This is a genomic window from Burkholderia sp. Bp9142 (assembly GCF_003853415.1).
GTDB lineage: Bacteria > Pseudomonadota > Gammaproteobacteria > Burkholderiales > Burkholderiaceae > Burkholderia.
Genome location: NZ_QTPP01000004.1, coordinates 1 through 56863, shown reverse-complemented (window position 1 = coordinate 56863; position 56863 = coordinate 1). Strand labels below are relative to the sequence as shown.

Here is a 56863-nt window from a genome sequence, read left to right as displayed (position 1 = left end):
CGACGCCTTCGAGCGTGCCGATCTGGTCGAGCAGGTCGTTGAGCCGCTCCGGCGAATCGGCACGCAGCCACGCGACATAGTCGTATTCGCCGCTCACCGCGCACAGCAGTTGCACTTCGGGCATCCGGTCGAGCCTGCGCAGCACGTCCTTGCCGAATTTCGGCGTGAGGATGATGCCAACGTACGCGTAAATGCTCGCATCGAGCACGTCCTGCCCGAGCCGCACGCTGTACCCGGCGATCACGTTCGTGCGCTCGAGCCGCGCGATGCGCGCGACGACTGTCGTGCGTGCGACGTCGAGCTGCCGCGCGAGATCGGCGACGCTTGCGCGCGCATCCGCTTGCAACAGCGCAACGAGTTGCCGGTCGAGGTCGTCGAGTTGGTCGAGGCGAGGTGGACGCATGAGGCTGGGCCGGCGTGCAGCGCGCCGGCGAAATGGAACGTGACGCGATGATAGCGCCGAACGCCGGTGCGCCCAAACGGCATCGCGCGCCGTCACGGGCTCACGCGTGGGCACCACCCTCCTCGCGCGCATGCGGCGCCCGGCGTGCCGATCGAACGCTACCGCCCTCCGCCCGCCATGTCCCTTTCAATTTCGATTCGTATCGGATGTAAGCAAGTGTCGCTTTCGCTGCCGCGCTGTACGCAACGTGCTACTAATAATGTGCGACGCGAGATGCGCGCTCGCGGCACTGGCCGCCGCGCCCGCTCGCACGACACCACCCCGGAGAGCCAACCATGAAGAAGATCTCGCTCACCCTCGCTACGCTCGCCGTTGCGGCCAGCGCATTCGCGCAAACCCCGCCGCAACCGCAGACGCCCGCACCGGCGCCGACGACGGCCGCGTCGGCGCCAAGCGCCGAGCAGCGTGCGGCACGCCACGAAGCACGCATCGAGCAGCGCATCAAGTACCTGCACGACCAGTTGAAGATCACGTCGGCGCAGGAACCTCAATGGAAAACGTTCGCCGACACGATGCGCGAGAACGGCGACACGATGGGCCGCCTCTATCGCACCCGGATGGAAAGCCACAACGTGTCCGCGGTCGACGACATGAAACAGTACGCGGAACTCGCGCAGGCGAACGCGGACGGCGCGAAGAAGCTCGCCGACGCATTCGCGCCGCTCTACGAGCGCTTCCCGGCCGACCAGAAGGCGCTCGCCGACACGACGTTCCGCAGCTGGCTGCACCACGGCGGCGAACACCGCGGCAAGGGCAACGCCAAGAGCAAGGAAGGCAAGGCAGCCGCCGCGCCGGCTGCCAGCACGCCCGCCCAACCCTGACGTCCGCCATGCCGGCGCCGCACGGCCCGCAAGGGCCAAACGGCGTCGCGCTTCCCGCGGGAAACCGGCGCGTCACACGGCGCGCCGATTTCGGGATAAGCTCCCGGCTTTTCCCGCACTTCCCCCACCATGCTCGAACTCAAGCACATCGATCTGCGTACCGACCCGCAGGCCCGTCGCGTCGTCAAGGACGAAACCGTCACGGTCGCCTTCGCGGATGCCGACGGCGAACTGATGAGCCTCGAAGGCCCGAACCGCTACGTCGCGGGCGACGCGCTGATCATCGGCTCGACCGGCGACCGCTGGGTCGTGTCGCGCGCGCGCTTCGACGCGAAGTACCTGCCTGCCGATCCGGCGCTCGCGCACGGCACGCCGGGCGCGTACCGGAACCGGCCGGCCGTCGTGCTCGCCCGCCGCATGGACGAGCCGTTCACGATCGCCCGCTCGGAAAACGGCGACACGCTGCGCGGCGTCGCCGGCGACTGGGTGATGCAGTATGCGCCCGGCGACTACGGTGTCGTGCAGGCGCAGCGTTTCGCACAGGTCTACCGCGACGCGTAACACGTAACGCGCTATACGCCGGCGTCGCGCCGGCGCGCGCGTGAGCGCTCAAGCGAAGTCTTCGTCGAGTTCGAGTTCCGCGTCGCGCTCGACGGCCTCGCCGGCCGCGTGCCGCTCCTCGAGCGAGCCCAGCATCGCTTCCGTGTACGCATGCAGCACCGCATGGCTGCGGGCGCGCTGCATCGGCCTGAGCGCCAGATAGCGCGCGAGCGCCGCCGGCACGATGCGGATGTCGAGCGTCATCCGCTTCGGCGCCGAGCCGAAGCGCATCGCGAGCCAGTGCACGGACAGAAACCGGCCGCGTTCGTCGCTGCTTTCGGCAAAGCGCGTCTGCTCCGGAAAGAGATCGCAGATCACGCGCGCGAGCGCGTCGAATTCGGCGCTCCGGCATTCGATCAGATAGTCGTCCATTCCGCCCTCCCGTCAGGCCGCCGCGTGCGGCGACCGGCACGTCTTCACCAGCACGGCGACCAGGATCGCGGCCAGCACGAAATACACGGCCTCGAGCGACCCGGCCGGCAGCACGCGCACCTGGTACAGCAGCGCCGGCGCGGCAGCCAGCGCATGCAGCACGATCGCGAGCGGCAGCGCACCCGCGCGGCCGGCGCGCACGCCGCGCCAGACCAGCACCGACAGCGCGAGCTGCACCACGAACGCCGCGCAGCGCTCGAGCAGCAACAGCAGGATCGACTGTGCCGACAGCGTCGCCAGCATCACGTGCAGCCGCACGACGGTATCGCCGGGCAGGTCCGCGAGCTGCGTCTCGAGCTGCCCGCGGCTCGCGAGCCACGCGAGATACGACCACTGGCCCCATACGAGCACGCCGACGAACCAGGCTTCGGCACCGGCATGGCCGATCCCGTAGCCGATGCCGCGCCCGTCGCCGGCCGACGCGCCGTAGCGGCGGTTCAGGAAGCGCATCCCGAGATAGCGGCCGATTTCCTCGAACACGGCAGTCGCGAGCGCGCTGTACGCGACGAACGCGAGCGGCTGCGTGAGCCAGCCGCCGGCAGGCGTCTGGCTCAGCACGAGGCCATGGAAGGCGCGTTCGACGATCATCGCGAACAGCGTGAAGACGGCGACGCCGACGATCGTGTCGCGGCGGTCGAGCGCAAGCGGCTTGCGCAGGGTACGGAAGAGAACGAACGGCAGTAGCGCGATGATCAGCGTGGCGGCGATCAGCACCGCCAGCGTGACGGGGGCGACAGTCATGAATTTCCTTGTTCGGGGCAGCGCACCTGACGCGCTGCGTGCCCCGAATGATACTCAGCTTGCGGTCGACGCGCGCGCAATCAGCTCGCCGCGCAGCATCGCGACGCGCACGTCGCCGGCCGCACCGTCGATGCGCTCGTGCACGAATTCGACAGCCTTGTAGCCGATCTCGTAGGTCGGCTGGCGGATCGTCGTGATGCCGATCAGTTCGGCCCACTCCGGATCGTCGATCGACAGCAGCGCGGCCTTTTCCTGCCATGCGGCGCCGAAACGCGCGCGCAGGTGGCGCGCGATCGCGAGCGCAACCGGCGCGTTCGCGGCGAACAGCGCCGCACGCACGCCGCGCCGCGTTGCGTCGTCGATGCGCGCGTCGAGGTCGGCGAGCGCCGCGGCTGCCGCGGCGGGTGCGTTCAGATCGAGCACGACCGTCGGCGGCACCGGCAGCCCGCGCGCGTCGAGGGCCGCGCGGAACGCAGCCTCGCGCAGGCGCCGCGAGCTGACGCGCTCGAACGGCTGCACGACGAAATGGATCGCATCGAAACCGCGCGCGATCAGGTGCGCGAGCGCCGTCTCGATCGCATCGGTGTTGTCGAGCCCGATCAGGTCGGCCTCGAAACCCTCGACCGTCCGGTCGACGAGCACGGCCGGGATGTCGCCGCCGCGCAGCGGGCGCAGCACGTCTTCCTCGGCGCCGAGCGCGTTGACGATCAGACCTTCGACCCGGTAGGTCGTGAGCAGCTGCAGGAAGCGCCGTTCCATCTCGACTTCATTCGCCGCGTGACAGATGAGCGGCATGTAGCCGAGCGCGTGACACGCCGCCTCGACACCCTGCAGCACTTCGACGGTATACGGATTGGTCAGGTCGGCCGCGAGCATGCCGAGCAGCCGGTTGCGGCCGCGCTTCAGCCCGCGCGCCATCTGATTCGGCCGGTAGTTGAGGCGCGCGATCGCCGCCTCGATCCGCTGGCGCAGATCGGCGGACAGCACGTGCGTCTCGCCGTTCAGATAGCGCGAAACACTGGTCTTGCCCGTGCCGGCTTCGCGCGCGACGTCGCTGATCGTCGCCGGACGCTGCGTGGAAGGGTGCGAATCGCTCAAGTCGTGCCTCGCGACGTACGATCCGCGCCGCTTCGTATGCGGACGGACCTTTGTTGTTGGATACGAAAGCCACCGGGCGGACGCCGCTGCCCCCATGCTTCGCGGTCGACCGAAACCGGCGCGTTCGCGCCCGCCCCGGTCACCTGAAACGGACGGCGATCGGCCGCACCGGACCTGGCACGGATGCCCGCCGCCGGACGCCGCCGGCCGCGTGGCCGGGTCGTCGATGCGACGAGCGGGCGATCATAACGCAGCCTGCCCTCCCGCACCAAGACCATCGACTCTAACGGCGCCGGCAGCCCCGCCGGCCGGCCGTCGCCCCTCAGGCGCGCGCAAGCGCGTCGGGGTTGACGAGGTTCGTGCGCAGCGTGCCGGCCAGCGCGCCGACCAGGTTTTCCGCGGCGCAGCGCGCCATCGCATGGCGCGTCTCGTGCGTCGCCGAGCCGATATGCGGCAGCGCGACAACGTTGTTCATCCGCAGCAGCGCCGAATCCGCCGGCAACGGCTCCTGCTCGAACACGTCGAGCCCCGCGCCGCGGATCGTGCCCGCGCGCAGCGCGTCGATCAGCGCGGCCTCGTCGACCACCGGCCCGCGCGATGCGTTGATCAGGATCGCGCCGCGCTTCATCTTCGCGAATTCGGCCGCGCCGATCAGGTGATGCGTTTGCGGCGACAGCGGCACCTGCAGGCACACGAAATCCGACTGCGCGAGCAGCTCGTCGAGCGTCACGCGGCGCGCGCCGTACTGCCTCTCGGCTTCGGCATGCGCGGAGCGGTTCGTGTACAGCACCTGCATCCGGAAACCGAGCGCCGCGCGGCGCGCGACCGCGCCGCCGATCCGCCCGAGCCCGACGATGCCGAGCGTCTTGCCCTGCACGTCGGTGCCGTACAGATCGGGGCCGATGCTGCGATGCCAGTGGCCGGCCTTCACCCACTCCGCCAGCTCGACCACGCGCCGCGCGGACGCAAGGATCAGCGAGAACACGGTGTCGGCGGTCGATTCGGTCAGCACGTCGGGCGTATGCGCGAGCACGATCCCGCGCCGCGTGAAGTCCGCGACGTCGAAGTTGTCGTAGCCGACCGAGATCGTCGACCAGGCCTTCAGCCGCGGCGCGCGATCGAGCATCCGCGGCGCGACCTTCAGGCTCGCGCCGATCGCGCCATGGGCGTCGCCGAGGGCATCGGCGAGCGCGTCGGCGCCGTCGGCCTGCACGACGTCCGCATGCTCGCGCAGGTACGCGAGGACGTCATCGGGCAGCGGCTTGTACGCGACGATACGAGGCTTCATCGTTCTCATTTTCCTTGCAGCGGCGCCGCGAGCGAGTGCGCATCGCGCGCCTGGGGTTTGACGGACAGCGTGAGGATCACCGCGGCGACGAGCGCGGCGCTCATGAACGCATACGACGCGACGGGCGACCCGGTCGCCCCGTTCAGGTAGCCGACGAAATACGAGCCGACGAACGAGCCGAGCGCGCCCATGCTGTTGATCAGCGCCATCGCGCCGCCGGCGACGTTCTTCGGCAGCAATTCCGGGACGATCGCGAAGAACGGGCCGTACGGTGCGTACATCGCGGCGCCCGCGACGACGAGCAGCGCATACGAGATCCAGAAGTGCGACGAGCCGAGCGCATACGATGCGGCGAACGCGGCCGCGCCGACCAGCAGGAACGGCCACACGAAGCCGCGGCGCGAGCCGACCTTGTCGGACGCCCACGACGCGGCGAGCATCGCGATCGTCGCCGCGAGATACGGCAGCGCCGACAGCCAGCCGGTCGCGACCATCCCGAGCTCGGAACCGTTCTTGACGATCGACGGCAGCCACAGCACGAAGCCGTACACGCCGATGCTCCAGCAGAAGTACTGCGCGCACAGCTTGATCACGGCCGGCGAGCGGAACGCCTCGCCGTAGTTGCGCACGGGCTTGATCGCCGCCTGTTCGGCCGCGAGCGCGGCGTCGAGGTCGCGCTTTTCCTGCGCGGTGAGCCACGGCGAATCGGCCGGCTTGTCCTGCACGAGGAACCACCAGCACACGGCCCAGATGATGGCCGGCACGCCTTCGGCGATGAACATGTGGCGCCAGCCGAACTCGTGGACCAGATAGCCCGACACGATCGACATCCACAGCACGGTGACCGGGTTGCCGAGGATCAGGAACGTGTTCGCGCGTGAGCGCTCGTTCTTCGTGAACCAGTTGCTGATGTAGATCAGCATCGCCGGCATCACGGCCGCTTCGACCACGCCGAGCATGAAGCGGATCACCATCAGCGACGGGATGTTGGCGACCACGCCCGTGAGCGCCGCGCAGGCGCCCCACAGCACGAGGCTGGCGAACACGAGCTTCTTGACGCTGCGGCGCTCCGCATAGATCGCGCCCGGAATCTGGAAGAAGAAATAGCCGAGGAAGAACAGCGCGCCGATCAGCGACGACAGGCCCTTGCTGATCCCGAGGTCCTGGTTGATGCCGGCCGCGGCCGCGAACCCGTAGTTCGCGCGGTCGAGGTAGGCGAGGCTGTAGGTGATGAACACGATCGGCATGATCGTCCACCAGCGTCGTGCTGCGAGATTGGCTGCCATCAAAGTGTCTCCTTGGTAGACCGGCATCGACGAATCGTTGCGCCGTCCGGCCTCATGCAAAACCGTGCGCGAAGCACGAAATGGGTCCGCGGATTGTGCCGTGTCCGGCCTCTCATTGCGCGGTGACGCTTTCCTCTAAGCGATCGGTGCGATTGCTGACGTTTTCGAGCTGATCGAGTGCCGCACGGGTCGGCAGGCCTTCCGAATCGCCGATCACCTGGATCGCGAGCGCCCCGATACGGTTGCCGCGCGCGACCGCCTGCTCGACGGACCGGCCTTCCAGCAGCGCGCTGACCACGCCGACCGCGAAGCCGTCGCCGGCGCCGACCGTGTCGACCACGTTCGCGACGCGCTCGCCCGCGACGGTGCCCTCGCGGCCGTCGGCCGTGCGGAAATACGCGCCTTCGGCGCCCAGCTTGATCACCACGCCGCGCGCGCCTTGTGCCAGGTAGAAGCCCGCGATGTCGGCCGGCGTGTCATGCCCGGTAAGCTGCCGCCCTTCGGCGAGACCCGGCAGCACCCAGTCGGCGAGCGTCGCCAGCGCATTCAGCGTCTTCGCCATCACGTCGGCGGACGGCCACAGCGTCGGGCGCAGGTTCGGGTCGAACGAGATCGTCTTGCCGGCCGCGCGCATCTCGCGCGCCAGCCGGAACGCGAGTTCGCACGACGTCGCGGAGATCGCCGGCGCGACCCCCGTCAGGTGCAGGTGCCGCGCGCCGAGCACGTAGTCGGCCACGTAGTCGTCGCACGACAGGTGGCTCGCGGCCGAGCCCTTGCGGAAATATTCGACGGTCGGGTCGCTGCCGTCGTCGTTGCGCGACTTCAGCTGGAAGCCGGTCGGGTAACGCGGATCGACGGTCACGCACGACGCGTCGATGCCTTCGCGCGCAAGCGTGTCGAGCACGTAGCCGCCGAACGAATCGCGGCCGACCCGGCTCATCCAGCCGACCCGGAAGCCGAGCCGCGACAGGCCGATCGCGACGTTCAGGTCCGCGCCCGCGATCCGTTTCGTGAATTGCGCGGCGTGCGCGAGGTGGCCGGGCTCGGCGGCAACGAACATCGCCATCGCTTCGCCGTAGGTCACGACATCGAGTGCTGCTTTCATGAATGAACTCCTCCGTATCCTTCCGGCGTCACGCGGCGGCGAGCCACGCGACGCGCCGGCCGGCATCGCCCGCCGGATCGGCCGCATCGAACGGAAACTCGATGCCGCGCGGCGCCGCTTGCGGCAGGGCCGCGAGCACGTCCGTGACGAGCAGATCGCCCGGCGCCGGCGCCACCGCGAAACGGCGCGCGCCCTCGCCCTCGACTGCCTTGCAATGAATGTATTCCACGTGCGGCGCGAGTGCGTGCGCGCACGCGAGCGGCGCTTCGCCCGGCCACTGCCAGTTGCCGATGTCGAACGTCATGCCGAGCGCATCCGGCATGCCCGCCTCGGTCAGCGCATCGAACAGCCCGCGGAACTGCGCGAGCGCGCCGCCCACCGCCAACTGGCCGTTCTCGACCACCACGCGGGCACGCGCGCCGCGCGACAGCGCGACGATCTCGGCCGCATGCGCGTCGCCGGCAAAACCGCCGAGCTGGAACTTGACGAAGCGCGCGCCAAGCGCGTCGGCTTGCGCGAGCGTGTCGCGCAGCGCATCGGCGTCGAGCGCGCCTGCTTCCGTGTACAACGTGGCCGGCGTCGAATAGACCGACCACAGCCCGTGCGCGGCGAGTGCCGTGCCGAGCTCGGCCAACGCGCCGGGCGCCGCGTCTTCTTCCGATGCGAACAGCTCGCGCCGCACCTCGAAGCCGGTCGCGCCGGACGCCGCCGCGGTCGCGATGAATGCGCGGTGGCCCTCCTGGCGCACGCGGTCCATCCCGAATGCGCTCGCCACGATCACGATGTCTGCCATGTCTGCCCTTTTTACCGGAATGGAACCGGTTCCATTTACTTGAGACGGATGGTGCGCTTCGCGCCTTGTGCCCGCCATAGAGGAAATCCCTAAGGCCGGTCGCCGCGTGAATACGCGCCCGTGCACGTGCATCCGGCGCGCTCCCGCAGCGGCTTGCGCCGCTTATCCGGCGTGGTGCGTGAGGCTCAGGTCGAGAAACTGCGCGGCCACGCGCGACGGCGCGGCGCCGTGCGGCACCAGGATCGAGAAATGGCGCGTGAGCGGCGCGGGCGCCAGCGAGCGCGGCACGAGCGCCGCATCCTCGTGGCGCAACGACATCGCGGACACGAACCCGACGCCCATCCCTGCGCGCACGGCCTCCTTCACGGCCTCGACGCCCGCGATCTCGAACGCGACGCGCATCGGCGCGCCGCCGTGCGCGAACGCGCGTTCGACGAGCTGCCGCACGCCGGAGCCCGCCTCGCGCAGCACGAGCGGATGCGCGGCGAGTGCGTCGAGCGTCACGCCGGCGTCATAGCCGGGCGCGGCGAGCGGATGTCCGGCCGGCACGACCGCGATGATCTCGTCCTCGTGCCACGCATGCACCGCGGTGCCGGGCGGCAGCGCCTCGCCGGGCGGCCCCTCGATCATCGCGATGTCGAGCGACGCCAGCGCGGCGACCACGTCGGCCGTATTGCCGCTCATCGTCTGGATCGCCACCCGCGGCGCGCGCGGCTGGAACGCCGCGATCAGGTACGGCAGCAGGTAGCTTGCCGGCGTCGTGCTCGCGCCGATCCGCAGCGTGCCGGCGTCGAGCCCGCGCACCGCGTCGCGAAACGCGCGCGCCTGCGCGAACGTGTCGCGCTGCGCGTTCGCGTACTGCGCGAGCTGTTCGCCGACCGGCGTCAGGCGGATGCCGCGGCCGTCACGCTGGTACAGCGGCTCGCCGAATTCGTCCTGCAGCAGGCGCAGCTGGCCCGACACGGCCGGCTGCGACAGATGCAGCGCCACGGCAGCGTGGCTGATGTTCAGATGTTCGGCGACGGCCGCGAACGTTATCAGTTGATCCGGGGTCATGGGGTTGAATTATCGGCTTTCCGGATAGTTTACGTCACAAATCACAATTTTTCATATCGATATAACCAAATTAGGATTAAGGCATCGCAACCTGCTTCATCACGGTGCCCCATGTCCACTGCCCCGACTCCCCCTCTCAGCCACGCCGCGCCGTCGATGCGCGGCCAATTGAACGGCGTGCTGTTCGTCGCGCTGTTCGCCGCCGCCGTCACGAGCCTGTCGCAACTGCCGGCGATCGCCGGGCTCGGCCTGTCGCCGCTGATCGTCGGCATCGTCGCGGGCGCGCTGTACGGCAACGCGCTGCGCGACGGCATGCCCGCGAGCTGGGCGGCCGGCGTCAACTTCTCCGCGCGCAAGCTGCTGCGCATCGCGGTCGCGTTCTTCGGCCTGCGCGTGAGCCTGCAGGAAATCGCGCAGGTCGGCCTGCCGGGCCTGACGGTATCGGTGCTGGTCGTGATCAGCACGCTCGCGATCGGCACCTGGGTCGGCATGAAGGTGATGAAGCTCGATCGCGATGCGGCACTGCTGACCGCCGCCGGCAGCGCGATCTGCGGCGCGGCCGCCGTGCTCGCGTTCGAGTCGACGCTGCAGTCGAAGCCGCACCAGAGCGCAATGGCCGTGGGCAGCGTGGTGCTGTTCGGCACGCTGTCGATGTTCCTGTACCCGCTCGCGTATCACGCCGGTCTGCTGAATCTCGACCCGGCCGGCCTCGGCCTGTTCTTCGGCGGCACGATTCACGAGGTCGCGCAGGTGGTCGGCGCGGCGAGCGACATCAGCCCGGAGGTCGCGCACGTCGCGACCATCGTGAAGATGACCCGCGTGATGCTGCTGGTGCCGGTGCTGCTCGCGCTCGGCTGGTGGCTCGCCCGCTCGGCACGCTCGGCCAATGCCGCCGCCGACGGCGTGCACGGCAAGCGCAAGGTGGCCGTGCCGTGGTTCGCGCTCGGTTTCCTTGGCTTCGTGATCGTCAATTCGCTGAACGTGCTGCCCGCCGACGTCACGCATACGCTGAACGTGCTCGACACCTTCGCGCTGACGATGGCGATGACCGCGCTCGGCATCGAGACCCGCGTGTCGCAGATCCGCGAGGCCGGCCCGCGCGCGCTGACCACCGGCCTGATCCTGTATGTATGGCTGATCGCCGGCGGTTACGGGATCACCTGGGCGGTGCAGCACTGGCTTGGCTGAGCCGCACGTCCACGCCGCGACACGCGCCGCGCCCGACGGGAAGGTCCCGCGGGCGCGGCGCAGTGCTATGCTTCGCGTCGTTTTCCTTCGTCCTCTTCATCACCCTCTTTCAGCCGTGCTCTCGTTCCTGCTGAAGCTGCGCACTCGCGCCCAGACGCTGTTCCGCCTGTCGGACGCCCATACGATGCTGATCTGGTCGGCCATCGTCGGCGTCGGCGGCGCCTTCGCCACCATCGCATTCCGCGAAGGCATCGACCTGATGCAGCACCTGATCTCCGGGCACAGCGGCAGCTTCGTGCAGATGGCGAGAAGCCTGCCGTGGTACGTGCGCTTCTGGATGCCGGCCGCGGGCGGCTTCCTGGCCGGCTGCGTGCTGCTGCTCGCGACGCGCGGCGACAGGAAATCCGGCAAGACCGACTACATGGAAGCCGTCGCGCTCGGCGATGGCGTCGTGCCGGTGCGCCAGAGCCTGTGGCGCAGCGTGTCGTCGCTGCTGACGATCGGCAGCGGCGGCTCGATCGGCCGCGAAGGCCCGATGGTGCAGCTCGCGGCGCTCGCCGCGTCGCTGGTCGGCCGCTTCGTGCACTTCGACCCGCCGCGCCTGCGCCTGCTCGTCGCATGCGGCGCGGCGGCCGGCATTACGTCCGCGTACAACGCGCCGATCGCCGGCGCGTTCTTCGTATCCGAAATCGTGCTCGGCGCGATCGCGATGGAAAGCTTCGGGCCGATGGTCGTCGCATCCGTCGTCGCCAACATCGTGATGCGGGAATTCGCCGGCTACCGGCCGCCGTACGAGATGCCGGTGTTCCCGGCCGTGACGGGCCCCGAGGTGCTGCTGTTCGTCGTGCTCGGTGCGCTGTGCGGCGTGCTCGCGCCGCAGTTCCTGCACCTGCTCGATGCGTCGAAGAACCAGTTCAAGCGGTTGCCCGTGCCGCTGCCGGTGCGGCTCGCGCTGGGCGGCCTCGTGGTCGGCGTGATCTCGGTGTGGATTCCGGACGTATGGGGCAACGGCTACAGCGTCGTGAACCACATCCTGCACTCGCCGTGGACCTGGCAGGCGCTCGTCGCGGTGCTGGTGTTCAAGGTGATCGCGACGGCCGCGACGGCCGGCTCGGGCGCGGTCGGCGGCGTGTTCACGCCGACGCTGTTCGTCGGCGCCGTGTTCGGCTCGCTGTTCGGGCTCGCGATGAACGCGCTGTGGCCCGGCCATACGTCCGCGTACTTCGCGTATGCGATGGTCGGGATGGGCGCGTTCATGGCCGGCGCCACGCAGGCGCCGCTGATGGCGATCCTGATGATCTTCGAGATGACACTGAGCTACCAGGTCGTGCTGCCGCTCCTGGTGTCGTGCGTGTTCGCGTATTTCGTCGCACGCGCGACCGGCACGACGTCGATGTACGAGATCACGCTGCGCCACCACCAGGACGCGCAGGAACGGCTGCGGCTGCGCACCACCCAGATGCGGGAGCTGATCCAGCCCGCGCAGACGGTCGTGCCGCTCACCGCGAGCGTGGCCGACATGACGCGCGTGTTTCTCGAATATCCGGTGAAGTATCTGTACGTGACCGACGACGCCGGGCGCTTCCGCGGCGCGGTCGCATTGAAGGACATCACGTCCGACCTGCTCGACAAGCGCGACACGACCGACAAGACCGCCGCGCACTACGCACATACGCCGTTTCCGCTGCTCACGCCCGACATGCCGCTCGCGACCGCACTCGAACGCTTCATGGCGTTCCAGGGCGAACGGCTGCCGGTGATCGAAAGCGAAACCGAGCCGACGCTCGCGGGCGTCGTCTACAAGACGTCGCTGCTCGACGCGTACCGGCGCATGACGGGTGAGCGCTGACGCACAGGGTGCGCGGCACCCGGTGCGGCTTGCACTGCCGCACTGCATTCCCTGCCGCCTGATCGTTCAGTCCGGCGCGCGCCCCAGCACGACCCGTGCGAAGAACCCCGCAAGCACCGATTCGGCCGCGTCGGCCGACACGTGCTGCGGATCGGCCGTGTAGTACGACTGCACGCCGTCGCACAGGCACATCAGCCCGAATGCGAGCGTCTCGGCCGGCAGCAGCAGCGGCGTGCCCGCGCGCTCGGCGAAGCGCTGGATGAACTCGGCCATCTGCAGCCGCTTGCCGTGCAGGAACTGGTTGAAGCGCACGCGAAACTTCGCGTCGCGCGCCGCCTGCAGCTTCGCCTCGCCCCACAGCAGCGAATACTCGTCGTCGCGAAAGAGCGTCCGGTAGTACGCGAGCGCCGTCGACTCCATCTGCTCGCGCGGCCCGCCTTCCTCGAAGATCGCCTCGAAATCGGCCCGCACCGAATCATGGTCGCGCTCGAGCAGCTCGAGCAGCAGTTCCGACTTGCTGCGGAAATTCGAGTAGAACGCGCCGCGCGTGTAACCCGCCGCCGCCGCGACGTCCTCGACGCTCGCGGCGACATAGCCTTTCTTCAGAAAAATCCGGTGCGCGGCATTCAGCAGACGTTCACGCGTCTGGTCCCTGCTCTGCTCGCGAGTCAAGCGCTGTGGTTTCATGGCGCGCAGTCTAGCATCAACTCCCTTTCGGATTCATCTTTGCATTCAGATACAGGTGTGTATTAGAATCCGCCACAGTTTCCGAACGACCTCGTTCGTCTCTGTCCGTGCGCGCCGTGCTGGCGCCACTCGGGGCAAGCGCCCGCCGCGCTTGCCGGCTTCGTTCCGCTCTCACCTCATCTGGGGGTTTCGTGAATCGCTCCGGTTCCCGCGCCGTGCTGCTGATCGGCACCGCGCTCGTCCTCGCCGCCTGTCATCCGAAGGAAACCGCGCCGCCCGCGCCGCGCCCGGTCGTCGCGCTGCCCGCGCACGCCGACGGTGCCGCGGCCGCGGCCACGCTGCCCGGCGAGATCCAGCCGCGCTATGCGACGCCGCTGTCGTTCCGCATCGCGGGCAAGATCGTCGAGCGCAAGGTGCGGCTCGGCGATACCGTCAAGGCCGGCCAGGTCGTCGCACTGCTCGATCCGTCCGACGTCGAGAAGAACGCCGCAAGCGCGCAGGCGCAGCTCGATGCCGCGTCGCACAGCCTCGCGTTCGCGAAGCAGCAGCTCGACCGCGATCGCGCGCAGGCGCGCGAGAATCTGATCGCGGCCGCGCAACTCGAGCAGACCCAGAACAGCTACACGTCGGCGCTCGCGCAGCGCGACCAGGCGCAGCAGCAGCTCGCGCTCGCGAAGAACCAGCTCCGCTATGCGACGCTCGTCGCCGATCACGCGGGCACCATCACCGCCGAACAGGCCGACACGGGCCAGAACGTATCGGCCGGCCAGGCCGTCTACCAGCTCGCGTGGTCCGGCGACGTCGACGTCGTCAGCGACGTGCCCGAAGCCACGCTCGCGTCGCTCACGCCCGGTCACGCGGCGAGCGTCACGCTGCCGTCGCTGCCGGGCCGCCAGTTCGCCGCGAAAGTCCGCGAAATCGCGCCGGCCGCTGATCCGCAAAGCCGCACGTATCGCGTGAAGCTCACGCTTGCCGAACCCGATCCGGCCGTGCGCCTCGGGATGACCGCGAACGTCGCGTTCGACGGCGCGCCGGTTGCCGGCAACGCGCCGAGCATCACGCTGCCCGCGACCGCGCTGTTCCACGAAGGCCCGCATCCGGCCGTATGGGTCGTGCGCACGAAGGACGACACGCTCGAACTGCGCCGCGTCGACGTCGCACGCTTCAACGAACGCACCGTCACCGTGTCGCACGGGCTGCAGCCGGGCGAGCGCGTCGTGCTGCAGGGCGTGCATACGGTCAGCGCGGGCGAGAAGGTGCGGCCGATCGCGCCGCTGCATCCGGAGGACTTCGCGTCATGAGCGGCCCCCGCGAAGAAGGCCGCTTCAACCTGTCGGCGTGGGCGCTGCGCCACCAGGCACTGGTCGTCTACCTGATCGTGCTCGCGACGCTCGCGGGCATCCTCGCGTACACGCGGCTCGCGCAATCCGAAGACCCGCCGTTCACGTTCCGCGTGATGGTGATCCGCACGTTCTGGCCCGGCGCGAGCGCGCGGCAGGTCCAGGAACAGGTGACCGACCGGATCGGCCGCAAGCTGCAGGAAACGCCGGCCATCGACTTCCTGCGCAGCTATTCGCGGCCCGGCGAATCGCTGATCTTCTTCACGATGAAGGACTCGGCGCCGGTGAAGGACGTGCCCGAGACCTGGTACCAGATCCGCAAGAAGGTCGGCGACATCGGCCATACGCTGCCGCCCGGCGTGCAGGGCCCGTTCTTCAATGACGAATTCGGCGACGTCTACACGAACATCTGGACGCTCGAAGGCGACGGCTTCACGCCCGCGCAGCTCCACGACTATGCGGACCAGCTGCGCACCGTGCTGCTGCGCGTGCCGGGCGTCGGCAAGGTCGACTACTTCGGCGATCCCGACCAGCGGATCTTCATCGAGGTGAACAACGCGCAGCTCACGCGCCTCGGCATCTCGCCGCAGCAGCTCGGGCAGGCGATCAACGCGCAGAACGACATTTCGTCGGCCGGCGTGCTGACGAGCGCCGACGATCGCGTGTTCGTGCGGCCGAGCGGCCAGTTCGACAACGTCGCCGCGATCGCCGACACGCTGATCCGCATCAACGGCCGCACGTTCCGGCTCGGCGATCTCGCGACCGTGAGGCGCGGCTACGACGATCCGACCGTCACCCAGATGAGCGCGAACGGCCATGCGGTGCTCGGCATCGGCGTGACGATGCAGCCGGGCGGCGACGTGATCCGGCTCGGCAAGGCGCTCGACGCCGAATCGAAGAACCTGCAGGCGCAGCTGCCGGCCGGCCTGAAGCTGACGCTGGTGTCGAGCATGCCGCATGCGGTGTCGCATTCGGTCGACGACTTCCTGGAAGCGGTTGCCGAAGCGGTTGCGATCGTGCTGGTCGTGAGCCTCGTGTCGCTCGGCCTGCGCACCGGGATGGTCGTCGTGATCTCGATTCCGGTCGTGCTCGCGGTCACCGCCCTCTTCATGTACCTGTTCGACATCGGGCTGCACAAGGTGTCGCTCGGCACGCTGGTGCTCGCGCTCGGGCTGCTCGTCGACGACGCGATCATCGCGGTCGAGATGATGGCCGTGAAGCTCGAGCAGGGCTACAGCCGCGCGCGCGCCGCCGCGTTCGCGTACACGAGCACCGCGTTCCCGATGCTGACGGGCACGCTCGTCACGGTGTCGGGCTTCCTGCCGATCGCGCTCGCGAAATCGAGCACCGGTGAGTACACGCGCTCGATCTTCGAGGTGTCGGCCATCGCGCTGATCGCGTCGTGGTTCGCGGCCGTCGTGCTGATTCCGCTGCTCGGCTATCACCTGCTGCCCGAACGCAAGAAGCACGCGCACGAAGCCCATCTGCCGGACGATCACGAGCACGACATCTACGACACGCGCTTCTACACGCGGCTGCGCGGCTGGATCGACTGGTGCATCGAGCGGCGCTTCGTCGTGCTGCTGATTACCGGGGTGCTGTTCGTCGTCGCGCTGGCAGGCTTCTCGCTCGTGCCGCAGCAGTTCTTCCCCAGTTCCGACCGCCCCGAGCTGCTGGTCGACCTGCGGCTGCCCGAAGGCGCGTCGTTCGCGGCGACGCTGCGCGAGACCGAACGCCTCGAGAAGGTGCTCGACAAGCGGCCCGAGATCGATCATTCGGTGAACTTCGTCGGCAGCGGCGCGCCGCGCTTCTACCTGCCGCTCGACCAGCAGCTGCAGTTGCCGAACTTCGCGCAGTTCGTCGTCACCGCGAAATCGGTCGAGGATCGCGAGAAGCTCGCGACCTGGCTCGAAACCACGCTGCGCGACCAGTTCCCGGCCGTGCGCTGGCGCCTGTCGCGGCTCGAGAACGGGCCGCCCGTCGGCTACCCCGTGCAGTTCCGCGTGAGCGGCGACGACATCGCGACGGTGCGCTCGATCGCCGAGAAGGTCGCGGCAACGATGCGCGGCGACGCGCGCACGGTCAACGTGCAGTTCGACTGGGACGAGCCTGCCGAGCGCTCGGTGCGCTTCGAGCTCGACCAGAAGAAGGCGCGCGAACTGAACGTCACGTCGCAGGACGTGTCGAGCTTCCTCGCGATGACGCTGTCCGGCACGACCGTCACGCAATACCGCGAACGCGACAAGCTGATCGCGGTCGACCTGCGTGCGCCGCGTCCCGATCGCGTCGATCCCGCGAAGCTCGCCGGCCTCGCGATGCCGACCTCGAACGGCCCCGTGCCGCTCGGTTCGCTCGGCCGCTTCACGCCGACGCTCGAATACGGCGTGGTGTGGGAACGCGATCGCCAGCCGACCATCACCGTGCAGTCCGACGTACGCGCCGGCACGCAGGGCATCGACGTCACGCATGCGATCGACGGCAAGCTGAATGCGTTGCGCGCGCAACTGCCGGTCGGCTACCAGATCAACATCGGCGGGTCGGTCGAGGAAAGCGCGAAGGCGCAGACGTCGATCAACGCGCAGATGCCGCTGATGGCGATCGCCGTGTTCACGCTGCTGATGATCCAGCTGCAGAGCTTCTCGCGCGTGCTGATGGTCGTGCTCACGGCCCCGCTCGGGCTGATCGGCGTGGTCGGCACGCTGCTGCTGTTCGGCCAGCCGTTCGGCTTCGTCGCGATGCTCGGCGTGATCGCGATGTTCGGGATCATCATGCGCAACTCGGTGATTCTCGTCGACCAGATCGAGCAGGACATCGCGGCCGGCCATGGACGCTTCGACGCGATCGTCGGCGCGACCGTGCGGCGCTTCCGCCCGATCACGCTGACGGCCGCGGCCGCCGTGCTCGCGCTGATCCCGTTGTTGCGCTCGAACTTCTTCGGGCCGATGGCGACCGCGCTGATGGGCGGGATCACGAGCGCGACCGTGCTGACGCTGTTCTACCTGCCCGCGCTGTACGCCGCGTGGTTCCGCGTGAAGCGCGACGAACGCGACCCGCTCGACGGCCCGCCGCACGATGGCGGCACGCCTGCCGCGCCGTCGGGAGCCTGACCATGGACTTGTCGATGAACCTGAAAACCCAAGCCGTGCGCGCGCTCGCGGTCGCGAGCCTCGCCGGCCCGCTCGCCGGCTGCGCGTGGTTCGCGCCGAGCGGCGAGCCGCCCGCGATGCCGTCGCCCGCGCATTACGGCGCCGCGCCGCAGGTGCAGCAGACCGTCGCCGCGCAAGGCGTCGCGCAGCAGTTCGAAGTCGGCGCGCAGCCCGTGCCCGACTGGTGGACGCAGTACCGCTCCGATGCGCTGAACGCGCTCGTCGACGAAGGGCTGCGCAACAGCCCGACGCTCGGTGCGGCGTCGCATTCGCTGGATGCCGCGCGCGAACAGCTGCGCGGGCAGATCGGCAGCTCGATGCTGCCGTCGATCGACGCGGGCGGCCAGGCCACGCGCCAGCGTGCGCTCGGCGTGCCGATCCCCGCGCTCGGCGCGCCGACGCTGCTGTACGACACGTTCGTCGGGCAACTGCAGGCGAGCTACACGATCGACCTGTTCGGCGCGGCGCGTTTCGCGAACCGCGCGCTCGCGAAACGCGTCGACGTCAGCGCGTTCCAGCTCGAATCGGCGCGACGCGCGCTCGCCGCGAACATCGTCACCGCGTCGATCACCGTGTCGGTACTCAACGCGCAGATCGAAACCACCGAGCGGCTCGTCGCGCTCGCGAACGACCAGGCGCACGACGCCAAGCGCCGTTACGCGCTCGGCTCGGCGTCGCGCAGCGATGCGCTGAACGCACGACAAAGCGCCGACACGTTCGCGGCCAGCCTGCCCGCGCTGCGCCAGCAACGCGACTCGGCACGCCACGCGCTCGCGGTGCTGGTCGGCCGCACGCCCGACCGGCCGCCGGCCGATCTCACGCTCGCCGACCTGCACCTGCCCGAGCAGGTGCCCGTGGTCGTGCCGTCGGACCTGCTGCAAAGCCGCCCCGACATCCAGGCGGCCGACGCGGGGTTGAAGGCGGCCGCGGCCGAAGTCGGCGTCGCGACCGCGCAGATGTTCCCGCAGCTGTCGCTGTCGGCGGCGATGGGCAAAGGCGGCTTCAGCTGGCCGACGATGCTGTCGGGGGCCGGCGCGATCTGGAGCGTCGGCGCATCGCTGAGCCAGCCGCTGTTCCATGGCGGCGCGCTGCTCGCGCAGCGCCGCGCGGCGAAGGCGACCTACGAAGCCGCGGTCGACCAGTACAAGCAGGCCGTGCTCGCCGCGTTCCAGAACGTCGCCGATTCGCTGGCCGCGCTCGAGCACGACGCAGAGGCGCTCGATGCGTCGTCCCGCGCCGCGCTGTCCGCACGCGGCGCATACAACGACGCGGCCGCCCGCGTGCGGCTCGGCGCGTTGCCGCCGTCGACCGCGCGCGCCAGCGAGCTGCAGTACCGCAACGCGCGGCTCGACGAGATCCGCGCGACCGGCGCGCGCTTCGCGGATACGGCGCGGCTCTACCAGGCGATGGGCACGCCGCAGGCCGACCCGACCGGGAAGGCCGGGAAGGCGGGGAACGCCGACACGGCCGGCGACACCCGCAATGCGGCGCAAAACGCTCCCGGCACCCAGGCGCGCACGGCCACGCCCGACGCGTCGCCGCCACCGCAATAACGCGTTCCTTCCTGCCGGCGCACGGCGCGCGGGACCGTTCCGCGCGCCGCTTCGCGATCTTCCGCTTGACCCTCACGTAGCGTAACGTTCGAGACTCCAGTGTGCGCACCGAACGGAGGACACCATGCGGCTGAAAGTGGGAGAACTGGCGAAACGCAGCGGGCTGACCGTCCGCACGCTTCATCACTATCACGCGATCGGCCTCTTGACGCCTTCGGCGCGTGCCGACAACGGCTACCAGCTGTACGACCGCGACGACGTCGCCCGGCTCCATCAGATCCGGGCGCTGCGTCGCTTCGGACTGTCGCTCGCCGAAATTGGCGACTACCTGCACCAGCCCGGCACTCCGCTCGTCGCGCTCGTCGCGCAACAGATCGCGTCGCTCGACCGCCAGCTCGCGCAGACCGCGCAGCTGCGCGAGCGGCTCGTGCACCTGCACGCGCAACTCGCCGCGGGCGCCGAGCCGGAACTGGCCGATTGGCTCACCACACTGGAGTTGATGACCGTGTACGACAAATATTTCTCCGAGGAAGAACTCGCGCGCATGCCGATGTACCGCAAGAGCCAGACGGGCGACGCGGAATGGATCGCGCTCGTCGGCGAGGTCCGTGCGCTGCGCGATGCGGGCGTGCCCGCCGAGGACGAGCGCGCCCGTATGCTCGCCGCTCGCTGGATGGCGCTGCTCGTGCGCGACACGAACAACGATCCGCGACTGCTGGCGAAGCTCAACCTGATGCACGAACACGAGCCGGCGATGCAGTCGAAGATCGGCATTTCGACCGCACTGCGCGACTATGTGCTGCGCGCGTCGTCGGAAACGAAGATGCGGATCTTCGAAAAGTACCTCACGCCGGACGAGATCCGCTTCTTGCGGGCGCACTACGGCGAACGCGCGATGGAATGGCCGCAACTGATGGGCGACGTGCGCGACGCGATCGAGGCGGGCGCGAAGCCCGATTCGCCGCAAGGCCGCGCGCTCGCGCAGCGCTGGCTCGAGCTGTTCTGCAGCTATGCGGGCCACGACCCGGCCACGCATGCGAAATTCCGCGAGGCGATGATGACCGAGCCGGTGCTGACGAAGGATTCGTGGGTCGACGACACGCTGATCGGCTTCGTGCGGGAGGCGATGGCGCAGCTTGCGCCGACGCGCTGAGCGCGTGACCGTGCGGGCGGCAGGCCGGGTTTCCCGCGTGCCGCCCGCTTCGCCATTTGCGGCCCCGCCGCCTCGGCACCGCGCGGTTGCGATGTGTCAGTCCGGCTCGCCGACACCGTCATCGCTGAACGCGAGCAGGTCGCCAGGCTGCAGCCGTGTCGATGCCAGCCAGCCATGACGCGCCCGCTCACCGGTCGCGCACCCCGAGCCCGAGCGCCTTCATCCGCCGGTACAGCGTGCGCTCGCTCATCCCGACGTGCTCGGCCAGCGCCTTGCGCGTGCCGTCGAACGTGCCGGCAATCCGTACGAGCTGCGCGTCCGACACGCCGCGCGCGTCCACCACGCGCGCCTGCGGCGCGGCCGATGCCGCGACCAGTTCGGCCGGCAGATGCTCGACGCGAATCGTCCCGTCGTCCGCGAACAGGCACGCGCGTTCGAGCACGTTGCGCAGCTCGCGGATGTTGCCCGGCCATGCATACGCATCGAGACACGCACGCGCCCGCTCGGTCAGCACGAACGGCCGCGCCCCCGTCTCTCCCGCGCCGGCCCGGACATTCGCGATCCGCCGCAGGATCGATTCGGCCAGCAGCGCGACGTCGCCGCGCCGTTCGCGCAGCGCGGGCAGCGGAATCGGGAACGCGTTGATCCGGTAGTACAGATCCTGGCGAAAGCGGCCGTCGTCGATCATCTCCCGCAGCGGCTTGTGGGTCGCCGCGACGAGCCGGAAATCCGCGCGCAGCAGCTCGACGCCGCCAACGCGCCGGAACGTCCCCGACTCGATCAGCCGCAGCAGCTTCACCTGCATCGGCAGCGGCACGTCGCCGATCTCGTCGAGAAACAGCGTGCCGCCCTGTGCGGTCTCGACGAGCCCCGGCTTGCGCTGGCTCGCGCCGGTGAACGCGCCCTTCTCATAGCCGAACAGCTCGCTCTCGAACAGCGTTTCGGCGATGCCTGAACAGTCGACGACCACGAACGGCCCCATCGCACGCTCGCTCGCCTCGTGCAGCGCCCGCGCGAACAGCTCCTTGCCGGTACCCGATTCGCCGAGCAGCAGCACGGGCAGCATCGACGGCGCGACGCGCTGCAGCGCGCCGAGTGCCGCATTGAACGCGTCGGCGCCGCCGACGAGCCCTTCCGCGCTCGGCTGCGCGGACGCGCTGCGCACCGTCGTCAGCCGTTCGACGTACGCGATCACGTCGCCACGCGCATCGAAGATCGGCCGCAACTCCACATCGACGTGCTCGGGACCGCGCGGCGTATGGTGAATGTGCAGCACGCGGTTCAGGCTGCGCGACTCGAGCGCCTGCTTCATCGGGCAATGCTCGCCCGCCTGGTCGCACGGCACGTCGTAGTGATGCGAGACCTGAAAGCAGTGCCGGCCGACATGCTCGACGCCCGCCACGCCGAACTGGCGCCGGTACGCATCGTTCGCCGCGAGGATGCGGTACGCGGGATCGAGGACGATCATCGGCTGCGGATCCTGTTCCAGATAGGCGACGAGCGCGCGCACATCGGGCATCACGTCGGGCGACGGCGCCCGAACGATCGGAATGGTGTCGTGCGAATTCATGGAGGCTCGAGAACGGATGGCCGGACGAACTGCCAGGCCGACTGCCAATTCTGCCACGACACTGCCAGATCTGGCAGCCCCTGCCGGCAGCCATTCGCCGGCCATCCCCGCGACGCACCGCGAGCCTGCCGAAAATCCGAACCGAATCAAGTACCTGCCCCATCGGCCGACCGCGCGGCAAGGACTGGCACGCTTCTTGAAGATGGAACGCCCGATTGCAGATGCAGAACCCGATCGAGGACATCCCGTGAGCCATGCCCCCCTGCTGTCGGTCGAAGGCTTGTTCGACCCGGCGACCCACACCGTCAGCTATCTGCTGCTCGACACCGCGAGCCGCGCGTGCGCGCTGATCGACAGCGTGCTCGACTACGACCCGAAATCCGGCCGCACGCACACCGCCAGCGCCGACCGGCTGATCGCGCGCGTCGCCGAACTCGGCGCGACCGTGCACTGGCTGCTGGAAACGCACGTGCACGCCGACCACCTGTCGGCCGCGCCGTACCTGAAGGCGCACGTCGGCGGCCGGATCGCGATCGGCTCGCACGTGCGCCGCGTGCAGCACGTGTTCGGCACGCTGTTCAACGCCGGCCCCGGCTTCGCGCAGGACGGCAGCCAGTTCGACCGCCTGCTCGACGACGGCGACACGCTCGCGCTCGGCGGGCTGACGATCCGCGCGCTGCACACGCCGGGCCATACGCCCGCGTGCCTGACCTACTGCGTCGACGACGCGGCGCAGCGCGCGGCGTTCGTCGGCGACACGCTGTTCATGCCCGACTACGGCACCGCCCGCTGCGACTTCCCCGGCGGCGACGCACGCACGCTGTACCGCTCGATCGCGCGCGTGCTGGCGCTGCCGCCCGACACGCGCCTGTACCTGTGCCACGACTACCAGCCGGGCGGCCGCGACGTGCAGTTCGTGACGACCGTCGCCGAGCAGCGCCGCGCGAACCTGCACGTGAAGGACGGCGTGACCGAGGACGATTTCGTCGCGATGCGCACCGCACGCGACGCGACGCTCGACATGCCCGTGCTGATGCTGCCGTCCGTGCAGGTGAACATGCGCGCCGGCCACCTGCCCGAGCCCGAAAACAATGGCGTGCGCTACCTGAAGATCCCGCTCGACGCGATCTGAGCCGCCGCCCCGACCGGAGAACCCCCGACATGACCATCCGCACGCTGACCGACCTGCTGTCGGTCTCGCCCCAGATCGCCGCGACCGACCTGCCCGCGCTGCACGCGGCGGGCATCCGCTCGATCATCTGCAACCGCCCGGACGGCGAAGGCGCCGACCAGCCGACCGTCGCCGAGATCCGCGCGGCGGCCGCACCGCTCGGTATCGCCGTCCACTACCTGCCCGTCGATACCGGCAAGGTCACTGACGACCAGGCCGCGCAGTTCGGCGCGCTCGTCACGACGCTGGCCGGCCCGGCACTCGCGTACTGCCGCAGCGGCACGCGTTCGGCGACGCTGTGGGCGCTGTCGCAGGCAGGCAGGCGCCCGGCCGGCGACATCGTCGCGATCGCCGCCACGGCCGGCTACGACCTCGGCGCGCTCGCGCCACGTCTTGCGCAGGGCGGTCATCAAGCCGCGCCGGGCGTCGACGCGCAGCACGACATCGTGATCGTCGGCGCGGGCGCAGCCGGCGTCGCGGTCGCGTCGAGCCTGCTTGCACGCGACGCATCGCTCGATATCGCGGTGATCGACCCGGCCGATACGCACTACTACCAGCCGGGCTGGACGATGGTCGGCGCGGGCGTGTTCCGGCCCGACACGACCGCGCGCCGGATGGCCGACCTGCTGCCGCGCGGCGTGAAATGGATCCAGGCAGCCGTCGCCGGCTTCGAGCCCGACGCGCACGCGGTCGTGCTCGACGGCTGCCGGCGCATCGGCTACCGCAGGCTGGTCGTGTGCCCGGGGCTCAAGCTCGACTGGCACGCGATCGACGGCCTCGCGGAAACGCTCGGCCGCAACGGCGTCACGTCGAACTATCGCTACGATCTCGCGCCGTACACGTGGGAGCTGGTGCAGGCGTTGCGCGGCGGCCATGCGCTGTTCACGCAGCCGCCGATGCCGATCAAGTGCGCGGGCGCGCCGCAAAAGGCGATGTACCTGTCGTGCGATCACTGGCGGCGCACGGGCCGCCTGGGCGCCGCGAACGTCGAGTTCCTGAATGCGGGCGGCGCGCTGTTCGGTGTCGCCGACTACGTGCCCGCGCTGATGGAGTACGTGAAACGCTACGACATCGCGCTGTCGTTCGGCCACAACCTCATCGCGATCGACGGACCGGCACGGCGCGCGACGTTCCGGCGCACGCTGCCCGACGGCGGCACGCAAACCGTCGAGCGCGCGTTCGACATGATCCACGTCGTGCCGCCGCAGCAGGCGCCCGATTTCGTGCGCGCGAGCGCGCTCGCCGACGCGGCCGGCTGGATCGACGTCGATCCGGCGACGCTGCGCCACAAGCAGTTCGCGGATATCTTCGCGCTCGGCGACGTCACCAACACGACCAACGCGAAAACCGCCGCGGCCGCGCGCAAGCAGGCACCCGTGGTCGCGCACAACCTGCTCGCGTCGCTGGGTCGCGCGCGTGGCGGTGCCGCGTACGACGGCTACGGATCGTGCCCGCTCACCGTCGAGCGCGGCAAGATCGTGCTCGCCGAATTCCTGTACGGCGGCAAGGTCGCGCCGACCTTCCCCGCGTGGCTGATCGACGGCAAGCGTCCGTCGCGGCTCGCGTGGCTGCTCAAGGAGCGCGTGCTGCCGCCGCTCTACTGGAAGGCGATGCTCAAGGGCCGCGAATGGCTCGCGAAGCCCGCGATCGCACGTTGACCGGAACCCGATGACACCATGCTGATTTCCCTCGTACTCGGCGGCTTCGTCGGCGCGGTGCTCGGCCTCACCGGCGCGGGCGGCGGCATTCTCGCGGTGCCGGCGCTCGTCGTCGGGATGGGCTGGCCGATGCCGCAGGCCACGCCCGTCGCACTCGTCGCGGTCGCGGGCAGCGCCGCGCTCGGCGCGCTCGAAGGGTTTCGCCGCGGGCTGGTGCGCTATCGCGCGGCGCTGCTGATGGCCGTGGCCGGCGTGCCGCTCACGACGCTCGGCGTGCGGCTCGCGCACGTGCTGCCGCAACGCGTGCTGCTGGCGCTGTTCGCGCTGACGATGCTGGTCGTCGCGGCGCGCCTGCTGCGGCAGGCGCTGCGCCACGCGCCCGGCGACACGGACGAGTCGCCGCTGTGCGTCGGCCGCGTGAATCCCGATACGGGCCGGCTCGTGTGGTCCTGGCCGGTCGGGCTCGCGCTCGCGTCGACCGGCGCGGTGACGGGGCTGATGACCGGCTTGCTCGGTGTCGGCGGCGGCTTCGTGATCGTGCCGATGCTGCGCAAGTTCACGAACGTGTCGATGCACGGCGTGGTCGCGACCTCGCTGATGGTGATCGCGCTGGTCGGCACCGGCGGCGTGTTCGCGACGCTCGTGTCGGGCACGCACGCCCCGCTCGACATGATGCTGTGGTTCACGGTCGCGACCGCGATCGGGATGGCCGCCGGCCGCCACGCGTCCCGGCACCTGTCCGCGCGGCACGTGCAGGCCGGCTTCGCGGCCGTGCTCGTCTGCGTGGCGTTCGGGCTGCTGGCGAAGACGGCGTTCGGCGCATGAGCCGCACGCGGCGCAATCCGCCAAACGAAACGCCCGGTCCGACTCGTCGTCGGTACCGGGCGTTTTTCGTTGCGTCGGCAACCTGTGCGTGAGGACCTCAGGCGGCGAACGCGGCCATCCGCTTGCGCTCCTGGCGCAGCATCACGAAGTTCGCGATCACGACGCCGGCCGTCACCGCGACGATGAACAGCGTCGCGAGCGCATTCATCTCCGGATTCAGGCCGAGGCGCACGCGCGAGAACACGACGAGCGGCAGCGTCGTCGAGCCGGGACCCGACAGGAACGCCGACAGCACGAGGTCGTCGATCGACAGCGTGAACGACAGCAGCCAGCCCGCGATCAGCGCCTGCGAGATCAGCGGCAGCGTGATCGTGAAGAACACCTTCAGCGGCGTCGCACCCAGATCGAGCGCGGCTTCCTCGAGCGACGGGTTCAGCTCGCGCACGCGCGACTGCACGATGATCGCGACGTACGAGATGCACAGCATCACGTGGCCGAGCCAGATCGTGAAGATGCCCCGCTCGGCCGGCCAGCCGATCCACTTCGCGAGTTCGATGAACAGCAGCAGCAGCGAGATCCCCTGGATCACCTCGGGAATCACGAGCGGCGCGTTGATCATCCCGCTGAACAGCGCAAAGCCGCGAAAGCGGCCCATCCGCGCGAGCACGAAGCCGGCCCACGTGCCGATGAACACCGACGCGAACGCGGTCAGCAAGCCGATCTTCAGCGACAGCCACGCGGCCGTCAGCAGCTCGTCGTCCTCCACGAGCGCCGAGTACCAGCGGAACGAAAAGCCCGACCATACGGTGACGAGCTTCGACTCGTTGAACGAATAGACGATCAGGCTGATGATCGGGATGTACAGGAACGCGAAGCCGGCAAACAGCGCCGCGAACTGCAGGTAACGATTCGGCTTCATCGGCGGCGGCCCTCCTGGTCCTTCGCCTGGAAGTGCTGGAACATCGCCATCGGCACGAGCAGCAGCAGCACCATCGCGCAGGTCACGGCCGACGCCATCGGCCAGTCTGCGTTGTTGAAGAACTCATTCCACATCACGCGACCGATCATCAGCGTGTTCGCGCCGCCGAGCAGTTCCGGAATCACGTACTCGCCGACCGCCGGAATGAACACGAGCAGGCAGCCCGCGATGATGCCGTTCCTCGACAGCGGCAGCGTGATCTGCACGAACGCCCGCCACGGCTTCGCGCCGAGGTCGTACGCGGCTTCGAGCAGGCGCAGGTCCATCTTCACGAGGTGCGCGTACAGCGGCATCACGAGGAACGGCAGGTACGAATACACCATCCCGATGTACACCGCGTAGTTCGTGCGGTACAGCTCGATCGGCGTGTGGGTCAGGCCGATCCACATCAGGAAGTTGTTCAGGAGCCCGTTGTTCTTCAGGATCCCGATCCAGGCGTACACGCGGATCAGGAACGACGTCCAGAACGGCAGCATCACGCCCATCATCAGCAGGTTGCGGGTCGCCGGGTTCGAACGCGCGATGTAGTACGCCATCGGATAGCCGATCAGCAAACACAGCAGCGTCGTGATCGCGGCGACCACCACCGAATTCACGTAGGTCGCGAAATACAGGCTGTCGGTGAGCAGGAACGCGTAGTGCGACAGGTTCAGCGCGATGTGCACCACGCCGTCCGTGTACGACGCGAGCTCCGTGTACGGCGGGATGCCGAGCTGCAGCTCCGCGAAGCTGATCTTCACGACCAGCACGAACGGCACGAGGAAGAACAGCACGAGCCACGTGTACGGCCCCGCGACGACCGCCGCGCCGCCGGTCAGGTTGAAGCGCCGCACCGGCCAGGCGAGCAGGGACTTGAGCGCGTTCATGACGTCAGCACCACGCCTGCGGTCGCGCTCCAGCGCACGTAGATCTCGTCGCCCAGCGCCGGCGTGTCGAGCTCGGTGATCGCGAGGCTCGACACGTTCGCGATCACCGTCTTGCCCGCGTCGAGCTTCACGTGATACAGCGAATAGCCGCCCATGTACGCGATGTTGGTGATCCTGCCGCGCGCCCAGTTGAACGCGCCTTCGGGCGGCTTGCGCGTGAGCGCGATCCGCTCGGGGCGCACCGACACCGTGACCGGCATCCCGAGCGGGCCCGTGATCCCGTGGCTCACGTACAGCCGGCTCGGCAGCTCCGGCGATTCGATGTACACGTGGTCGGGTTCGTCCTCGATCGTGACGCCGTCGAACAGGTTCGTCGAGCCGATGAACTCCGCCGAGAAGCGGCTGTTCGGATATTCGTAGACTTCGTTCGGCGAGCCGATCTGCACGATCTGCCCTTCGCTCATCACGGCGAGCCGGTTCGCCATCGTCATCGCCTCTTCCTGGTCGTGCGTGACCATGATGCAGGTGACGCCGACCTTCTTCAGGATGTTGACGAGCTCGATCTGCGTGCGCTGGCGGATCTGCTTGTCGAGCGCCGACATCGGCTCGTCGAGCAGCAGCACCTTCGGGCGCTTGACGAGCGAACGCGCGAGCGCGACGCGCTGCTGCTGGCCGCCCGACAGCTGGTGCGGCTTGCGCTTCGCATACTTGCTCATCTGCACGAGCTCGAGTGCCGCGGCGACCCGCTCCTTCAGCTCGGCCTTCGGCGTGCCTTCCTGCTTCAGGCCGTATGCGACGTTGGATTCGACCGACATGTGCGGGAACAGCGCATACGACTGGAACATCATGTTCACGGGCCGCTTGTACGGCGGCATCTGCGCGAGGTCCTCGCCGTCGATCAGGATCTTGCCCGACGTGACCGTCTCGAGGCCCGCGAGCATCCGCAAGAGCGTCGACTTGCCGGAACCCGAGCTGCCGAGCAGCGCGAACAGCTCGCCCTGGCGCACCGTCAGGTTCACGTTGCGCACCACTTCGGTCTCGCCGAATTTCTTGACGGCGTCGACGATCTGGACAAAATTCTCGGCACGCGAATCGGCACCGGACGAAGGAACGAAGGACGGCGCGCCCGCGACCGGCGCGCCCGACTGGCTATTCATGATGTGCTGCTTCTCTCCTGCGTTTGACGAACAAAGCCCCCGGGGACACCAGGGGCTTCATGACTGCTGGCTTACTCCGGCTCGCGTCAGCGGCCCGATTTCAGCTCGGTCCACAGACGCGTCTGCAGACGCTGGATTTCAGGCGGCAGCGGCTTGAGCAGGAACAGCGTCTTCACGACGTCGGCCGGCGGGTAGACGGCCGGGTCGTTCGCCACGTCCGGCCGCACGTACTTGCGGGCCTCGGCGTTCGCGCTCGGGTAGTACACGGCGTTCGTGATCGCCGCGTGCACCTTCGGATCCTCGATGTAGTTGATCCACTGCAGCGCGGCGTCCTTGTTCTTCGCGTCCTTCGGGATCGCCATCACGTCGAACCAGACCGGCGCGCCGCCCTTCGGAATGTAGTACTCGACCTTGTACGGCTTCTTCGCCTCGATCGCGCGATGCTTCGCGATCACGACGTCGCCCGACCAGCCGAACGCGAAGCAGATGTCGCCGCCGACCAGGTCGTTGATGTAGCCCGACGAGTTGAACTGCGTGATGTACGGGCGGATCTTCTTCAGCACGTCCATCGCGGCCTTGTAGTCGGCCGGGTTCGTGCTCATCGGATCCTTGCCGATATAGTGCAGCGCCGCCGCGAACATCTGGTCCGGCGCGTCGAGCACCGACACGCCGCAGGTCTTCAGCTTCGCGAGGTTTTCCGGCTTGAACAGGATGTCCCAGTTGTCAAGCGGGACCTTGCCGAGCGCCTGCTGCGCCTTCGTCAGGTTGTATGCGAGACCGGTCGTGCCGTATGCCCAGGGCACCGTGTACTTGTTGCCCGGGTCGGCGCCTGCGACGAGCGCCATCAGCTGCGGATCGAGGTGCTTGAGGTTCGGCAGCTTCGACTTGTCGAGCGGCGTGAAGATGCCGGCCGCGATCTGCTTGCCCGCGTAGTTGCTGGTCGGCACGACGATGTCGTAGCCCGAGCTGCCCGTCAGCAGCTTCGCCTGCAGCGTGTCGTCGCTGTCGTAGTTGTCGTAGCGGACCTTGACGCCCGCCTGCTTCTCGAAGTTCGGGATCGTGTCCTTCGCAATGTAGTCCGACCAGTTATAGACATTGAGCTGCGTATCCTTCGCCGCCGCCGCCGATGCACCCACGCACAGCGCAAGCGCTGCGAACCGGCCCGCTACCTTTGCTTTCATCCCGTTCTCCCTCCGGCCGGACCGCTTGTCCGGCTGCCGTCTGCCTCGTCATGGCGGCGCATTCTGGCACGCCGCCCCTCGAAAACCCCGAACGCTACCACCATTCGCGCTCCGTCACAAAAAAATCATGCCCGTGTCGCGCAAACGGAACAGATTCCCGCCACGAGCCGCCCGGGCGGCCCGCACGACGGGGCGTTCCGGGGGAATTCTATCGGGTAATCGGCGTCTGTCCATCAGGAAAAGAAGGCGGTGACGAAACCGTCCGGACGGGCGGCCGTCGCGCCGCCGGCATCGCTGCCCGGCCGCGTCATCCCGATGCATTAAAATGACGCCCTGACGATTCAAAGCGCGAACCTTCCCGATGGCCTCCAATCTCCACGACCTGCCCGACAGCCCCTGCATCGGCGTGTGCTCGACCCTCTTCGACGAAGTCTGCAAGGGCTGCGGCCGAACGGCCACCGAAGTGTCGAACTGGGTATTCCTGAGCGACGACGAAAAGCGCACCGTGTGGGAGCGCATCACGCGCGAAGGCACCGCGATGCGTTTCCAGTACGACAAGCTGTAAGCCGTCCCGCGTCGGCGCGTGCCGACGCGATGCGCCCGCCCGGGCGCTCCCGGCCCGATCACGGGCCACCCGCCGGCCGACTCCGACCGCCCGCCCCCGTCCCGCCCCCGCACACGCCCCGTCGCGATCAACGCGACGCACGCCGCTTCCGTTCCGACTTCCCGCTGCCGGCAAACGCCATGGTCGCAATGACGCCGCGCGTCCTCGGTCAGGATCGTCCATCGCCAACCCGCATGCCAGGATCGCGCCACCCGATCTTCGACATTGTCCGCTCAGATCAAAGCCATACCGCTCAATCGTTACCGAAGCTGAAAAATATTGCATCTGACATTCGTAACGATCAAAACACCAGCTTCCATCGATAAATCGAATTATTTTCACGATTAACCAACGTTAATTTCGTAAAAATAGCCAAAAAAATCTGTACAAGTACGATTTCAATTCACAAATCCAATTGATAAATTCCACCCGTTCTCCGGAAATTCCGGCGAGCGATCCAACTTCCATTAATCAAAACCCGGATCACCGAATTAATTTCGTAATTCCGGCCAGTTATCAGGAACCCATTCAGATGAAATTCGTTAAGATGACGAAACAAGCCTCGAGCCTCGTGGTTGCAGGCCTGCTCGCGCTGGGAAGCGCATCTGCGTACGCCGACTCGTTCGACGTCAAGGTCACCGGGAAGATCAAACCCGGCGCCTGCACGCCGACGCTCGCCGGCGGCGGCACGTTCGATTACGGACTGATCGGCGTGGCCGAACTCAACCCGACCTCGCCCACGCTGCTCGCGGTCATGTCGGATTCGATCACGATCACCTGTGACGCCGCCGCCCGCGTCGCGCTGACCGCACAGGATAATCGTGCCGGCACCGGCGCATTTACCGGCAACATCAACTTCTTCGGCTCGTCCAATTCGGTCGCCACGCAATTCGGCCTCGGCTCGGCGGGCGGCAAGAATATCGGCGCCTTTGCATTCCGTTTCAGAACGAATACGTTCCAGGCGGATGGTGCAGCAGTCGATTCGATTTATTCAAGCACCAACGGCGCCAGCTGGGTGACGTCCAACGGAATCGTCAACAACACCGGCGGCTACGAGTCGTGGGCGAAGAAAGGCCAGACCGTCCCGGTCGCGGCGAAGGTCTTCACCGGCACGCTCGACGTGCAGGCCGCGATCGACAAGACGTCGAACCTCGACCTGAGCCAGGAAATCAATCTCGACGGCCTCGCCACCGTGTCGCTCGTGTACCTGTAATTCCGGTACGCGTCTTTCCTCCGATCGTGTCGATCGCCTGACTGGCGTCGACCGCGCCGCCGCTTCGCCGAAGCGGCGGCGCGCTGCACGATGCCCCCTAGCCTGCCACCGCCATGAAATTCCCTGCACGCCACACCCTGCGGGTGTCATTGCTCATCCCGCTCCTCGGTTGCCTGATCGATTCGAACGCCGTACACGCCATGGGCGTCGTGCCCGAAACGTCCGTGGTGATCGTCGACGAAGCCGACGGCGAAGGAACGATCTCGGTCAAGAATACCGACAGCCATCCAACGCTCCTGCACACGACGATCGAGCCCATTCCCGAGGACAGGGCCGAGCTCGTCATCGTGACACCCCCGATCGCGCGCGTCGAAGGCGGTGCGGTGCAGCTCGTCCGGTTCGTTCTCGCTGTGAACCAGCCGCTCGCCACGCAGCGCCTCGCCCGTGCGTCGTTCTCCGGCATTCCGCCGAAACGCCCGGGCAGAAACGAGATCCAGACGATCATTCGCCAGAACCTGCCGGTGCTGATCCAGCCGCAGGACCTCGCGCGCAACGACAGACCGTGGGAACTGCTGAAGTGGTCGATCGAGGACGGCAAGCTGATCGTGCGCAACGACAGCCGCTACGTGGTGCGTCTCGAACAGAAAGTGCAGTTGCTGCCGTCGCAGCAGATCGTGTCGCTGCCGGCACCCTACGTGCTGGCCGGCCAGACCCGCCGGATCGCATTGGCCCGCGAGGCCGCGACGCCCGAGCGCGTGCGCCTCTTCCCCGCCACCGTCTATGGCTACTCGGTCGACCACTACGACGCATCGCTCGCCCCCGCCGCGACCGAAGCGGTCACGCACCGGTAAGCACCGCGCCTTCGAATCCGGATCTGCAATGTCAGGTGCCATCCAGGGCCGGGGCGGCCTGCTCGCGCTCGGGCTGTCCCTCGTCGCGGGCTGCATGCCGTGCGCCGCCGCAGCCAACCCGGGCGGCACCGCGCCCGACGCGCTCGAGTTCGATGCCGGCATGCTGCGCGAGCACGGGATCGACGCCGCGGCGAGCCGCTATTTCGCGCACGCGCCGCGCTTCATGCCCGGCACGGCCTCCGTTCGGCTGACGGTCAACGGCAAGCGCGCCGGCCGCGCCGATGTGCGATTCGACGACAACGGCAACCTGTGCGCGACACCCGGCCTGCTGCGTGTGGCCGGCCTCGTCGTGCCCGACGCGCTCCGGGAGACAACCGCGCGCGACACCAGCGCCGACATGCCCCCATGCTACGACTACCGGCACGCCTATCCGCAAGCGATTGTCACGCTGCGCCCGGCCGACGGCGCCGTCGACCTCGTCGTGCCGGCCGATGCACTCGATACGGGCCGGCGCACGCCCGACACGTTCGAGCGCGGCGGTTTCGCCGGGCTCGTCAACTACGACTTGCTCGCGATGACAACGCGCAATCCGGCCGGCACGTCGCAATACTGGCAAGCCACGACCGAAGCCGGCTTCAACGCGGCGGACTGGATCGTGCGCAGCAGCCAGATCGCCACGGCCGTGGACGGCCATGTCGGCGTCGACCATCAGGCTGCCTATGCACAGCGCACGTTCGCGTCGCGCGGCACGATATTGCAGGCCGGGCAGATCGTCCCGCGCTCGACGCTGTTCTCGATCGGCCGGATGTTCGGGGTGCAAACGTTTCCCGACGAGGCGCTGGCGGCCGCGCCCGGCACGGCCGCACGGGTCACCGGAATCGCGCGCACGCAAGCGCGTGTCGAGGTGCGCCAGCTCGGCGTACTGATCCACTCGTCGCAGTTGCCGCCCGGCCCGTTCGCGCTGGGCGACCTGCCGCTCGTCAGCGGCACGGCGGACCTCGACGTCACCATCGTCGAGGCAACCGGCGACATCCAGCATTTCATCGTGCCGGGCTCGTCGCTGCCCGGCGCCGGGCTCGCCGCCGGGCAAGGACTGGCGCTCGCGGTCGGCCGCCTGCAGAACGACGGATACGCGCAAGCCCCATGGCTCGCGACCGCCACGCACGGCTGGCAACTCTGGCAACGCGCCCGGCTCAATGCCGGCATCCTGGTATCGTCGCCGTTGCAGTCGGGTGCCGCGAGCGTCACGTTCACCCCGCTTGCCGGTATCGACGCGGCCGTCGGCCTCGACGTCAGCCGTACCGCCGGTCGACGCGGCACCCAGGCCCGTGTCGCGCTGGCGAGCAGCCGCGGCACGGCACTGAGCGCCAATGTGTCGTTCGTCCGGCGCACGCCCGGATATCGGGAGCTGACCGATGCGGTCCAGGAGACGGACACATTCACGCCGCCCTCGCATACCCAGTTCGCCGCTGCGCTGGGCTGGCACGCTCGCGCGCTCGGCATGCTGTCGCTCGACTACACGCGGGTCGGATTATTCGACGGCCCCGCCATGCAGCGCGTCGCCGGCACGTGGACTCGCCTGCTCCGGCGGGGATCGGTTGCGCTGAACGTGAACCGTACGCTCGGCACCCGCGGCAGCGGCGGTACGCAGGTCTATGTCACCATCACCGTGCCGATCGGCACGCGCAGCGTCAGCGCGTATGCGAACGTCACCGGCGATTCGGTGCGCTCGGGCGCCCGCTATTCCGACACGTTCGGCCGCACCGGCAGCTATGGTGTCGCGGCCGACTACGACACCGCGATCCGGTCGCCGTCGATCCGCGCGACGGTCAGCGCCACGCCGAACCATGCGCGCGCGACCCTGAACGCCGGCCTCTACGGCGCCGGCCGCTCGACGATCGGCGTCAATCTGCGCGGCGCGGTCGCGCTGCTCGATGGCGTCGGCATGCTGTCGCCGTACGAGATTCGCGACACGTTCGCGCTCGCCAGCGTCGGCGAGCGCGCCGGCATCGAACTCGCGACGCCGTCGGGCCCGGTCTGGACCGACCGGCACGGCCGAGCCGTCATCGCATCGCTGCCCCCGTACGCGCAAGCGTTCATTCGGATCAATACGAAAAGCCTGCCGCGCGATGTCGACCTGAAGAACGGCATGCAGACCGTCGAAGCCGGCCGCGGTTCGGTCAGCCGCGTCGAATTCGCCGTCGAGCAAACGCGGCGCGTGCTGCTGACCGTGACGCAGGCGAACGGCGCACCGCTGCCCGTGCTGTCGACCGTCATCGACGACGGCGACCGGTTCGTGACCGTCACCGGAAGCGAAGGCAGGCTGCTGCTCACGGGCACCCAGCTGACGACGCCGCTGCGGGTCGCGTTGCCGAACGGCACGTACTGCCGCCTGGCGATCGCGCTGCCGGACACGCCGCCTGCCACGACGCGCTATTACGAGCGGGCCGAGGCGCGCTGCGAGTCGTTGCCCGCGTCCGTCGCGGATGCCGCACAAAAAAAGAGCGGCATGCCGACTGCCATGCCGCCAACCCCAACTCTGTTCTTTCCCGCGCGCGCCTAGAACTTCATCCCGACGCCCACGCCCACGATCAGCGGATCGATGTGCAGCGTGCCGATGCCCTTGTCGCCGAGCGTCGCATCGGTGCTCATCCAGATCTTCTTGACGTCGACGTTCATGAACACCTTCTTCGTCAACTGCACGTCGACGCCGAACTGCAGCGCCGGACCGAAGCTGCTCTTGTTGATCGACACGCCCTCGCCGCCGACGTTGAGCCCGTTGTTGTAGAAGTACGTGTAGTTCAGGCCCGCGCCGACGTACGGACGCACCTTGCCGGCATGGTTGAAGTGGTATTGCAGCAGCAGTGTCGGCGGCAGCACGCCCACGCCGCCGAGATTGCCGAGGCTCGACGTCATCTGGTGCCGCGACGTGGCGAGGATCAGCTCCACGCCCAGGTAGTCGCGGATCATGTAGGTGAAGTCGAGCTCCGGCACGATCGCGTTGTTCACGCCGGTGTTGATCGCGCCGAGCGTGTCGCTCGCGCGCTCGTTCGGCTGGATGCTGATCGCGCGCAGCCGGACCAGTACGTCACCCTGGTTGATGCCGTCGCCCGGCGATGCCGCGTGCGACAGCGAAGGCATCGCGGCGAAACTTGCCGCAACGGCGGCAGCGGTGACACAAGTTCGAATCGTTTTATGCATGGTACGGACCCCCAAAGAATGGTTTCCATTCTCCCAGTAGGGTCTTTTCGCCATCTTGATATCCGTCAAGCCAGCGTAAACGTGGGGCGGTTTGCCGCAGGCTCGGTCGCACGGCCCGTCAGCAGCAGGTCGAGCAGATCGCGCACGCTGCGGATCGCACGGCCGAACGGCAGCGCTTCGCGGCCGCGGAAGAACAGCCCGTTCGCGACGTCGCCGCGCAGCGCGGCCGCGAGCCGCGTGTCGATGCAGAAATGGCCGAACTTCTCGATGCCGTCGCGCAAGCCGCAGACGCTCAGGCATTCGAGCGCGGTCGGACAGCGCTGCTTCAGCACGCCGAGCTTGTCGCGGATGCGCGTTTCGTTGCGCAGGTAGCGATCGAGCCAGGGGGTCTTCACCGCGCGCGCCGGCAGCCCCGTCACGCTGACGAATTCGACGATGTCGTCGGGCAGCGCATCGGCCAGCACGCGCTTGAAGTTCGGATGCGCATCCCCCTCTTCCGTCACCGCGAACGGCGTGCCCACCTGCACGCCGTTCGCACCGGCCGCGAGCGCCGCTCGCACCGTGTCGTGACTGTTGATCCCGCCCGCGACGATCAGCGGAATCGTGTCGCGCGCAAGGCCGAGCGATGCCATGACCTGCGCGGTCTCGTCGAGCACGCGCGCGAAATCGAAGCGCGCATCATGCATGTCGTCGATCTGCGTGACGCCGAGGTGGCCGCCCGCATGCGCGGGATGCTCGATCACGATCGCATCGGGCAGCCGCCCCTTCTTCATCCACTTCTTCAGCACCAGCGCGATCCCGCGGCTGTCCGACAGGATCGGGATCAGCGCGATGTCGTGACCCTGCGTGAGGTCAGGCAGATCGAGCGGCAGGCCCGCACCCATCACGATCGCGTCCGCGCCCTCTTCGCACGCGACGCGCACGTAATCCGCATGTGCGCTCACTGCCTTCATCACGTTGACCGCGATCATCCCGCGTCCTTCGCTGTAGGTCTTCGCGAGACGAATCTCGCGCGCGAGCGCTTCGAGGTTCGCGGCCTCGAGCGTCGCACGATCGGGATTCGCCCGACAGCGCGCGAGCAGGTCCGCATGGTGGTGACGCAGGTCGATGCTGGCGATCGTGCCGAGCGCGCCTTCGCGCGCGACGCTGCCGGCGAGGCGGTGCGCGGAGATGCCGACGCCCATGCCGCCCTGCACCACGGGCAGCAACGTGCGGCCGCGAATCGTGAGCGGCGGGAAGGAAGTGCGTGCGGTCATCTGAACCTCGTCGAAACATCGGCAATCGGAAACGCGATGATCGACGATCCACCGGCGCGCACCTTGACGGTCGTCAATAAAAAAACGGCACGCGAGCGTGCCGTTTTCCGGTCATGCGGCTTGAAACGCTCAGCCCTGATTCGCCGGCTTGAGCTGCATCGACTTGTACTCGAGATACTCTTCGAGCCCGTACACGCCGTTCTCGCGGCCGTGTCCCGACTGCTTGTAGCCGCCGAACGGCGCTGCGCCGTTCCACGTGCCGCCGTTGATGTCGACCTGCCCCGTGCGGATGCGGCGCGCGACGCGCATCGCACGTTCGTCGCTGCCCGCCCATACCGCGCCGCCGAGCCCGTACGGCGAATCGTTCGCGATCCGCACCGCTTCCTCTTCGTCGCGATACGTGATGATCGACAGCACCGGCCCGAAGATCTCTTCCTGCGCGATCGTCGATTTCGGGTCGACGCGGCCGAACACCGTCGGCTTCACGAAGAAGCCCTTCGCGAGCCCTTCCGGCAGGCCCGTGCCGCCCGTCACGAGCTCCGCGCCGTCGTCGATCCCGCGCTGGATGTAGGCCTGCACGCGCTGCTGCTGAACGGCCGATGCCAGTGCGCCGAGGCGCGTCGTTTCCTGACGCGGGTCGCCCGCCACATACGCTTCGGCCGCCGCCTTCGCGATCGCGCGCGCCTCGTCGTAGCGCGCCTGCGGCACCAGCATCCGCGTGTGCGCCGAACAGGTCTGGCCCGCGTTCAGGTAGCACGCATTGACCGTGCCCTTCACCGCCGTCACGAAATCGGCATCGTCGAGGATCACCGACGCCGACTTGCCGCCCAGTTCGAGCGCGACGCGCTTCACGCCCGCGGCCGCGAGTTCAGCCACGCGCTTGCCGGCACGCGTCGAACCCGTGAACGACACCATGTCGACGTCCGGATCGCTCGCCAGCGCCTCGCCGACGACCGGGCCATAACCGCACACGAGGTTGAACACGCCCGGCGGCAGACCCGCCTCGTGAATCGCCTCGGCGAGCATGAACGCATTGAGCGGCGCGACTTCGGACGGCTTCAGGACGACCGTGCAGCCGGCCGCGAGTGCCGGTGCGACCTTCAGCGTGACCTGGTTGAGCGGGTAGTTCCACGGCGTGATCGCCGCGACGACGCCGACCGGCTCGCGCACCACCAGCGAGTTGCCGACCGTCGCCTCGAATTCGAACGATTCGGCGAGCTTCGCGTACGCCTTCCAGTTGTAGATCGGGCCGCCGACCTGGATCGCGCGCGACAGCTTGATCGGCATCCCGACTTCGCCGGTGATCGATTGCGCGAGTTCCTCGCTGCGCGCCTGCAGGCGCTCGACGATCTTGCGCAGGTAGCCCGCGCGCGTCGCGGCCGGCGTCGCGGCCCACGCGTCGAATGCCGCCCGCGCCGCGCGGACCGCGTCCTGCGCGTCCGACGCGACACCTTCGGGAATCCGGCCGATCACGGCCTCGGTGCCCGAGTCGATCACGTCGATCGTGCCCGTTCCGGCCGGTTTGCGCCATGCGCCGTCGATGTAGAACTGGTCGTAGGTTTTCATCGCTTCCTGTCTCCCGGAAAACGGCCATTCTAACGAGTGTGGCGCGGCACGGTGACGATGTCGAACGAGGCCGCAAGGGCAGGCCAATGGTCCGCCAGCACGCCGGCGGAACGCGTGCCGGACGCCCGCTTCCCGCGGCTGCGGCATCCGCGCCACGCGGTCGCACCAGGTGGCCCGCATCGTGCTATGTTTTTAGTATCGGCGCCGGCCGCTGCAGGCCGCGCCACCCGGAATCGACGCCTTCGTGAGCGCTGCCATGACCGACGCATCCCGTACCCTCGGCTCGCAAGATCGCCTGGAGCTGCTGTGCTGGCTCACCTGCGGCAATCTCGGCGCGTTTTACCTGAATGAATCGTGGCCGGACGCATCGTTCCAGGTGCAGGCGGCGCACCGGTGGCTCGACCGCCATCACCGGCAGGCCGACTGGCTCGCGATCGCGAAGCTGGCCGCGCTGGCGCAGGACATCGCCAAGCGGCACGCCGGCTTCGTCGACGCGTCATGGGCGCGCGACGCGGTCGAGGAAATCGTCGATACCGACGATCTCGACTACCGGGCGAAACTCGTGCAATGGGTGTACGAAGATTGCTGCAAGGCGCTCGCCGACAAGCGGCTGGCGGATTGACGCGCCCGGCAGTGCGCGAGGCGGTGCTCACGTCGCGATCGCGGCGACGGCCGGCCGGGGTTGGCGCCGCCGCGCCGAATCGTCATCGCGGGCGCAATGCCCGACCTGACATTTGCCCTTCAACGGCCCGTCGGGCCGGCGATGGCCGACATCCGCCCGGATACGAAAAAACCCGCCAGGCTTCCACCTGGCGGGCTTCCGGTACATCAGGCCGGGCATGATCGCCCGGGCACTTACTCCTGCCCCTGACTCGTCAGGAACTCCTCGTAATTGCCACCGAAGTCGAACAGCGTGCCATCCGTGCGCACTTCGACGATCCGGTTCGCCAGCCCGCTCACGAATTCGCGGTCGTGCGACACGAAGATCAGCGTGCCTTCGAACTGCTCGAGCGCGATCTGCAGCGACTCGATCGACTCCATGTCCATGTGGTTGGTCGGCTCGTCCATCAGCAGCACGTTGTGGCGGCCGAGCATCAGCTTGCCCCAGATCATGCGGCCCTTCTCGCCGCCCGACAGCACCTTCACCGACTTCTTGATGTCGTCCGACGAGAACAGCAGGCGGCCCAGCGTGCCGCGCACCATCGTCTCGTCGTCGCCGTCCTTGCGGTACTGGTCGATCCAGTCCATCAGCGTGATGTCGTTCGGGAATTCCTCGTACGTGTCCTGCGGCATGTAGCCGACATTCGCGTTCTCGGACCACTTCACCGAGCCGTGGTCGAGTGCCAGCGCGCCGAGCAGCGAACGCAGCAGCGTCGTCTTGCCCGCGCCGTTCTCGCCGATGATCGCGATGCGCTCGCCCGGCTGCACCGACAGGTTGAAGTTCTGGAAGATCGTGCGCTCGTACTTCTTCGTGATGTCTTCGGCGACCACCGCGACGTTGTGCAGCTTCTTCTCGAACTCGAAGCGGATGAACGGGTTCTGGCGCGACGACGGCTTGAATTCCTCGATCTTGATCTTGTCGATCTGCTTCGCGCGGCTCGTTGCCTGGCGGGCCTTCGACTTGTTCGCCGAGAAGCGGCGCACGAAGTCCTGCAGCTCCGCCACGCGCTCCTTCGCGCGCGCGTTCGCCGCGGCCTGGCGCTCGCGCGCCTGTGCCGACGCGAGCATGTAGTCGTCGTAGTTGCCCGGCCAGACCTTCAGCGTGCCGAAGTCCATGTCGGCCATGTGCGTGCACACCGAGTTCAGGAAGTGACGATCGTGCGAGATGATGATCATCGTCGAGTTGTACTCGTTGAGCGTGTGCTCGAGCCAACGGATCGAGTTGATGTCGAGGTTGTTGGTCGGTTCGTCGAGCAGCAGCACGTCCGGCTTCGAGAACAGCGCCTGCGCGAGCAGCACGCGCAGCTTCCAGCCCGGCGCGACGTCGGCCATCGTGCCGTTGTGGAACTTCTCCTCGATGCCGATGCCGAGCAGCAGCGCGCCCGCGCGCGCCTCGGCGTCGTAGCCGCCGTATTCAGCGAACTTGCCCTCGAGCTCGGCCGCGTGCATGTAGTCGTCGTCGGTGGCTTCCGGGTTCGCGTAGATCGCGTCGCGCTCGGTCATCGCGGCCCACATCTCGGTGTGGCCCATCATCACGACGTCGAGCACGCGCACGTCTTCATACGCGAACTGATCCTGGCGCAGCTTGCCGAGACGCACGTTCGGCTCCAGCGCGACGTTGCCGGCGCTCGACTCGAGGTCGCCGCCGAGGATCTTCATGAAGGTCGACTTGCCGCAGCCGTTCGCGCCGATCAGACCATAGCGGTTGCCCTCGCCGAATTTGACCGAGATATTCTCGAACAAGGGCTTCGGCCCGAATTGCATCGTGATGTTGGCAGTAGAAAGCACGGCAGGTCCCGTAAGAGAGAAATCGACGGAAAACCGTGTATTTTAGCAGGTGTCGGAGAAACTGCCGACCGCACTGTTCCGGCCCCGCCAGCCGGGCCGCTGCATGCGGCGCCGGCACCTGCGTCGGGCACCGTCACTTGCCGGCCTTCGCCGCCGCCTTCTGCGCCGCCTTGGCCTTCATCTGCCCGAACAGCTCCGAGCACGGCACGTCGCGGTTGTTGCTCGGCGCGATCAGCGGGATCAGCGCCGCGAACGGGTTGATCAGCCCGAGCCCGACCATCGCGCCGGCGCGCAGCGCGAGCGCACCCGCGTCGACACCGACCTTCGGGTTCTTGAACGTGCCCTTCGCATACAGCGGCGAGCGCAGCGAGAAGACCCGGAAACCCTTCGTGTGCGGATGGATCTTCAGGTCGAGCGATTCGTCGCGCAGGTTGATCGGGCCGTCGACGTTGATCAGCGCGTCGTCCGTATCGAACGCGAACACCTTCGTGTCGAGGATGCCGTCGGTCGCAACGAAATCGATCGCCGCGCAATTGATGTTCACGTCGCGACTGCCGAACAGCTTCTCGTAGACGACGTTCGCGACGTTCAGCCCCGCGGCCTCCATCAGCAGGAGGCTGATGCGGCCGTCCGTGATGAGCGCCTTCACTTCGCCGGTCGACGTCGCCGCGAGCGCGGCCGGCGAGTTGCCCGTCGCCGACAACGACGCGTCGCCGTTGATCTCGCCGAGCGCGGATTGCATCACCTTCTGCGTCGGGAACAGCTGCTTGAGCTTCAGGTGCCGCGCGGCCACCGTGAAGCGGCCCTTGAGTGGCGCGCCGCTGCCGTCCAGATGCGCGGTCGTCGCGAGCGTGCCGCCCGCGACGCCGAACTGCAGCGGTTCGAGCGTCAGCACGCCGTCCTGCATCAAGATGTGCGTGTACAGGTTCGTGATCGGCAGGTTCGCGCGCTTGATCAGCTTGCGGCCCGTGAACTTCACGTCCGCGTCGATCGCGCGCCAGCGGTCGGTGCGGAACGTCTCGACCGGCAGCACGCGGTCCGTCGGCTGGCGCGTGGTATCGCCGCGCCGGGCCTTGCTCGCGGCCGTGTCGGCGCCGATCACCGGTGCGAGGTCGGAGAACTGCAGCAGGTTCGACACGAGCTCGCCCGACAGCTTCGGCCGCGGCTCGCGCTGCGCCCAGGTGAGCGTGCCGCCGAGATCGCTGCCACCGACGCGGCCATTGAAGTTCTCGTAGCGGAACGTGCTCGCGTGCGGCTTGAAGTTGCCGATCAGGTGCCCCTCGGTCGCATACGGCGGCGTGTCGGGCAGCGTGATGCCGGTAATCTGGTAGAGGTGCGACATCGACGTGCCCTGCAGCCACAGCCGCAGGTCGAGCGCCCCGAGACGCCTCGGGTCGGTCAGCGTGCCGACGATCGCGAGCCGCGTGTCGCCGGCCTTCACGTCGGCCTGCAGCGGGAACGGCTGCGTCGTGCGCTCGATCGCCAGCACGCCGCCCACCTTGCCGGTGCCGCTGATCGGCACGTTCTTGTAGCGGCCGTCGACCTTGAGCCCGAATGCATACGTCGGGCCGGACGGCTTCGCCGGCACGGCAGCACCGGATGCACCGCTCGCGCCGGATGCCGCGGCGGCTGTCGATGCGGAGGAAACCGAAGTAGTCGCTGAAGCGGACGCCGCACCCGATGCGGCCGCGGGCGTCGACGCGGCGCTCGCTGCCTGCGCCGCCGACGCGCCCGACGCGGCCTCGGCACTCGCCTTCGCGCTCAGTTGCGCGGCGCCGCGCTTGCCGACGCGCTGCGCCGACGCCTCGCGCGACGTCTGTTCCTGTTCCTTCAGCACGTCGCCGAGCGGAATCGGCTGGCCGAGCGTATCGATCGCGACCGTGAGATCGGCCTTCGTGATCGCGTCGCGATACGTGACGATGCCCTTCGCGAAACCGAAGCTGTCGAGCCGTACCTTCCATGGCGACGGCTGCGCCGATTGCTTGAACTGGAAGGTCCACGTATTGCGGCCGTCGGCGAGCCGCTCGAGATCGACCGCGGGATTGACGACGTCGATCGACGGAATGACGATCTCGTGCGCGAGGAGCGGCAGGACCGCGAGGTCGAAATGCGCGGCATCGAGCGTGACGAACTTGGGCCCTTTCGCCCAGTCGGGATTGCCGATCTCGAGTTGCGTGGCCGAGAAGCTCGGCCAGGGTACCCATGCGCGCCAGCCGGTCTCGCCGTCGGGGCGGCGCCAGCCGACCTTGAGATCGCCGTTGATCGCGAACGGGCGGCCGAGCGCGGCACTCACCTGTTCGTTGACCCACGGCTTTGCGCGGTTCCAGTCGAACGTGAAGATAAAGATGCCGGCTGCCGCGACGATCAGTGCGACGATACCGACGATCCATGCAGCCGATTTGCCGATGGCTCGGGCTAGCGTCATGGCGGTTCCGTTGTTGTTCTGCAGAGTTGCCGCGCCATGTCGGGCCGCTTGCGTGAACGAACGGCGCACGACAATCGCGGCTTTTCGATGGGTATTATGACGCACGCCGCGGCAACGCTTCGGCGCCGTTAACGCTTTTTTTCATTTGTGACATGACAGCTCCCACCGGTCTCATCGATGCGCAGCACATCACGCGCCGCGACGCCGGCAGCGGCAAGACCCTGCTCGCGCCGACCGACTTCAGCCTCGCCGCGGGATCGCGAATTGCTATCACGGGGCCGTCGGGTTCCGGCAAGAGCGTGCTGCTGCGCGCACTCGCGTTGCTCGATCCGCTCGACGGCGGTCACATCCTGTGGCGCGGCCAGCGGATCAGGCGCGGCGCGATTCCGCGCTACCGGCGCAGTGTCGCGTACGTGCGCCAGCGGCCCGCGCAGATGGACGGTACCGTCGACACGCAATTGCGCTACCCGTACTCGCTCGCGATCTATCGCGACGTGACGTTCGACCGCGCGCGCGCCGAAGCGCTCGCGGCACGCGCCGGTCGCGGCGCCGATTTTCTCGACAAGCGTGCGAGCGAACTGTCGGGCGGCGAAGCGCAGATCGCCGCGCTGCTGCGCGTGCTGCAGCTCGACCCCGACGTGCTGCTGCTCGACGAGCCGACGTCCGCGCTCGACCCCGATTCGACGCGCGCGATCGAAGCGCTCGTCGGCGCCTGGTTCGACGCGGCATCCGACGCGCGCGCGTACATGTGGATCTCGCACGACCCGGCGCAGGCCGCACGGATCGGCACGATGCGGCTCGTGATGCAGGCCGGCGTGCTGCACGCCGCGAGTGCGACGGAGGCCGCGCAATGAGCCCGGCGCTGCAGGACCTGAGTCTCGTCGACGTCGGCATCGCCGCCGCGCTCGTCGCGGTCAACGGTGCGATCTCGGCCGCGCTGTCGCTCGGCCTCGGGCGCAAGCTCGCGCTTGCCGCCGTGCGCACCGTCGTGCAACTGCTCGCGATCGGCTACGTGCTCGGCTGGGTGTTCGGCCATCCGCACTGGACCGTCGTGCTGCCGCTCACCGCGTTGATGACGCTGATCGCGGGCTTCGCGGGCGCCGGTCGCGGCAAGCACACCTATCGCGGACAGCGCATCGACAGCATCGCGTCGATCTGGTTCAGCAGCTGGTTCGTCGCGGCCATCGGCCTGTTCGTCGTGATCCGCATTCATCCGTGGTACGCGCCGCAATATGCGATCCCGATTCTCGGGATGATCCTCGGCAATACGCTGACGGGCGTGTCGCTGGGCGTCGAACGGATGATGGAGGAACTGACCGCACGGCGCGACCGCGTCGAGACCGCGCTCGCGCTCGGTGCGACGCGCTGGGAAGCCGCGCAGGACGCCGCGCGCCAGGCCGTGCGCGCGGGCATGCTGCCGACGCTCAACCAGATGGCCGTCGTCGGCGTCGTGAGCCTGCCGGGGATGATGACCGGTCAGGTGCTGGCCGGCCAGTCGCCGCTGCAGGCCGTGCGCTACCAGATCGTGATCATGTTCCTGATCGCCGCGGCGTCCGCGCTCGGCACCGTCGGCGCGGTGCTGATGACGTATCGCCGCTTGTTCTCGGCCGACCACCGCTTTCTTGCATCGCGGCTCGAGGAACGCGCGCATTGATGCGAGACGCCGCAATGCGCGCGGCATTCGCGCGGCGTGCGGTCAGCGGGCAGCGCGGCGCTTGCCGAGGGCCTGGCGCAACGCGGCCGTCACGTCGGCGTCGGGCGCCAGGCCGTCGACCGACGCGACGAGCCGCACCGCTTGCCGCGTCGTCACATAGGCCTGCGCACCGACATAGCCGCCGCTGCCGGCCGAGCGCGTCGTGACGACGAGCGCCTGCGGCGCACGTGCGCCGAGATCGGCGGTGAACGCATCGGCGACGGTGCCGTCACGCGCATGCAGCATGCCCGTCACGTAATCGTCCGTATCGAAGCCGGGCGCCGCGTGCGCGGTCGAATACACGCGTACCGCATAGCTGCCCGTCGAGCACGGTTCGAGCGCGCCGCTCGACACGACGGCGGCCTGCTGTCGCGACGGCAGCGCGACTTTTTTCACGAAGCTGCAATCGTCGGCCGCCTGCGCCTGGGCAGCGACGAACGCAGCGGCCGACAGCAGCGCGCACATGCGATGTTTCATCGGGATGTCGTTCGGGGAAGATGGAGGATGCCGGGAGCATAACGTGACAACCGCATGACGTCACGCAAGCCGCCGGGCAAATGACTGCGCCCTCGGCGCGCGCCCGGCGTGACGACGCAAACATCAAGCGACGGAAAAGCCCGAAGCCGCGCGCCACGAAACCGTCACGCGCGGCCCTGTCCGGATCGCCCGGCTGCGCACCGGGGTTGGTTGCGCGCGCACCGGACCGGCCCGCGCACACCGCTCAGCGCTTGATCGACACCGTCACCCTGGTGCCGTCGCTCATCGTGACGGACTTCGAACCGCCATTGGTCGAAATCGACACCCACTTGACCTGGCTCAACGACACGACGTCCGGACACAGCAGCGACTTGCCGCCCGCGCTCACGTTGCGCGTGCCTTTCGGCGCGGCCGCCTGGAAGCTCATCTGCACGTTCGCGATGCCCTTCGCGTCGACCGACGGCGCGAGCCGCACCTGGGTCTGGCGCACCATCGCGCCGTTCGCGTCGCGCGGCAGGTTGTCGGCGTTCGGGCAACCGTCCGGCATCGCGACCGCGCCGCCCGGCGGCACCGACTTCCAGTTGAAGTCGTCTGTTTCGCCCGAGCGGATCTTGCGGGTCTCCTGCGTATTGCCGAAGGTCTTCGACTCGACCTTGACGGTGTATTCGAGCTGCCCTGTCCCGCCGCCCTTCAGGCTGCCCTTCACCGGCGGCGCCGCGAATACGCTCGCGCTGACGCACGCCGCCGCGAACACGGCCGACCACGATGCGGCGACTGACAAGCTGCGTTGGCTCATGCTGACCTCCTTGTAATGCGGCGGCACGCGCGTGCCGCGCGGTTTTTGATGCATGATGCGTTGCCAGTCTACCGCCAAGCGGCATGCAATGCGCCGCAAACGCATCGGGTGTTACCCCGCTTGCGTTCGCGACGCGCCATCCCGTACGTGCGACGCCGGCGCTCAAGAAAACGCCGGGCCGCCCCAAGTTTTCCGCCCCGAAGGAAGTCCCCTCGGAGGGCCTGGCGCGAAGCGACAGGATTGGGGGCACTCAGAAGCCGCTCAGCACCAGCTTGCCGATCGCGCGTCCGGCCTCGAGCAGCTGGTGCGCGCGCCGCACGTTCGCCGCGTTGATCGTGCCGAGCTGTTCGCCGAGCGTCGTGCGCAGCGTGCCGCCGTCGACGAGGCGGGCCACCTCGCCCAGGATCTTGTGCTGCTCGATCATGTCCGGCGTCTCGAACATCGCGCGCGTGAACATGAATTCCCAGTGAAACGCGGCGCTCTTCGCCTTCAGCAGCTCGACCGGAACCGGCTTCCCGTTCTCGACGATCGTGCAAATGCCGCCCTGCGGCCGGATCACTTCCGCAGCGGCAGGAAAATGACGGTCCGTGTCGTTGAAAATCAGCACGTAGTCGACGTCCGGGTGGCCGATGTCACGCAACTGCGCGGGCAGGTCGCCGAAATGATCGACCACGTCGTCCGCACCGAGCGAGCGCACCCATTCGGCCGACGCCGGGCGCGACGCCGTCGCGATCACGCGCAGCCTGCCGAGCGTCTTCGCGAGCTGGATCGCGATCGAACCCACCCCGCCCGCGCCGCCGATGATCAGCACCGACTTGCCCGCGTCCGCGCCCTGCGGCGACACGCGCAGCCGGTCGAACAGCGCCTCCCACGCGGTCAGCGCAGTGAGCGGCAACGCGGCCGACGCCGCGAAATCGAGCGTGCGCGGCTTGCGCGCGGCGATCCGCTCGTCGACCGCGTGGAATTCGCTGTTCGCGCCGGGGCGCGTGATGCTGCCCGCGTAGAACACCTCGTCGCCGGGCCGGAACAGCGTGACCTCGGCACCGACCGCGACGACCGTGCCGGCCGCATCCCAGCCGAGCACGCGCGGGGTGTCCTCGACCTGGGGCTTCGGCGCGCGCACCTTGGTGTCGACCGGGTTCACGGAAATCGCCTCGACCTTCACGAGCAGGTCGCGCGGGCCCGGCACCGGTTGCGGCAGTTCCACGTCGAGCAGCGCCTGCGGGTCGTCGATCGGCAGGTAACGGGTCAATCCAACGGCTTTCATTACGAAACTCCTTCAGGGAAATCGGGCGGGCCGCGGCGCAGCCCCCAGTGCATGCCATCGTAGGCCGCCCGATCCTTCGCGAAAACCGCTATATTTCCTGAAACATTTTCAGGAATTTCAGAACAATGGCGCTCGATCCGATTCCGGCCCCCGACAAGCCGCTCGACCTGCTCGACGTCGGCCTGTTCGTGCGCGCCGCGCTGCTCGCGAACGTGACCGCGGCCGGGCGCGAGTTCGGCGTGTCGGCCGCGGTCGCAAGCGCACGCATCGCGCAGCTGGAGCGCCAGCTCGGCGCGCGATTGCTGCATCGCACCACGCGCCGCATCAGCCTCACGCAGGACGGCGAAGTCTTCATGGCTCGCGCCGAGGCGCTGCTGTCGGCCGCCGACGCCGCGCGTGCGTGCGTCGGCCATGGCCGCAGCGAGCCTTACGGGCGGCTCAAGGTGTCGATGTCGTCGTCGTTCGGCCGCCAGCACGTCGCGCCCGTGATTCCCGCGTTCCTGCGCCGCTATCCGTCCGTGTCGCTCGACCTGCGGCTGTCCGACGAGATCGTCGACCTCGTCGACGACGGCTACGACGTCGCGATCCGTCTCGGCGCACTGAAGGATTCGACGCTGGTCGCACGCAAGCTCGCGGTAAACCGCCGCGTGCTGTGCTGCTCGCCCGCGTATCTCGCCGAACGCGGCACGCCGCGCCATCCGGCCGACCTCGCGCAACACGAATGCGTGATCCTCGGCGACCAGCGCGACTGGTCGTTCGTCACGCCGCAAGGCCCGCTCACCGTGCGGGTCGGCGGCCGGCTCGTCGCGAGCAACGGCGAGGCGATCCGCGAAGCGCTCGTCGACGGCTTCGGCATCGCGATCAAGTCGACCTGGGACGTCGGCCCGCTGCTCGCGAGCGGCGCACTCGTCACCGTGCTCGACGACTACCCGTTCGCGAACGACATCGCGATCTGGGCCGTCTACCCGAGCCGCGCGCACGTGCCGCTGAAGACGCTCGCGTTCATCGCGTTCCTGGCCGAGCACTTCGGCGATCCACCTTACTGGGATCGCGCGGACGACCGCTGACCGCCATCCCGTGAGCGGCGCTTGCGGCGGCGCCGGCCGGGCATCCGCGGCGATCCGGTCGCGACCGGATACCAACCGGCTACAATGACGCGTTCGCGACGCAGCGGCCCGACGCCGGACGGGGCCCGCGTTCGCAGGCGGCCGTACGCCGGCCGCGCACGCGTTTCATTCGCTTCCAATCATTCCGCCATGACCCACAACCTCGTCATCCAGAGTCTCGCGCCGCTGTCGGACGCACATCACAAACCGCTGCTCGCGCTGTCGCGCGGCACCCGCATCGTGCAGACCGACGATCATGCGCTGCGCATCGAAAACGCGAACCCCGCGCAGCGGCTCGACATCGACGCGTACTGCGGCACGCATGCGCTCGACTTCGGCTTCATCGAAGCCGGCCGCGCGCTCGGCGATTTCGGCCTCGCCGTGATGGACATGGATTCGACGCTGATCACGATCGAATGCATCGACGAGATCGCCGATTTCTGCGGGCTGAAGACGCAGGTCGCGGAGATCACCGAAGCGTCGATGCGCGGCGAGATCCGCGACTTCAACGAAAGCCTCACGCGCCGCGTCGCGCTGCTCGCCGGGCTCGACGCGCAGGCGCTCGAGCGCGTGTACGAGGAGCGGCTGCAGTTGTCGCCGGGCGCGGAGACGATGCTCGCCGGCGTGAAGGCCGCGGGCCTGAAGACGTTGCTCGTGTCGGGCGGCTTCACGTTCTTCACCGAGCGCCTGAAGGCGCGCCTCGGCCTCGACTACGCGCACGCGAACACGCTCGAGATCGTCGACGGCAAGCTGACCGGCAAGGTGCTCGGCGAGATCGTCAACGCGGACGTGAAGGCGCGCATGCTGCGCGACACCTGTGCATCGCTCGGCCTCGAGCCGAGCCGCGCGATCGCGATGGGCGACGGGTCGAACGACCTGAAGATGATGGCCGAAGCCGGGCTGTCGGTCGCGTTCCACGCGAAGCCCGTCGTGCGCGATGCGGCCACCGTCGCATTCGACCACGTCGGCCTCGACGGGCTGCTGCGGCTGTTCTGATCCGCACGAGCCGCCCACGAAAAACGCCGGCGCGATGTTGCATCGCGCCGGCGTTTCGTTTTTCCGCTTCGGTTCCGTTATCGGCCGAGCGTGGCTTCCATCGCGCGCTCGATGTCCACGCGCAGGTCGGCCTCGTCTTCGAGACCGACGTAGAAGCGCACCAGCGTGCCGCGATGCGGCCAGTCCGCGCGCATCGACGCCACGTCGTAAGGCATCGCGAGGCTGCACGCGCCGCCCCAGCTCCAGCCGATCGCGAACAGCTCGAGCGCCTCGACGAAACGATCGATCTGCTCGCTGCCGTAGCGTTCGTCGAACACGACCGAGAACAGCCCGCCCGCGCCGGTGAAGTCGCGCACGAACGATGCATGCCCCGGGCAGTCCGGCAGTTGCGGATGCAGCACGGCCGCGATCTCCGGCCGCGCCTTCAGCCATTGCGCGAGCGCGAGCGCGCTCTTGCTGTGCGCGTCGAAGCGCACCTGCATGCTCGGCAGGCTGCGCAGCACGAGCGAGCAATCGTCGACCGACACACCGATCCCGCAGCGCATCCGCGCGAGCTTCAGTTGTGCGTGCAGTTCGGCGTTCGCGGTGATCGTCGCGCCCATCAGCACGTCGCTGCCGCCCGACTGATACTTGGTCAGCGCCTGCACCGAGATGTCGACACCGTGCTCGAACGGCTTGAACGCGAGCCCGGCCGAATACGTGTTGTCGATCGCGGTGACGATGCCGCGCGCCTGCGCGACCGTCGTGATCGCGCGCACGTCGGGCACTTCCATCGTCACCGAGCCCGGCGCCTCGATCCAGATCAGCCGCGTGTTCGGCTGGATCAGCTCGGCAATCCCGGCACCGACGAGCGGATCGTAGAAGCGCGCGGTGATGCCGAAATCCTTCGCGAGCCAGTTGCCGAAATCGGCGTTCGGCCCGTAGATGTTGTGCGGGATCAGCACGTCGTCGCCCGCCTTCACCATCCCGAAATAGACGTTCATGATCGCCGAGAGGCCCGACGGCTGCAGCAGCGCATGCGTGCCGCCCTCGATCTCGGCGAGCCGCTGCGCGAGCGCGAGCGACGTCGGGGTCGCATGCAGCCCGTAGCGCCACTGGTTGTCGTTGTGCCAGACCAGCGCGCGCATCGTCGCGAGATCGGGGAACACGACCGTCGATGCGCGCGCAACCGGCGGCACGAACGAACGGAAGCCTTCGGGAATGACGTCGTCGGGTTGAACGATGCGGGTCTGGAGTGCGCGCTTCGGAGTGGATGCAGTCATGGCAGGAGGCCGGAGCAAAGGCCGTTCGGTTGCGGAATAGGTCGCTAGATTAGCCAAATTCGGCGCGGTTGGCCCGGTACAATGCGCGCCGCATGCACCGAGCCAGCGCGCACTCAGTCGTCGGTGCGCAGGTTGACGATACCGCCAACCGTCTCGATTTCCTGTACGCGGCCGTCGCGTACCTGCAGCGCCGCGCGTTTGCCCGGCGCCAGTCGCAGCACGACCGGCTGCGGATCCGATTCGTCCGAGTTCATCCGGTCGGCCTTCAGGTCGCCCGTCGAATCGAAGCGACCGATCCACACGCCCGTGATGTTCGTGCCGTCGTTCGATTCCTCGATTTCGAGCGTGTTGCCGTCACGATCGCCGGCGAGCAGGACCACCTCGCCCGTGTCCGTGAACTGGTATTCGCCGTGCACGCCTTCCTCGCCCGTCTTCGGGCCGAGATGCACGACGATCGGCCGGTCGCCGAGCGTGCCCTCGTAGCGTGGCAAGCGGGCGAACTCCGGGTTCGACCGCAGCGGCCGCGCGGGCACCGCTTCATCCCGCTGCGCGCCCGGCGCGGCGGCCTGGGCCGCGACCACGCCCGGCATCGCGAGCCCCGCCGCCAGCGCGCCGGCGATCACCAGCGCCCGTTGCCATTCCGAATATCGCCCCACCTTGTATTGCTCCTTGCTTCAGACTCGCTCGAAAATCGCGGCGATACGCTGCGCGTTGCCAACGCGCATCGTCACGATGCATATGGCGACCGCCATGCGAAAGCACCCATTGCGGTACGCGCGCCGCCCGCGCCCGTTCACCTCGCCCGTGATTCGGGGGCGCGAATGAGTGCGTCGCGTGGCCGGCGTGCGTGATCCGCGTCAGCCCTGCATCAGGCGTTCCACCGCATCGCGGTGCGGAATCGGCGCGACCGCGCCATAGCCCGTTGTCGACAGCGCCGCCGCCGCGTTCGCATAACGCGCGGCCGCGAATGGATCGTCGCCCGCGACGATCCGCGCGACGAACGCACCGCCGAAGCAGTCGCCCGCGCCCGTCGCATCAACGGCTTCGACGGCGAAGCCCGGCACCACGCGCCGTTCGCTCGGGGTCGCGACGTACGCGCCTTCCTTGCCGAGCTTCAGCGCGACGACCTGCGGCCCGTGCTCGAGCATTGCATCGACGATCGCGTCGCGATCGTTCGCGCCCGTGAGCGCCGTGACGTCGTCCCAGCTCGGCAGGCAGATGTCCGTCTGACGCAGCGCTTCGCGCATCACCGCGCGGGCGCGCGGCAGCGGCCACAGCTTCAGGCGCAGGTTCGTGTCGAAGCTGACCTGCGCGCCGTTGCCGCGCGCATGGTCGATCGCCGCGAACGCGGCGTCGCACGCGGCCGTGCTGATCGCAAGGCTGATGCCCGACAGGTGCACGGCCTTCGCCGCGGCCAGCGCATCGAGCGGCAGGTCGGCCACCGCATAGCGGCTCGCCGCGGAGCCCGCGCGCAGATAGTCGAACTGGTGGCCGTCGGCACCGTGCGTGACGAAATACACGCCGGTCGGCGCCGTGCGGTCGATCCGCACGTACGTCGTGTCGACGTGCTCCGCCGTCCACATGTCGGTCAGCAGGCGGCCGAACGGATCGGCGCCAATCGCCGACACGAAGCCCGTTGACGCGCCCTGGCGCGCCGCGGCGATGCAGAAGTTCGACGTGTCGCCGCCGAAGCCCTGCAGGAATTCCGGACGGCCCGGCTGCGACTGGTTGAATTCGATCATCGCCTCGCCGAGCGCGAGGATCTCCGGAAATGCGGCGGTCATTGCTTAAACCTCGCCCCACAGGTCGTGGCCGTCCGCGCCCGTGATCTTCACCGACACGAAATCGCCGACCTTGTAGCGCTTCGACGCCTTCGTCGCCGGCTCGACATAGACGACGCCGTCGATCTCCGGCGCATCCGCCGCCGTGCGGCCGATGCCGCCTTCGTCGCTGACTTCGTCGATCAGCACCTTCAGGGTCTTGCCGACCTTGCGCTGGATGCGCTGCGCCGACACTTCCTCGGCGACTTCCATGAAGCGCGCGCGGCGTTCCTCGCGCACGTCGTCCGGCAGCGCGCCGTCCAGTTCGTTCGCGGTCGCGCCTTCGACCGGCGAATACGCAAAGCAGCCGACGCGATCGAGCTCCGCCTCGCGGATGAAGTCGAGCAGCGTTTCGAACTGCGCTTCCGTTTCGCCGGGGAAGCCGGCGATGAACGTGCTGCGGATCGTCAGGTCCGGGCAGATCTCGCGCCACTTCTGCACACGCTCGAGCACCTTCTCCGCGTTGGCCGGGCGCTTCATGCGTTTCAGCACTTCCGGATGCGCGTGCTGGAACGGCACGTCGAGATACGGCAGCACGTGGCCCTTGAACGGACCTTCGGCCATCAGCGGAATGACTTCATCGACGCTCGGATACGGATACACGTAGTGCAGGCGCACCCATGCGCCATACTGCGCGGCGAGTTCGCCGAGTGCGGCGACCAGGTCGGTCATGCGCGTCTTGATCGGCTTGCCGTTCCAGAAGCCCGTGCGGTACTTCACGTCGACGCCGTACGCACTCGTGTCCTGCGAGATCACGAGCAGTTCCTTCACGCCCGACTTGAACAGGTTCTCCGCCTCGAGCATCACTTCGGCGACCGGACGCGATACGAGATCGCCGCGCATCGACGGGATGATGCAGAACGTGCAGCGGTGGTTGCAGCCTTCGGAGATCTTCAGGTATGCGTAGTGGCGCGGCGTGAGCTTGATGCCGGCGGCCGGCACCAGATCGACGAACGGGTCGTGCGGCTTCGGCAGGTGCGAATGCACGGCCTGCATTACTTCTCCGACTGCGTGCGGGCCGGTGACGGCGAGCACCTTCGGGTGGACTTCCTCGATGAGGTTCGAGCCGCTGGCGCTCGACTTCGCGCCGAGGCAGCCGGTGACGATCACCTTGCCGTTCTCGGTCAGCGCTTCGCCGATCGCGTCGAGGCTTTCCTGCACGGCTTCGTCGATGAATCCGCAGGTGTTGACGACGACGAGGTCGGCGCCGTCGTAGGTGCCGGAGATTTCATAACCTTCGGCGCGCAGCTGCGTGATGATTTGCTCGGAGTCGACGAGGGCCTTCGGGCACCCGAGGGACACGAAGCCTACTTTGGGGGACTGGGACATCTGGAATGTGGGGGCGTGGCGGCAAAAGTGTGAGTTTACAGCTATTTATGGGTCAGCGAGGCAAAACCGGCGGTCGGAGTGCCGTGGATGGCGCCCCCAATATGCGGTGCGCACGGGCGCATCGAGCCGCCACGGACGGTTGATCCAACCCTTTCCCGCCGACGGTGATGCGCCAACGGCCCCGATCACCCCACGCCACCGCCCTACAATCACCCCGGCCCCGCTCCGCCGCTATGCGAAAATCGCGATATCCGCTCTCTTCACTTACCCAACGGGGATCGCATGACCACCCACATCACGATCGAATTCACCGAGCACGCCGCTGAAACCATCGGCGAGCAGACCAGCACCAGCTTTTCCTATGACCAGGGCGCCCACGTGCCGCAACCCGGCGACTTCGTCGAACTGGAGAATTCGCGGCAGACGTTTCTCGTGATCGGCCGCGTGTTTTCGCTGAAGGCGAATTACTGCGCGGTGAAGCTCGTGCTCGATCTTCCTCCGGCGGACGACCATCAGGATTTCGATCCGGCACTTTGAGCGAAACGGGCGAACTGCGCCCGATTCTCGGCCAGGTACCGTTGCACGAGCCCGGCGCAACGGCACCGGCCCTTACCGGCCCTTACCGGCACGAACACGTGCCGTCAGGCGCGACACCTGCCGGCCTTGCTTCGCTGAGCATCTGGAATTCGATCGACCGGACAACGGTCATGCCCGCCCCCGCGCAGGGGCACAGGCATTCGGTGCCGACGATCAAGAACGACCGTCGGCGGTATCTTGCGGCAGCGGGCCGCCAGCCACCGTCGTGCCCGAGCACACGATCGGCGGCATCGCACCGCCGCAGGTCGCGGCACCGACCGTCCGGCGGCTCGCGCCGCCGCGGCCGGCCCGCCGCGCAAGCGTTACTTCTTCTCCGGCTCCGGCGTGCCCGGTTGCTTGAACGGGAACGTGCTGAACATCGACTTCGCCTGGTTCTGCATCTGCTCCTGCATCTGCACGAACATGTTCTTCGACTGCTCGATGTAGCTCGTCATCATCCCTTGCATCATCGGCGCCTGCATGTTCATGAACTGCGACCAGACTTCCGGATTCATCGCGTTGCCTTCGTAGAGGTTCTTCGATTGATCCGCGAGCTTGTTCTGGATGTCGATGAACGCCTGGATGTTCTTTTCCAGGTACGTGCCCATCATGCCCTGCATCGCATGACCGTAGAAACGGATGATCTGCGACAGCATCGACGACGAGAACATCGGCACGCCGCCGCTCTCTTCCTCGAGGATGATCTGCAGCAGGATGCTGCGCGTCAGGTCTTCGTTGGATTTCGCATCGACGACCTTGAAGTCCTCCTGTTCCAGCACGAGTTGCTTGACGTCGGTCAGCGTGATGTACGTGCTCGTCTCGGTATCGTAGAGCCGGCGGTTCGGGTACTTCTTGATGAGCCGCTCGGCCGTTTTCTTTGTAGTAGTCATGTAACGCCTTTGAGTGCAGCGTAGCGCAAGTGACAAATCCCCGCCGCCCGGTTCCGGGCGGCGGGGGCCTTCGGAGACGCCAGGCTGCGCGGCCACCCGGCCCGCGCAGCCCGCGCGTTCAGCCCATGTGCAGGCCGCCGTTTAGCGAGAAGTCGGCGCCCGTCGCGAAGCCGGAGTCGTTCGACGCGAGCCACGCGACGATCGAACCGATTTCCTCCGGCCCGCCGAGACGACGCACCGGGATCGTCGCGACGATCTTCTCGAGCACGTCCGGACGGATCGCCTTCACCATGTCGGTGCCGATGTAGCCGGGCGACACGGTGTTGACCGTCACGCCCTTCGTGGCGACTTCCTGCGCGAGCGACATCGTGAAGCCGTGGATGCCGGCCTTCGCGGTCGAGTAGTTCGTCTGACCGAATTGCCCCTTCTGGCCGTTCACCGACGAAATGTTGATGATCCGGCCCCAGCCGCGCTCGACCATCCCGTCGATCACCTGCTTCGTCACGTTGAACAGGCTCGTCAGGTTGGTGTCGATCACGGCCGTCCAGTCTTCATGCGTCATCTTGCGGAACACGACGTCGCGCGTGATGCCCGCGTTGTTGACCAGCACGTCGATCTCGCCGACTTCGGCCTTGACCTTGTCGAATGCCACCTTGGTCGATTCCCAGTCGCCGACATTGCCTTCCGACGCGATGAAATCGTAGCCGAGCGCCTTCTGGTCCTCGACCCATTTCACCCGGCGCGGCGAGTTCGGGCCGCAACCCGCGACCACCTTGAAACCGTCTTTCGACAGACGCTGGCAGATGCTGGTGCCGATGCCGCCCATCCCGCCCGTTACGTACGCAATTCGCTGAGACATAGATCTCACTCCATTTCTTGGTTTTGAGAGCCGCCGGAGGCCCCTCTGACTCCACGTGACGCCGGCCGAACGTAATCGACCGGCGCCCGGATTGGTTTGGCGGTGACTGCGCCCCGGTTACGGACGTTCGACCGCGAGCGCGACACCCATCCCGCCGCCGATGCACAGCGACGCCAGCCCGCGCTTCGCGTCGCGCTTGACCATCTCGTGCAGCAGCGTCAC

The 56863-nt window shown here is 68.1% G+C and carries 51 protein-coding genes (1 of these 51 cut by a window edge); 21 read left to right on the top strand and 30 right to left on the bottom strand.

Annotation, left to right across the window (positions count from 1 at the left end; genetic code table 11):
• Window positions 1-403, bottom strand: partial view of an Lrp/AsnC family transcriptional regulator gene (locus DIE22_RS06035; RefSeq protein ID WP_006755043.1) — the 5' portion only. Its footprint begins 62 nt before the window's first position; the window shows 403 of its 465 coding nt (coding positions 1-403); the start codon lies at window positions 401-403; the stop codon falls past the left edge of the window.
• Window positions 404-738: 335 nt separating this feature from the next.
• Here DIE22_RS06035 and DIE22_RS06030 point away from each other — a divergent pair, with 335 nt between their 5' ends.
• Together DIE22_RS06030 and DIE22_RS06025 are read left to right on the top strand one after the other, a co-directional pair.
• Window positions 739-1284 (top strand): Spy/CpxP family protein refolding chaperone, encoded by a 546-nt coding sequence (locus DIE22_RS06030; RefSeq protein ID WP_124604716.1) that lies wholly within the window; start codon window positions 739-741, stop codon window positions 1282-1284.
• Window positions 1285-1413: 129 nt separating this feature from the next.
• A complete protein-coding gene (locus DIE22_RS06025; protein ID WP_124604715.1) occupies window positions 1414-1845 on the top strand; it encodes a PGDYG domain-containing protein in 432 nt (143 codons plus the stop codon).
• Between the two features lie 48 nt (window positions 1846-1893).
• On the opposite strand, the gene DIE22_RS06020 is transcribed toward DIE22_RS06025, so the two are convergent.
• From DIE22_RS06020 to DIE22_RS05985, 8 genes are all read right to left on the bottom strand, one after another.
• Window positions 1894-2256: a DUF3022 domain-containing protein gene (locus DIE22_RS06020; RefSeq protein ID WP_124501404.1), complete on the bottom strand. Its 363-nt coding sequence runs from the start codon at window positions 2254-2256 to the stop codon at window positions 1894-1896.
• 12 nt (window positions 2257-2268) lie between these two features.
• Window positions 2269-3057, bottom strand: a complete 789-nt coding sequence (locus tag DIE22_RS06015; RefSeq protein WP_124501403.1) for a YhfC family intramembrane metalloprotease — start codon at window positions 3055-3057, stop codon at window positions 2269-2271.
• 54 nt (window positions 3058-3111) lie between these two features.
• Window positions 3112-4155 (bottom strand): LacI family DNA-binding transcriptional regulator, encoded by a 1044-nt coding sequence (locus DIE22_RS06010; protein WP_124501402.1) that lies wholly within the window; start codon window positions 4153-4155, stop codon window positions 3112-3114.
• A 322-nt stretch (window positions 4156-4477) separates the two neighbouring features.
• The gene (locus DIE22_RS06005) at window positions 4478-5443 is read right to left on the bottom strand and encodes an NAD(P)-dependent oxidoreductase (protein WP_124604714.1); all 966 of its coding nucleotides are present in this window, start codon (window positions 5441-5443) and stop codon (window positions 4478-4480) included.
• A gap of 5 nt (window positions 5444-5448) precedes the next feature.
• Entirely contained in the window at window positions 5449-6729 is a 1281-nt protein-coding gene (locus tag DIE22_RS06000) for an MFS transporter (protein WP_124501400.1), read from the bottom strand.
• Between the two features lie 112 nt (window positions 6730-6841).
• On the bottom strand, window positions 6842-7834 hold the full coding sequence (locus DIE22_RS05995) for a sugar kinase (RefSeq protein WP_124604713.1): 993 nt from the start codon (window positions 7832-7834) through the stop codon (window positions 6842-6844).
• Between the two features lie 28 nt (window positions 7835-7862).
• On the bottom strand, window positions 7863-8627 hold the full coding sequence (locus DIE22_RS05990; RefSeq protein ID WP_124501398.1) for a sugar phosphate isomerase/epimerase: 765 nt from the start codon (window positions 8625-8627) through the stop codon (window positions 7863-7865).
• Window positions 8628-8789: 162 nt separating this feature from the next.
• Window positions 8790-9683, bottom strand: coding sequence for a LysR family transcriptional regulator (locus tag DIE22_RS05985; protein ID WP_124604712.1), 894 nt, complete (start codon window positions 9681-9683; stop codon window positions 8790-8792).
• 111 nt (window positions 9684-9794) lie between these two features.
• Here DIE22_RS05985 and DIE22_RS05980 point away from each other — a divergent pair, with 111 nt between their 5' ends.
• Both DIE22_RS05980 and DIE22_RS05970 read left to right on the top strand, forming a co-directional pair.
• Window positions 9795-10871 carry a YeiH family protein gene (locus DIE22_RS05980; protein ID WP_124604711.1) on the top strand — a complete coding sequence of 359 codons (1077 nt, stop codon included), beginning with the start codon at window positions 9795-9797 and terminating at the stop codon, window positions 10869-10871.
• 115 nt (window positions 10872-10986) lie between these two features.
• A complete protein-coding gene (locus DIE22_RS05970) occupies window positions 10987-12720 on the top strand; it encodes a ClcB-like voltage-gated chloride channel protein (protein ID WP_221622408.1) in 1734 nt (577 codons plus the stop codon).
• Window positions 12721-12786: 66 nt separating this feature from the next.
• On the opposite strand, the gene DIE22_RS05965 is transcribed toward DIE22_RS05970, so the two are convergent.
• Window positions 12787-13407, bottom strand: a complete 621-nt coding sequence (locus DIE22_RS05965; RefSeq protein WP_124501394.1) for a TetR/AcrR family transcriptional regulator — start codon at window positions 13405-13407, stop codon at window positions 12787-12789.
• A gap of 191 nt (window positions 13408-13598) precedes the next feature.
• On the opposite strand from DIE22_RS05965, the gene DIE22_RS05960 reads away from it, so the two are divergent.
• The 4 genes from DIE22_RS05960 to DIE22_RS05945 all read left to right on the top strand — a co-directional run bounded on the left by DIE22_RS05960 (window position 13599) and on the right by DIE22_RS05945 (window position 20599).
• The gene (locus DIE22_RS05960) at window positions 13599-14708 is read left to right on the top strand and encodes an efflux RND transporter periplasmic adaptor subunit (RefSeq protein ID WP_124604709.1); all 1110 of its coding nucleotides are present in this window, start codon (window positions 13599-13601) and stop codon (window positions 14706-14708) included.
• On the top strand, window positions 14705-17854 hold the full coding sequence (locus tag DIE22_RS05955) for an efflux RND transporter permease subunit (protein ID WP_124604708.1): 3150 nt from the start codon (window positions 14705-14707) through the stop codon (window positions 17852-17854). Before DIE22_RS05960 ends, DIE22_RS05955 begins: the two co-directional genes overlap by 4 nt.
• Window positions 17855-17856: 2 nt before the next feature.
• A complete protein-coding gene (locus tag DIE22_RS05950; RefSeq protein WP_124604707.1) occupies window positions 17857-19446 on the top strand; it encodes an efflux transporter outer membrane subunit in 1590 nt (529 codons plus the stop codon).
• A gap of 124 nt (window positions 19447-19570) precedes the next feature.
• Window positions 19571-20599 (top strand): MerR family transcriptional regulator, encoded by a 1029-nt coding sequence (locus DIE22_RS05945; protein WP_124604706.1) that lies wholly within the window; start codon window positions 19571-19573, stop codon window positions 20597-20599.
• A 187-nt stretch (window positions 20600-20786) separates the two neighbouring features.
• Here DIE22_RS05945 and DIE22_RS05940 read toward each other — a convergent pair whose 3' ends face one another.
• Window positions 20787-22169 (bottom strand): sigma-54 interaction domain-containing protein, encoded by a 1383-nt coding sequence (locus DIE22_RS05940; RefSeq protein ID WP_124604705.1) that lies wholly within the window; start codon window positions 22167-22169, stop codon window positions 20787-20789.
• 202 nt (window positions 22170-22371) lie between these two features.
• Here DIE22_RS05940 and DIE22_RS05935 point away from each other — a divergent pair, with 202 nt between their 5' ends.
• Genes DIE22_RS05935 through DIE22_RS05925 form a run of 3 tightly spaced genes read left to right on the top strand, consistent with a single transcriptional unit; the run spans window position 22372 to window position 25823 of the window.
• Window positions 22372-23301 (top strand): MBL fold metallo-hydrolase, encoded by a 930-nt coding sequence (locus DIE22_RS05935; RefSeq protein WP_409410183.1) that lies wholly within the window; start codon window positions 22372-22374, stop codon window positions 23299-23301.
• Between the two features lie 29 nt (window positions 23302-23330).
• Window positions 23331-24998 (top strand): bifunctional protein tyrosine phosphatase family protein/NAD(P)/FAD-dependent oxidoreductase, encoded by a 1668-nt coding sequence (locus DIE22_RS05930; protein ID WP_124501387.1) that lies wholly within the window; start codon window positions 23331-23333, stop codon window positions 24996-24998.
• Between the two features lie 18 nt (window positions 24999-25016).
• Window positions 25017-25823, top strand: a complete 807-nt coding sequence (locus tag DIE22_RS05925) for a sulfite exporter TauE/SafE family protein (protein ID WP_124501386.1) — start codon at window positions 25017-25019, stop codon at window positions 25821-25823.
• 97 nt (window positions 25824-25920) lie between these two features.
• Here DIE22_RS05925 and DIE22_RS05920 read toward each other — a convergent pair whose 3' ends face one another.
• From DIE22_RS05920 to DIE22_RS05905, 4 genes are all read right to left on the bottom strand, one after another.
• Window positions 25921-26742 carry an ABC transporter permease subunit gene (locus DIE22_RS05920; protein WP_124501385.1) on the bottom strand — a complete coding sequence of 274 codons (822 nt, stop codon included), beginning with the start codon at window positions 26740-26742 and terminating at the stop codon, window positions 25921-25923.
• The gene (locus DIE22_RS05915) at window positions 26739-27668 is read right to left on the bottom strand and encodes an ABC transporter permease subunit (RefSeq protein WP_124501384.1); all 930 of its coding nucleotides are present in this window, start codon (window positions 27666-27668) and stop codon (window positions 26739-26741) included. The genes DIE22_RS05920 and DIE22_RS05915 overlap by 4 nt, the downstream gene beginning before the upstream one ends.
• Window positions 27665-28825: an ABC transporter ATP-binding protein gene (locus DIE22_RS05910; RefSeq protein ID WP_124501383.1), complete on the bottom strand. Its 1161-nt coding sequence runs from the start codon at window positions 28823-28825 to the stop codon at window positions 27665-27667. Before DIE22_RS05910 ends, DIE22_RS05915 begins: the two co-directional genes overlap by 4 nt.
• Before the next feature lie 86 nt (window positions 28826-28911).
• Entirely contained in the window at window positions 28912-30006 is a 1095-nt protein-coding gene (locus DIE22_RS05905; protein WP_124501382.1) for a polyamine ABC transporter substrate-binding protein, read from the bottom strand.
• 361 nt (window positions 30007-30367) lie between these two features.
• Between DIE22_RS05905 and DIE22_RS05900 the strand changes: the two genes are divergently transcribed.
• The 4 genes from DIE22_RS05900 (at window position 30368) to DIE22_RS05885 (ending at window position 35237) form a co-directional block, all read left to right on the top strand.
• On the top strand, window positions 30368-30571 hold the full coding sequence (locus DIE22_RS05900; RefSeq protein ID WP_124501381.1) for a DUF1289 domain-containing protein: 204 nt from the start codon (window positions 30368-30370) through the stop codon (window positions 30569-30571).
• A gap of 454 nt (window positions 30572-31025) precedes the next feature.
• Window positions 31026-31823, top strand: coding sequence for a DUF1120 domain-containing protein (locus tag DIE22_RS05895; RefSeq protein WP_260426619.1), 798 nt, complete (start codon window positions 31026-31028; stop codon window positions 31821-31823).
• Window positions 31824-31936: 113 nt separating this feature from the next.
• Complete coding sequence (locus DIE22_RS05890) at window positions 31937-32674, top strand: fimbria/pilus chaperone family protein (protein WP_124501380.1); 738 nt, start codon at window positions 31937-31939, stop codon at window positions 32672-32674.
• 28 nt (window positions 32675-32702) lie between these two features.
• Window positions 32703-35237, top strand: coding sequence for a fimbria/pilus outer membrane usher protein (locus DIE22_RS05885; protein ID WP_124501379.1), 2535 nt, complete (start codon window positions 32703-32705; stop codon window positions 35235-35237).
• Here the strand turns inward: DIE22_RS05885 and DIE22_RS05880 are convergent.
• From DIE22_RS05880 to DIE22_RS05870, 3 genes are all read right to left on the bottom strand, one after another.
• Window positions 35234-35875, bottom strand: a complete 642-nt coding sequence (locus DIE22_RS05880; protein WP_124501378.1) for an OmpW family protein — start codon at window positions 35873-35875, stop codon at window positions 35234-35236. The genes DIE22_RS05885 and DIE22_RS05880 overlap by 4 nt on opposite strands.
• A 65-nt stretch (window positions 35876-35940) precedes the next feature.
• Window positions 35941-37131 (bottom strand): nitronate monooxygenase family protein, encoded by a 1191-nt coding sequence (locus DIE22_RS05875; protein ID WP_124501377.1) that lies wholly within the window; start codon window positions 37129-37131, stop codon window positions 35941-35943.
• 129 nt (window positions 37132-37260) lie between these two features.
• Window positions 37261-38697, bottom strand: coding sequence for an aldehyde dehydrogenase family protein (locus tag DIE22_RS05870; RefSeq protein WP_124501376.1), 1437 nt, complete (start codon window positions 38695-38697; stop codon window positions 37261-37263).
• A gap of 256 nt (window positions 38698-38953) precedes the next feature.
• Here DIE22_RS05870 and DIE22_RS05865 point away from each other — a divergent pair, with 256 nt between their 5' ends.
• Window positions 38954-39319 (top strand): hypothetical protein, encoded by a 366-nt coding sequence (locus DIE22_RS05865; protein WP_006753485.1) that lies wholly within the window; start codon window positions 38954-38956, stop codon window positions 39317-39319.
• Between the two features lie 233 nt (window positions 39320-39552).
• Here DIE22_RS05865 and DIE22_RS05860 read toward each other — a convergent pair whose 3' ends face one another.
• Together DIE22_RS05860 and DIE22_RS05855 are read right to left on the bottom strand one after the other, a co-directional pair.
• Window positions 39553-41145 (bottom strand): ABC-F family ATPase, encoded by a 1593-nt coding sequence (locus DIE22_RS05860; RefSeq protein ID WP_124501375.1) that lies wholly within the window; start codon window positions 41143-41145, stop codon window positions 39553-39555.
• Between the two features lie 133 nt (window positions 41146-41278).
• Window positions 41279-43570 carry an AsmA family protein gene (locus DIE22_RS05855; protein ID WP_124501374.1) on the bottom strand — a complete coding sequence of 764 codons (2292 nt, stop codon included), beginning with the start codon at window positions 43568-43570 and terminating at the stop codon, window positions 41279-41281.
• A gap of 152 nt (window positions 43571-43722) precedes the next feature.
• On the opposite strand from DIE22_RS05855, the gene DIE22_RS05850 reads away from it, so the two are divergent.
• Together DIE22_RS05850 and DIE22_RS05845 are read left to right on the top strand one after the other, a co-directional pair.
• Window positions 43723-44424: an ATP-binding cassette domain-containing protein gene (locus DIE22_RS05850; protein WP_124501373.1), complete on the top strand. Its 702-nt coding sequence runs from the start codon at window positions 43723-43725 to the stop codon at window positions 44422-44424.
• Complete coding sequence (locus tag DIE22_RS05845; protein ID WP_124501372.1) at window positions 44421-45224, top strand: ABC transporter permease; 804 nt, start codon at window positions 44421-44423, stop codon at window positions 45222-45224. The genes DIE22_RS05850 and DIE22_RS05845 overlap by 4 nt, the downstream gene beginning before the upstream one ends.
• 42 nt (window positions 45225-45266) lie before the next feature.
• On the opposite strand, the gene DIE22_RS05840 is transcribed toward DIE22_RS05845, so the two are convergent.
• The 3 genes from DIE22_RS05840 to DIE22_RS05830 all read right to left on the bottom strand — a co-directional run bounded on the left by DIE22_RS05840 (window position 45267) and on the right by DIE22_RS05830 (window position 47803).
• Window positions 45267-45740 (bottom strand): PliI family lysozyme inhibitor of I-type lysozyme, encoded by a 474-nt coding sequence (locus DIE22_RS05840; protein WP_124501371.1) that lies wholly within the window; start codon window positions 45738-45740, stop codon window positions 45267-45269.
• 244 nt (window positions 45741-45984) lie between these two features.
• Entirely contained in the window at window positions 45985-46536 is a 552-nt protein-coding gene (locus tag DIE22_RS05835; RefSeq protein WP_124501370.1) for a DUF6013 family protein, read from the bottom strand.
• A gap of 250 nt (window positions 46537-46786) precedes the next feature.
• Complete coding sequence (locus DIE22_RS05830) at window positions 46787-47803, bottom strand: zinc-binding alcohol dehydrogenase family protein (protein ID WP_124501369.1); 1017 nt, start codon at window positions 47801-47803, stop codon at window positions 46787-46789.
• Between the two features lie 125 nt (window positions 47804-47928).
• On the opposite strand from DIE22_RS05830, the gene DIE22_RS05825 reads away from it, so the two are divergent.
• Together DIE22_RS05825 and serB are read left to right on the top strand one after the other, a co-directional pair.
• Entirely contained in the window at window positions 47929-48870 is a 942-nt protein-coding gene (locus DIE22_RS05825) for a LysR family transcriptional regulator (protein WP_124501368.1), read from the top strand.
• A 189-nt stretch (window positions 48871-49059) separates the two neighbouring features.
• Window positions 49060-49905, top strand: coding sequence for a phosphoserine phosphatase SerB (gene serB, locus DIE22_RS05820; RefSeq protein WP_124501367.1), 846 nt, complete (start codon window positions 49060-49062; stop codon window positions 49903-49905).
• A gap of 77 nt (window positions 49906-49982) precedes the next feature.
• On the opposite strand, the gene DIE22_RS05815 is transcribed toward serB, so the two are convergent.
• From DIE22_RS05815 to rimO, 4 genes are all read right to left on the bottom strand, one after another.
• Window positions 49983-51167 (bottom strand): cystathionine beta-lyase, encoded by a 1185-nt coding sequence (locus tag DIE22_RS05815; protein WP_124501366.1) that lies wholly within the window; start codon window positions 51165-51167, stop codon window positions 49983-49985.
• Between the two features lie 113 nt (window positions 51168-51280).
• Window positions 51281-51823, bottom strand: coding sequence for a hypothetical protein (locus DIE22_RS05810; protein WP_124501365.1), 543 nt, complete (start codon window positions 51821-51823; stop codon window positions 51281-51283).
• A 201-nt stretch (window positions 51824-52024) separates the two neighbouring features.
• On the bottom strand, window positions 52025-52951 hold the full coding sequence (locus tag DIE22_RS05805) for a sugar kinase (RefSeq protein ID WP_124501364.1): 927 nt from the start codon (window positions 52949-52951) through the stop codon (window positions 52025-52027).
• A 3-nt stretch (window positions 52952-52954) separates the two neighbouring features.
• Entirely contained in the window at window positions 52955-54316 is a 1362-nt protein-coding gene (gene rimO, locus DIE22_RS05800; protein WP_124501363.1) for a 30S ribosomal protein S12 methylthiotransferase RimO, read from the bottom strand.
• 282 nt (window positions 54317-54598) lie between these two features.
• Here rimO and DIE22_RS05795 point away from each other — a divergent pair, with 282 nt between their 5' ends.
• Window positions 54599-54853, top strand: a complete 255-nt coding sequence (locus DIE22_RS05795) for a hypothetical protein (protein ID WP_059537455.1) — start codon at window positions 54599-54601, stop codon at window positions 54851-54853.
• A 362-nt stretch (window positions 54854-55215) separates the two neighbouring features.
• On the opposite strand, the gene phaR is transcribed toward DIE22_RS05795, so the two are convergent.
• The 3 genes from phaR to DIE22_RS05780 form a co-directional block, all read right to left on the bottom strand.
• Window positions 55216-55782 (bottom strand): polyhydroxyalkanoate synthesis repressor PhaR, encoded by a 567-nt coding sequence (phaR, locus tag DIE22_RS05790; RefSeq protein WP_006478701.1) that lies wholly within the window; start codon window positions 55780-55782, stop codon window positions 55216-55218.
• Window positions 55783-55900: 118 nt separating this feature from the next.
• A complete protein-coding gene (locus tag DIE22_RS05785; protein ID WP_124501362.1) occupies window positions 55901-56641 on the bottom strand; it encodes a 3-ketoacyl-ACP reductase in 741 nt (246 codons plus the stop codon).
• Between the two features lie 117 nt (window positions 56642-56758).
• The coding region (locus tag DIE22_RS05780; RefSeq protein WP_133118128.1) for a hypothetical protein at window positions 56759-56863 on the bottom strand (105 nt) is incomplete at its 5' end.

Excerpts from the sequence above, each read along its gene's own strand:
- DIE22_RS06030 (WP_124604716.1), top strand. The coding sequence starts at position 739 with ATGAAGAAGATCTCGCTCACCCTCGCTACGCTCGCCGTTGCGGCCAGC.
- DIE22_RS06025 (WP_124604715.1), top strand. The coding sequence starts at position 1,414 with ATGCTCGAACTCAAGCACATCGATCTGCGTACCGACCCGCAGGCCCGT.
- DIE22_RS06020 (WP_124501404.1), bottom strand. The coding sequence starts at position 2,256 with ATGGACGACTATCTGATCGAATGCCGGAGCGCCGAATTCGACGCGCTC.
- DIE22_RS06015 (WP_124501403.1), bottom strand. The coding sequence starts at position 3,057 with ATGACTGTCGCCCCCGTCACGCTGGCGGTGCTGATCGCCGCCACGCTG.
- DIE22_RS06005 (WP_124604714.1), bottom strand. The coding sequence starts at position 5,443 with ATGAAGCCTCGTATCGTCGCGTACAAGCCGCTGCCCGATGACGTCCTC.
- DIE22_RS06000 (WP_124501400.1), bottom strand. The coding sequence starts at position 6,729 with ATGGCAGCCAATCTCGCAGCACGACGCTGGTGGACGATCATGCCGATC.
- DIE22_RS05995 (WP_124604713.1), bottom strand. The coding sequence starts at position 7,834 with ATGAAAGCAGCACTCGATGTCGTGACCTACGGCGAAGCGATGGCGATG.
- DIE22_RS05990 (WP_124501398.1), bottom strand. The coding sequence starts at position 8,627 with ATGGCAGACATCGTGATCGTGGCGAGCGCATTCGGGATGGACCGCGTG.
- DIE22_RS05985 (WP_124604712.1), bottom strand. The coding sequence starts at position 9,683 with ATGACCCCGGATCAACTGATAACGTTCGCGGCCGTCGCCGAACATCTG.
- DIE22_RS05980 (WP_124604711.1), top strand. The coding sequence starts at position 9,795 with ATGTCCACTGCCCCGACTCCCCCTCTCAGCCACGCCGCGCCGTCGATG.
- DIE22_RS05965 (WP_124501394.1), bottom strand. The coding sequence starts at position 13,407 with ATGAAACCACAGCGCTTGACTCGCGAGCAGAGCAGGGACCAGACGCGT.
- DIE22_RS05955 (WP_124604708.1), top strand. The coding sequence starts at position 14,705 with ATGAGCGGCCCCCGCGAAGAAGGCCGCTTCAACCTGTCGGCGTGGGCG.
- DIE22_RS05950 (WP_124604707.1), top strand. The coding sequence starts at position 17,857 with ATGGACTTGTCGATGAACCTGAAAACCCAAGCCGTGCGCGCGCTCGCG.
- DIE22_RS05945 (WP_124604706.1), top strand. The coding sequence starts at position 19,571 with ATGCGGCTGAAAGTGGGAGAACTGGCGAAACGCAGCGGGCTGACCGTC.
- DIE22_RS05940 (WP_124604705.1), bottom strand. The coding sequence starts at position 22,169 with ATGAATTCGCACGACACCATTCCGATCGTTCGGGCGCCGTCGCCCGAC.
- DIE22_RS05935 (WP_409410183.1), top strand. The coding sequence starts at position 22,372 with ATGGAACGCCCGATTGCAGATGCAGAACCCGATCGAGGACATCCCGTG.
- DIE22_RS05930 (WP_124501387.1), top strand. The coding sequence starts at position 23,331 with ATGACCATCCGCACGCTGACCGACCTGCTGTCGGTCTCGCCCCAGATC.
- DIE22_RS05925 (WP_124501386.1), top strand. The coding sequence starts at position 25,017 with ATGCTGATTTCCCTCGTACTCGGCGGCTTCGTCGGCGCGGTGCTCGGC.
- DIE22_RS05920 (WP_124501385.1), bottom strand. The coding sequence starts at position 26,742 with ATGAAGCCGAATCGTTACCTGCAGTTCGCGGCGCTGTTTGCCGGCTTC.
- DIE22_RS05915 (WP_124501384.1), bottom strand. The coding sequence starts at position 27,668 with ATGAACGCGCTCAAGTCCCTGCTCGCCTGGCCGGTGCGGCGCTTCAAC.
- DIE22_RS05910 (WP_124501383.1), bottom strand. The coding sequence starts at position 28,825 with ATGAATAGCCAGTCGGGCGCGCCGGTCGCGGGCGCGCCGTCCTTCGTT.
- DIE22_RS05905 (WP_124501382.1), bottom strand. The coding sequence starts at position 30,006 with ATGAAAGCAAAGGTAGCGGGCCGGTTCGCAGCGCTTGCGCTGTGCGTG.
- DIE22_RS05900 (WP_124501381.1), top strand. The coding sequence starts at position 30,368 with ATGGCCTCCAATCTCCACGACCTGCCCGACAGCCCCTGCATCGGCGTG.
- DIE22_RS05890 (WP_124501380.1), top strand. The coding sequence starts at position 31,937 with ATGAAATTCCCTGCACGCCACACCCTGCGGGTGTCATTGCTCATCCCG.
- DIE22_RS05885 (WP_124501379.1), top strand. The coding sequence starts at position 32,703 with ATGTCAGGTGCCATCCAGGGCCGGGGCGGCCTGCTCGCGCTCGGGCTG.
- DIE22_RS05880 (WP_124501378.1), bottom strand. The coding sequence starts at position 35,875 with ATGCATAAAACGATTCGAACTTGTGTCACCGCTGCCGCCGTTGCGGCA.
- DIE22_RS05875 (WP_124501377.1), bottom strand. The coding sequence starts at position 37,131 with ATGACCGCACGCACTTCCTTCCCGCCGCTCACGATTCGCGGCCGCACG.
- DIE22_RS05870 (WP_124501376.1), bottom strand. The coding sequence starts at position 38,697 with ATGAAAACCTACGACCAGTTCTACATCGACGGCGCATGGCGCAAACCG.
- DIE22_RS05865 (WP_006753485.1), top strand. The coding sequence starts at position 38,954 with ATGACCGACGCATCCCGTACCCTCGGCTCGCAAGATCGCCTGGAGCTG.
- DIE22_RS05855 (WP_124501374.1), bottom strand. The coding sequence starts at position 43,570 with ATGACGCTAGCCCGAGCCATCGGCAAATCGGCTGCATGGATCGTCGGT.
- DIE22_RS05850 (WP_124501373.1), top strand. The coding sequence starts at position 43,723 with ATGACAGCTCCCACCGGTCTCATCGATGCGCAGCACATCACGCGCCGC.
- DIE22_RS05845 (WP_124501372.1), top strand. The coding sequence starts at position 44,421 with ATGAGCCCGGCGCTGCAGGACCTGAGTCTCGTCGACGTCGGCATCGCC.
- DIE22_RS05840 (WP_124501371.1), bottom strand. The coding sequence starts at position 45,740 with ATGAAACATCGCATGTGCGCGCTGCTGTCGGCCGCTGCGTTCGTCGCT.
- DIE22_RS05835 (WP_124501370.1), bottom strand. The coding sequence starts at position 46,536 with ATGAGCCAACGCAGCTTGTCAGTCGCCGCATCGTGGTCGGCCGTGTTC.
- DIE22_RS05830 (WP_124501369.1), bottom strand. The coding sequence starts at position 47,803 with ATGAAAGCCGTTGGATTGACCCGTTACCTGCCGATCGACGACCCGCAG.
- DIE22_RS05825 (WP_124501368.1), top strand. The coding sequence starts at position 47,929 with ATGGCGCTCGATCCGATTCCGGCCCCCGACAAGCCGCTCGACCTGCTC.
- serB (WP_124501367.1), top strand. The coding sequence starts at position 49,060 with ATGACCCACAACCTCGTCATCCAGAGTCTCGCGCCGCTGTCGGACGCA.
- DIE22_RS05815 (WP_124501366.1), bottom strand. The coding sequence starts at position 51,167 with ATGACTGCATCCACTCCGAAGCGCGCACTCCAGACCCGCATCGTTCAA.
- DIE22_RS05805 (WP_124501364.1), bottom strand. The coding sequence starts at position 52,951 with ATGACCGCCGCATTTCCGGAGATCCTCGCGCTCGGCGAGGCGATGATC.
- rimO (WP_124501363.1), bottom strand. The coding sequence starts at position 54,316 with ATGTCCCAGTCCCCCAAAGTAGGCTTCGTGTCCCTCGGGTGCCCGAAG.
- DIE22_RS05795 (WP_059537455.1), top strand. The coding sequence starts at position 54,599 with ATGACCACCCACATCACGATCGAATTCACCGAGCACGCCGCTGAAACC.
- phaR (WP_006478701.1), bottom strand. The coding sequence starts at position 55,782 with ATGACTACTACAAAGAAAACGGCCGAGCGGCTCATCAAGAAGTACCCG.
- DIE22_RS05785 (WP_124501362.1), bottom strand. The coding sequence starts at position 56,641 with ATGTCTCAGCGAATTGCGTACGTAACGGGCGGGATGGGCGGCATCGGC.